51 protein-coding genes and 1 pseudogene (2 of these 52 cut by a window edge) are annotated in these 57,671 nt (G+C 60.3%); 22 read left to right on the forward strand and 30 right to left on the reverse strand.

Annotated elements, in window-relative coordinates; translation table 11 throughout:
* From purL to ltrA, 5 genes are all read left to right on the forward strand, one after another.
* Positions 1-2,075 carry the 3' portion of a phosphoribosylformylglycinamidine synthase gene (gene purL, locus GF1_RS15410; RefSeq protein WP_267927441.1) on the forward strand. The gene continues 1,741 nt to the left of window position 1, outside the view, so only the last 2,075 of its 3,816 coding nucleotides appear in the window; the start codon falls outside the window, past its left edge; the stop codon is at positions 2,073-2,075.
* An 83-nt stretch (positions 2,076-2,158) separates the two neighbouring features.
* A complete protein-coding gene (locus GF1_RS15415) occupies positions 2,159-4,684 on the forward strand; it encodes an intermembrane phospholipid transport protein YdbH family protein (protein WP_267927442.1) in 2,526 nt (841 codons plus the stop codon).
* A gap of 188 nt (positions 4,685-4,872) precedes the next feature.
* Complete coding sequence (locus tag GF1_RS15420; protein WP_267927443.1) at positions 4,873-5,067, forward strand: YnbE family lipoprotein; 195 nt, start codon at positions 4,873-4,875, stop codon at positions 5,065-5,067.
* 53 nt (positions 5,068-5,120) lie between these two features.
* Positions 5,121-5,507, forward strand: coding sequence for a YdbL family probable chaperone protein (locus tag GF1_RS15425; protein ID WP_267927444.1), 387 nt, complete (start codon positions 5,121-5,123; stop codon positions 5,505-5,507).
* A gap of 789 nt (positions 5,508-6,296) precedes the next feature.
* Positions 6,297-7,565 carry a group II intron reverse transcriptase/maturase gene (gene ltrA / locus GF1_RS15430; RefSeq protein WP_267926063.1) on the forward strand — a complete coding sequence of 423 codons (1,269 nt, stop codon included), beginning with the start codon at positions 6,297-6,299 and terminating at the stop codon, positions 7,563-7,565.
* A gap of 86 nt (positions 7,566-7,651) precedes the next feature.
* On the opposite strand, the gene GF1_RS15435 is transcribed toward ltrA, so the two are convergent.
* The gene (locus tag GF1_RS15435) at positions 7,652-8,581 is read right to left on the reverse strand and encodes a DMT family transporter (RefSeq protein ID WP_267927445.1); all 930 of its coding nucleotides are present in this window, start codon (positions 8,579-8,581) and stop codon (positions 7,652-7,654) included.
* Between the two features lie 186 nt (positions 8,582-8,767).
* On the opposite strand from GF1_RS15435, the gene GF1_RS15440 reads away from it, so the two are divergent.
* A complete protein-coding gene (locus GF1_RS15440) occupies positions 8,768-9,265 on the forward strand; it encodes a hypothetical protein (RefSeq protein WP_267927446.1) in 498 nt (165 codons plus the stop codon).
* Positions 9,266-9,581: 316 nt separating this feature from the next.
* Here GF1_RS15440 and GF1_RS15445 read toward each other — a convergent pair whose 3' ends face one another.
* From GF1_RS15445 to GF1_RS15550, 22 genes are all read right to left on the reverse strand, one after another.
* Positions 9,582-10,745: an ABC transporter substrate-binding protein gene (locus GF1_RS15445; protein WP_267927447.1), complete on the reverse strand. Its 1,164-nt coding sequence runs from the start codon at positions 10,743-10,745 to the stop codon at positions 9,582-9,584.
* Positions 10,746-10,866: 121 nt separating this feature from the next.
* Positions 10,867-12,978, reverse strand: coding sequence for an ATP-binding cassette domain-containing protein (locus tag GF1_RS15450; RefSeq protein ID WP_267927448.1), 2,112 nt, complete (start codon positions 12,976-12,978; stop codon positions 10,867-10,869).
* The gene (locus tag GF1_RS15455) at positions 12,975-13,748 is read right to left on the reverse strand and encodes an ABC transporter ATP-binding protein (protein WP_267927449.1); all 774 of its coding nucleotides are present in this window, start codon (positions 13,746-13,748) and stop codon (positions 12,975-12,977) included. Before GF1_RS15455 ends, GF1_RS15450 begins: the two co-directional genes overlap by 4 nt.
* Entirely contained in the window at positions 13,723-14,739 is a 1,017-nt protein-coding gene (locus GF1_RS15460; RefSeq protein WP_267927450.1) for a branched-chain amino acid ABC transporter permease, read from the reverse strand. The genes GF1_RS15455 and GF1_RS15460 overlap by 26 nt, the downstream gene beginning before the upstream one ends.
* A 17-nt stretch (positions 14,740-14,756) precedes the next feature.
* On the reverse strand, positions 14,757-15,257 hold the full coding sequence (locus GF1_RS15465) for a 2-oxoacid:acceptor oxidoreductase family protein (protein ID WP_267927451.1): 501 nt from the start codon (positions 15,255-15,257) through the stop codon (positions 14,757-14,759).
* On the reverse strand, positions 15,254-17,092 hold the full coding sequence (locus GF1_RS15470; RefSeq protein WP_267927452.1) for a thiamine pyrophosphate-dependent enzyme: 1,839 nt from the start codon (positions 17,090-17,092) through the stop codon (positions 15,254-15,256). Before GF1_RS15470 ends, GF1_RS15465 begins: the two co-directional genes overlap by 4 nt.
* Before the next feature lie 141 nt (positions 17,093-17,233).
* Positions 17,234-18,097, reverse strand: coding sequence for a branched-chain amino acid ABC transporter permease (locus tag GF1_RS15475; protein ID WP_267927453.1), 864 nt, complete (start codon positions 18,095-18,097; stop codon positions 17,234-17,236).
* Positions 18,098-18,446: 349 nt separating this feature from the next.
* The gene (locus GF1_RS15480) at positions 18,447-19,136 is read right to left on the reverse strand and encodes a CAP domain-containing protein (protein ID WP_267927454.1); all 690 of its coding nucleotides are present in this window, start codon (positions 19,134-19,136) and stop codon (positions 18,447-18,449) included.
* A 5-nt stretch (positions 19,137-19,141) separates the two neighbouring features.
* The gene (locus tag GF1_RS15485) at positions 19,142-20,053 is read right to left on the reverse strand and encodes a 50S ribosomal protein L11 methyltransferase (protein WP_267927455.1); all 912 of its coding nucleotides are present in this window, start codon (positions 20,051-20,053) and stop codon (positions 19,142-19,144) included.
* Positions 20,054-20,212: 159 nt separating this feature from the next.
* Positions 20,213-21,607: an NADH-quinone oxidoreductase subunit N gene (locus GF1_RS15490; RefSeq protein ID WP_267927456.1), complete on the reverse strand. Its 1,395-nt coding sequence runs from the start codon at positions 21,605-21,607 to the stop codon at positions 20,213-20,215.
* A gap of 73 nt (positions 21,608-21,680) precedes the next feature.
* Positions 21,681-23,225: a complex I subunit 4 family protein gene (locus tag GF1_RS15495; protein ID WP_267927457.1), complete on the reverse strand. Its 1,545-nt coding sequence runs from the start codon at positions 23,223-23,225 to the stop codon at positions 21,681-21,683.
* Between the two features lie 22 nt (positions 23,226-23,247).
* On the reverse strand, positions 23,248-25,029 hold the full coding sequence (locus tag GF1_RS15500; RefSeq protein WP_267927458.1) for a Na(+)/H(+) antiporter subunit D: 1,782 nt from the start codon (positions 25,027-25,029) through the stop codon (positions 23,248-23,250).
* A complete protein-coding gene (locus GF1_RS15505) occupies positions 25,030-25,290 on the reverse strand; it encodes a hypothetical protein (protein ID WP_267927459.1) in 261 nt (86 codons plus the stop codon).
* Positions 25,287-26,756, reverse strand: a complete 1,470-nt coding sequence (locus tag GF1_RS15510) for a monovalent cation/H+ antiporter subunit D family protein (RefSeq protein WP_267927460.1) — start codon at positions 26,754-26,756, stop codon at positions 25,287-25,289. The genes GF1_RS15505 and GF1_RS15510 overlap by 4 nt, the downstream gene beginning before the upstream one ends.
* A 6-nt stretch (positions 26,757-26,762) precedes the next feature.
* Positions 26,763-27,092 (reverse strand): NADH-quinone oxidoreductase subunit NuoK, encoded by a 330-nt coding sequence (gene nuoK / locus GF1_RS15515; protein ID WP_267927461.1) that lies wholly within the window; start codon positions 27,090-27,092, stop codon positions 26,763-26,765.
* Between the two features lie 2 nt (positions 27,093-27,094).
* The gene (locus GF1_RS15520) at positions 27,095-27,604 is read right to left on the reverse strand and encodes an NADH-quinone oxidoreductase subunit J family protein (protein ID WP_267927462.1); all 510 of its coding nucleotides are present in this window, start codon (positions 27,602-27,604) and stop codon (positions 27,095-27,097) included.
* Between the two features lie 77 nt (positions 27,605-27,681).
* Entirely contained in the window at positions 27,682-28,137 is a 456-nt protein-coding gene (locus tag GF1_RS15525; RefSeq protein ID WP_267927463.1) for a 4Fe-4S binding protein, read from the reverse strand.
* The gene (gene nuoH / locus GF1_RS15530) at positions 28,134-29,084 is read right to left on the reverse strand and encodes an NADH-quinone oxidoreductase subunit NuoH (protein ID WP_267927464.1); all 951 of its coding nucleotides are present in this window, start codon (positions 29,082-29,084) and stop codon (positions 28,134-28,136) included. Before nuoH ends, GF1_RS15525 begins: the two co-directional genes overlap by 4 nt.
* A complete protein-coding gene (locus tag GF1_RS15535) occupies positions 29,081-30,208 on the reverse strand; it encodes an NADH-quinone oxidoreductase subunit D (protein ID WP_267927465.1) in 1,128 nt (375 codons plus the stop codon). Before GF1_RS15535 ends, nuoH begins: the two co-directional genes overlap by 4 nt.
* Before the next feature lie 2 nt (positions 30,209-30,210).
* Positions 30,211-30,651 carry an NADH-quinone oxidoreductase subunit C gene (locus GF1_RS15540; protein ID WP_267927466.1) on the reverse strand — a complete coding sequence of 147 codons (441 nt, stop codon included), beginning with the start codon at positions 30,649-30,651 and terminating at the stop codon, positions 30,211-30,213.
* Positions 30,648-31,163 carry an NADH-quinone oxidoreductase subunit B gene (locus GF1_RS15545; protein ID WP_267927467.1) on the reverse strand — a complete coding sequence of 172 codons (516 nt, stop codon included), beginning with the start codon at positions 31,161-31,163 and terminating at the stop codon, positions 30,648-30,650. The genes GF1_RS15540 and GF1_RS15545 overlap by 4 nt, the downstream gene beginning before the upstream one ends.
* Positions 31,133-31,582 (reverse strand): NADH-quinone oxidoreductase subunit A, encoded by a 450-nt coding sequence (locus tag GF1_RS15550; protein ID WP_267927468.1) that lies wholly within the window; start codon positions 31,580-31,582, stop codon positions 31,133-31,135. The genes GF1_RS15545 and GF1_RS15550 overlap by 31 nt, the downstream gene beginning before the upstream one ends.
* Positions 31,583-31,979: 397 nt before the next feature.
* On the opposite strand from GF1_RS15550, the gene GF1_RS15555 reads away from it, so the two are divergent.
* The 6 genes from GF1_RS15555 (at position 31,980) to GF1_RS15580 (ending at position 39,027) form a co-directional block, all read left to right on the forward strand.
* Entirely contained in the window at positions 31,980-33,914 is a 1,935-nt protein-coding gene (locus tag GF1_RS15555; RefSeq protein ID WP_267927469.1) for an ASKHA domain-containing protein, read from the forward strand.
* Positions 33,915-34,220: 306 nt separating this feature from the next.
* Positions 34,221-35,126 (forward strand): hypothetical protein, encoded by a 906-nt coding sequence (locus GF1_RS15560; RefSeq protein WP_267927470.1) that lies wholly within the window; start codon positions 34,221-34,223, stop codon positions 35,124-35,126.
* 393 nt (positions 35,127-35,519) lie between these two features.
* Positions 35,520-36,260: a hypothetical protein gene (locus GF1_RS15565; protein ID WP_267927471.1), complete on the forward strand. Its 741-nt coding sequence runs from the start codon at positions 35,520-35,522 to the stop codon at positions 36,258-36,260.
* A 43-nt stretch (positions 36,261-36,303) separates the two neighbouring features.
* Positions 36,304-36,555: a hypothetical protein gene (locus tag GF1_RS15570; RefSeq protein WP_267927472.1), complete on the forward strand. Its 252-nt coding sequence runs from the start codon at positions 36,304-36,306 to the stop codon at positions 36,553-36,555.
* A 487-nt stretch (positions 36,556-37,042) separates the two neighbouring features.
* Complete coding sequence (locus tag GF1_RS15575) at positions 37,043-37,822, forward strand: phosphate/phosphite/phosphonate ABC transporter substrate-binding protein (protein ID WP_267927473.1); 780 nt, start codon at positions 37,043-37,045, stop codon at positions 37,820-37,822.
* Complete coding sequence (locus tag GF1_RS15580; protein WP_267927475.1) at positions 37,819-39,027, forward strand: diguanylate cyclase; 1,209 nt, start codon at positions 37,819-37,821, stop codon at positions 39,025-39,027. The genes GF1_RS15575 and GF1_RS15580 overlap by 4 nt, the downstream gene beginning before the upstream one ends.
* Before the next feature lie 232 nt (positions 39,028-39,259).
* Here the strand turns inward: GF1_RS15580 and GF1_RS15585 are convergent, their stop codons facing one another.
* Together GF1_RS15585 and GF1_RS15590 are read right to left on the reverse strand one after the other, a co-directional pair.
* Positions 39,260-39,718: a hypothetical protein gene (locus GF1_RS15585; protein WP_267927476.1), complete on the reverse strand. Its 459-nt coding sequence runs from the start codon at positions 39,716-39,718 to the stop codon at positions 39,260-39,262.
* Positions 39,719-39,860: 142 nt separating this feature from the next.
* A complete protein-coding gene (locus tag GF1_RS15590) occupies positions 39,861-40,130 on the reverse strand; it encodes an SHOCT domain-containing protein (protein WP_267927477.1) in 270 nt (89 codons plus the stop codon).
* Between the two features lie 540 nt (positions 40,131-40,670).
* On the opposite strand from GF1_RS15590, the gene GF1_RS15595 reads away from it, so the two are divergent.
* From GF1_RS15595 to GF1_RS15615, 5 genes are all read left to right on the forward strand, one after another.
* Complete coding sequence (locus GF1_RS15595) at positions 40,671-42,272, forward strand: ABC transporter substrate-binding protein (protein ID WP_267927478.1); 1,602 nt, start codon at positions 40,671-40,673, stop codon at positions 42,270-42,272.
* A 108-nt stretch (positions 42,273-42,380) separates the two neighbouring features.
* Positions 42,381-43,391, forward strand: coding sequence for an ABC transporter permease subunit (locus GF1_RS15600; RefSeq protein WP_267927479.1), 1,011 nt, complete (start codon positions 42,381-42,383; stop codon positions 43,389-43,391).
* Between the two features lie 2 nt (positions 43,392-43,393).
* On the forward strand, positions 43,394-44,302 hold the full coding sequence (locus GF1_RS15605) for an ABC transporter permease subunit (protein ID WP_267927480.1): 909 nt from the start codon (positions 43,394-43,396) through the stop codon (positions 44,300-44,302).
* 3 nt (positions 44,303-44,305) lie between these two features.
* Complete coding sequence (locus GF1_RS15610; protein WP_267927481.1) at positions 44,306-45,313, forward strand: ABC transporter ATP-binding protein; 1,008 nt, start codon at positions 44,306-44,308, stop codon at positions 45,311-45,313.
* Complete coding sequence (locus GF1_RS15615) at positions 45,313-46,272, forward strand: ABC transporter ATP-binding protein (protein WP_267927482.1); 960 nt, start codon at positions 45,313-45,315, stop codon at positions 46,270-46,272. Before GF1_RS15610 ends, GF1_RS15615 begins: the two co-directional genes overlap by 1 nt.
* A 152-nt stretch (positions 46,273-46,424) precedes the next feature.
* On the opposite strand, the gene GF1_RS15620 is transcribed toward GF1_RS15615, so the two are convergent.
* The 4 genes from GF1_RS15620 to GF1_RS15635 form a co-directional block, all read right to left on the reverse strand.
* The gene (locus GF1_RS15620; RefSeq protein ID WP_267927483.1) at positions 46,425-48,659 is read right to left on the reverse strand and encodes a hybrid sensor histidine kinase/response regulator; all 2,235 of its coding nucleotides are present in this window, start codon (positions 48,657-48,659) and stop codon (positions 46,425-46,427) included.
* A 213-nt stretch (positions 48,660-48,872) separates the two neighbouring features.
* On the reverse strand, positions 48,873-50,063 hold the full coding sequence (locus GF1_RS15625; protein WP_267929155.1) for a HAMP domain-containing sensor histidine kinase: 1,191 nt from the start codon (positions 50,061-50,063) through the stop codon (positions 48,873-48,875).
* Positions 50,060-50,656: a hypothetical protein gene (locus GF1_RS15630; RefSeq protein ID WP_267927484.1), complete on the reverse strand. Its 597-nt coding sequence runs from the start codon at positions 50,654-50,656 to the stop codon at positions 50,060-50,062. The genes GF1_RS15625 and GF1_RS15630 overlap by 4 nt, the downstream gene beginning before the upstream one ends.
* A 97-nt stretch (positions 50,657-50,753) precedes the next feature.
* A complete protein-coding gene (locus tag GF1_RS15635) occupies positions 50,754-51,455 on the reverse strand; it encodes a response regulator transcription factor (RefSeq protein ID WP_267927485.1) in 702 nt (233 codons plus the stop codon).
* Positions 51,456-51,643: 188 nt separating this feature from the next.
* Here GF1_RS15635 and phoU point away from each other — a divergent pair, with 188 nt between their 5' ends.
* The 5 genes from phoU to pstB all read left to right on the forward strand — a co-directional run bounded on the left by phoU (position 51,644) and on the right by pstB (position 57,203).
* Positions 51,644-52,300, forward strand: coding sequence for a phosphate signaling complex protein PhoU (gene phoU / locus GF1_RS15640; protein WP_267927486.1), 657 nt, complete (start codon positions 51,644-51,646; stop codon positions 52,298-52,300).
* Between the two features lie 13 nt (positions 52,301-52,313).
* On the forward strand, positions 52,314-53,687 hold the full coding sequence (gene pstC / locus GF1_RS15645; RefSeq protein WP_267927487.1) for a phosphate ABC transporter permease subunit PstC: 1,374 nt from the start codon (positions 52,314-52,316) through the stop codon (positions 53,685-53,687).
* Between the two features lie 10 nt (positions 53,688-53,697).
* The gene (gene pstA, locus GF1_RS15650) at positions 53,698-54,975 is read left to right on the forward strand and encodes a phosphate ABC transporter permease PstA (RefSeq protein WP_267927488.1); all 1,278 of its coding nucleotides are present in this window, start codon (positions 53,698-53,700) and stop codon (positions 54,973-54,975) included.
* A gap of 154 nt (positions 54,976-55,129) precedes the next feature.
* Positions 55,130-56,173, forward strand: a complete 1,044-nt coding sequence (locus tag GF1_RS15655) for a PstS family phosphate ABC transporter substrate-binding protein (protein ID WP_267927489.1) — start codon at positions 55,130-55,132, stop codon at positions 56,171-56,173.
* A 184-nt stretch (positions 56,174-56,357) separates the two neighbouring features.
* Complete coding sequence (gene pstB / locus GF1_RS15660; protein ID WP_353740466.1) at positions 56,358-57,203, forward strand: phosphate ABC transporter ATP-binding protein PstB; 846 nt, start codon at positions 56,358-56,360, stop codon at positions 57,201-57,203.
* Between the two features lie 42 nt (positions 57,204-57,245).
* On the opposite strand, the pseudogene GF1_RS15670 reads toward pstB, so the two are convergent.
* A pseudogene (locus tag GF1_RS15670) lies at positions 57,246-57,671 on the reverse strand (sn-glycerol-3-phosphate import ATP-binding protein UgpC); it runs 653 nt beyond the window's last position.

Raw genomic sequence — 57,671 nt, forward strand, 5'->3', positions numbered from 1 at the left:
AGCTCAACGAACTGCTCGGTGATATCCCGCAGAAGACCTTCACCGACAACCACGTGGATCCCGGCCTGCGCCCCCTGGAGATTCCCGAGGGACTGCAGGTGCGCGAGGCCCTGCACAACGTGCTGCGGCTCGTTTCAGTGGGTTCCAAGCGGTTTCTGACCAACAAGGTGGACCGGGCCGTCACCGGCCTTATTGCCCAGCAGCAGTGCTGCGGTCCGCTGCAGCTCACTGTCAGTGACGTAGCCGTGGTGGCCCAGTCCCACTTCAGCCGCAGCGGCGGGGCCTTTGCCATCGGTGAGCAGCCGATCAAGATGCTGGTGGATCCGGCAGCCGGGGCGCGGATGGCGGTGGGTGAGTCGCTGACCAACCTGGTCTGGGCCCGGGTTCGCGATATCGAGGAGATCAAGTGCTCGGCCAACTGGATGTGGGCCCCCAAGCTGCCAGGAGAGGGGGCGGCCATCTATGATGCGGCCAAGGCCATGCGGGACGTGATGATCCCGCTGGGCATGGCGGTGGACGGCGGCAAGGATTCCCTGTCCATGGCCACCATGATCGGCGAGGAGACAGTCAAATCACCCCGGGCCCTGGTTATCTCCGCTTACGGTGCCATGCCTGACATCACCCGGGTGGTGACCCCGGATATCAAAAACCCCGGCTCCACCCTGATCCTTGTCGATCTGGGGCAGGGCAGGAACCGCCTCGGCGGTACGGCCCTGGCCCAGGTGCTCGGCCAGGTCGGCGACACCTCTCCGGACCTGGACGATCCACTCCTGGTCCGGCGCGCCTTTGAGGCGGTGCAGGAATGCCTGGACCGGGACCTGCTACTCTCGGGCCACGACCGCAGCGACGGTGGATTGATCACCACGGTCCTGGAGATGGCCTTTGCCGGCAACTGCGGCCTGAATCTGGAACTGGAAGGCCCGGGCTCTGCCCTGGAGCAACTTTTTGCCGAGGAGCTGGGTCTGGTCATGGAATGTGATGATCCTGCCGCGGTTCAGGCGGTGTTCTCGGCCAGAGAGGTTCCGGTAACTATCCTGGGCCGCAGCCAGGCCGACAAACAGGTACGCATCCGGGTCAACGGGGAAACTGTCCTCGACGAGGATATGCGCGAGCTGCGCCAGTGGTGGGAGGAGACCTCCTATCAGCTGGAACGGCTGCAGGTGAATCCGGCCTGCGCCGACGAGGAACGGGAAACCATCTATGACCGCAGTGGGCCATCCTACCAGCTTCCCTTTACTCCTGAGCCGGCCCCGGCCTCTCTCCTGCAGGCCGCGAAAAAGCCTAAAGTGGCCATCCTCCGGGACGAGGGGTCCAACTCGGACCGGGAGATGACCTCGGCCTTCTATGCCGCCGGATTTGAGCCCTGGGATATCACCATGACCGACTTGCTGAGTGGCCGGGTGGACCTGGAGGGTTTCCGCGGCCTGGCGGCGGTGGGCGGCTTTTCCTATGCCGATGTCCCGGAATCGGCCAAGGGCTGGGCGGCGACCATCCTCTTCAACGAACGGCTGCAGAAGATGTTCCAGGGGTTCTATGAGCGGCCCGATACCTTCACCCTGGGGATCTGCAACGGCTGCCAGCTTTTCGGGCTCATGGGCTGGGTGCCCTGGCAGGGACTGGATGCCGGGCAGCAGCCCCGCTTTGTCCGTAATGTCTCGGGCCGGTTCGAATCCCGCTGGGTGACGGTCAGGGTTCAGGACAGCCCGGCCATCATGTTGCGTGGCATGGAGGAGCTGGTCTTCGGTATCCATGTGGATCACGGGGAAGGGCGGCTTCATTTCCCGGATGCAAACGTGCACGCACAGGTCCTGGAACAGAACCTGGTCCCGGTGGTGTACGTGGACGACTCGGGCACGCCCACCGAGCGCTATCCCTTCAATCCCAACGGCTCGCCGGGTGGCCTGGCCGGGCTCTGTTCGCCCGACGGCCGCCACCTGGCCATGATGCCCCATCCGGAGCGGGCCTTTCTGCCCTGGCAGTGCCACTGGCTGCCCATGTCCATGAAAAAGGATCTGGAAGTCTCGCCCTGGCTGCAGATGTTCAGAAACGCCTATTCCTGGTGTATGGAAGGGTAAGTCGCGCCCGGGCAGGGTGGCCCAGGCTGTTTTTTTTGACAGTCAGGGGTTGCCTGTCCTTTACCTGAAACTGGAAACCGGTCATGCGTCGATTCGCTGGTCTTCTCCTGCTGATCCTGGTTGTGGCCGGCGGCGTGCTCTGGCTGGAGCGCGCCCGGCTGGTCTCCTCCCTGGCGACCAGCCTCCTCGGGCGGGCCGGGTTTTCCCGGGTCCAGGTGGTGGTCTCGGACCTGGACTCCACCTCGTTTTCCATCGACCGGCTGCGCCTCACCGCGGTTGTACCCGGCGGTAGCCTTCATCTCCGGCTCAGCGGCCTGTACGCCACCTATCGGCCGAACACTGTATGGAAGAGGAAACGGCTTGAGCAGGTCACCGTCCGCTCGGCCATTCTCGAGTTTCAGCCCCGGGCAACCACCTCGACCCGGGAGCCCATGGATCTCTCCGGTCTCCGGACCCTGATCCGGGGTGGCTGGCTGGAGCGGCTTCCCCTGCAATACCTCCGTATCGACCGTCTTGTTTTCCGCGGTCTGCCCGGTCTGCCTCCTGGCAACCTGGTGGTCAACCTCACTATCCGCCATGACCCAGGCCGTCTCTCAGCCGATGTCGCCCTGCCATCCATCCGCCGCAACCTCCACCTTTCCCTGGCCAGGGAGCAGGGGCTGGAAGTCCGGCTGATTCTCAAGTCCCGCTATCATCCCGCCGTCACCCTGGCCCTTCAGGAAGAGCAGGGTGAGCGACTTGCATTTGTCTGGCAGGGAAACCTGGACGCGGTCCGGGAATGGCTTGCACCGCTCTATCCTCTGCCCCCTCTTGGTGGCGATTTCCAGGGCCAGGCGAGCCTGCCGCTCGCTCCCGGCTCCGGGTTGGCGCTCCGGGTCGATACCCGGGCCGACAAGCTGCAGGTACCAGGTTTTGATATCGGCTCCCTCAACCTGGTCGGAACCCTGGAGTTCACCGGTAAAGAGAAAGAGGATTTCGGGATCAGGTTTGGCCGTGACCTGCATCTCGAGCTCCAGGATCTGCGCCGATCCGCTCTTCATATAGGCCGGGTCAGTCTGGGCCTGGCCGGGCGGGTGGAACGGATTGACGGCCACTGGCAGGTGCGACTGGATCCGGAGAACCACTGGCAGGTCACAGGGCTGACCCGGGATAAACTGGAGCTGGCCAGGGTCACGGTCCGACCAAGTCTTCGGCTAGCCCTGGAGGACAAGCAGTGGCACCTTGAGCTGGGCCAGGATTTCCAGGTCCAGGCCTCGGGGTGCCGACTGGACACTCTCCGGGCCGATGAGTTGCGGCTCTACCCGGCACAGGACGCCAGTATCCTCTGGGCAACCGGATCACCGTTTTCCTGGCAGGTGGCATCCTCCAGCTGGATGTTGGGCACGACCGGCGCTGGCCGCGCACCATGGCAGGTTCAGGCGGCCGAGCCCCTGGATATTCGAATCGATGTTCTGGAAGGTACGGGTAGTTCCTGGAAAGTAGAGGCAGCTATCCGCAGTCCGCAGTTGTCCATCGGCGGGCCTTATGCCACAACCCTGACGAATCTTGAAGGCACCTTCCGGGGCGATGACCGCCACCTCCTTTTCGAGATGGCTCTGTCGCCGGAGCTCCTGCCGGGAAGGCTGGTCATGACCCTGGACCTGGAATCGAAAACCGGGCGGACGCACGGCGAGTTCAGGACAACGGAGCCCATTGTTCCCGCTCAGGACAGTCCACTCAGCCGTCTGGTCACTCCCTGGCCGGTACCTGTGGATCTGGTGCAGGGGGAACTGAAGCTCGATGGCGTCTTTTCGCGTACTCCGGCCGCCGGATCGCGGTGCACCACCAGTGTCAGAATCTCTGGCGGCAAAGGTGTGGTCGGCAAGGGAATTCATTTTTCTGGCCTGGATCAGGAAGTGCGGCTGCGTCTGGTTCCCGGGCCCGCCACCCTGCGGCCCGGTTCGGTGCGCTGCGAAAAAATTGTGCTGCCGGGAAGGATCGAGCTGACTGGAGTGGAGGCCTTCACAGAGCTGCAGACCGGGAAGGACGGCGGCCTGGAGCTGGTCCTTGAAAACCTGCATGCCACGCTTTTCAACGGGCTTATAACCACCCCGCGGATCACCTATGTCCTGGATAACCGTTCGGCTGATTTCACCCTGACCCTGCGTCATCTGGATCTGGAAGAGATCCTCAAAGTCTACCCGGTATCCGACCTGCAGGTGCGCGGCCGGGTCGGCGGCCTGCTGCCGGTGCGGCTCCGGGGCAGCGAGGTAACTGTTACTGACGGGCGGCTGGTTGCCGAGCCCCCGGGCGGAGAGATCAGGTACCGGCCCCGGAATTCCGGGGTAAGCGACCAGGGGCTCACCGGGATTACCCTCAGGGCCCTGAGGGAACTCCATTACCGGGACCTGGAAATCGAAGTCGGTTATCTCCCGGACGGAACCCTGGATCTCAACTTCCATTTCAAGGGCACCAGCCCGGAACTGGATGCCCGCCGGCCGGTGCATCTCAATATAAACACCAGTCAGAATCTGCTTTCTCTCCTGCGGAGTCTGCGCTATACAGAAGAGATAGACACGGATATATCCAGACGGGTTGAAGAGGGGTACGGCAATGGTCAGGAGCGCTGACCTGCAACCCGGAACAAGGCTAATGGCAGCCTTGAAAAATTAGGATTTTCGTTTGAAATCAAGGCATGTGAAAAATTTTACCGCAGGCATCTAGCTGATATTCCGAGGATAAAATTTTGAGCATAACGCTGAGATCAGGCGAAAAGACAATTTTTCTCGGTCGCCTAATGTTGAGACGAGGGATCATAATGCTGCATTACAAAAGATACACCTGTCTTTTCTGCCTGGTCGCTCTGGCGGCGGGATGTTCGCCCACCGTGCGGGTGGAAGCGCCCCGGGAACCGATCACCATCAATATGAATATCAAGATCGAGCATCAGATCCGGGTGAAGATCGACCGGGAAATCGACCAGGTTCTCAGCGAAGACAGTGGTCTGTTCTGATACGTTATTGCCGCCGATACAGGCGGAAAGCAGGAAATAATCGGAGGTTGCACATGAAACATCTGTTCAGACATCTTTCCATCGCAGGCCATGGCCACACTTCCCGGCTGCTGTCCGGACTGGCGGCCCTGCTGCTGGTCGTCTCCATCATGCTGCTGGCCGGACCGGGGCTGGCCATCGACCTGCAGAGCGCCAAGGATCAGGGACTGGTGGGGGAAACACCTTCCGGCTATCTGGAAGCGGTGGGAACGCCGACCGCGGAGGTTGCCAGCCTGGTTACGACTATCAACGAAAAACGACGGGCCAGGTATCTGGAGATAGCCAAAAAAAACGGCACCGACCTGGCGGTGGTGGAAAAGCTGGCCGGTAAAAAGGCCATTGAAAAGACCCGGCCAGGCAACTACATCAAGGTCAACGGCAAGTGGGTCCGGAAAAAATAGACGTCCCTGCCCGGACGTTTCGAACGCGGCGACATGGACTGGTTCCATGGCCGCGTTTTTTAGTTTGCCCGGCATGGCGGGCAAACCCAGCCTGTGTTAAGCAGGCGTCACCCTGACCAGGGGAAGACAATCCGAATCGTAAGGGCGTTGCTGGTAACGGCAGGGTCTGAAGGAAGCGATAGGAAGTGAGCGGCACATAGCGCAAGCGAACCTGATTCGGCGTATCAGGAGGGTAAGCGTCCTAAATAGCGCGAAGCCCGATACCTGGTCAGTCCTGATACGTGATTGAGGATGTGGTCGCTCACAGGGAGTTCGCCTTAACCGGGGAAGCCTTGCACTGTTTCCGCATTAAGCGGAAAAAGAGAAGCACAAGGAGAAATCCAAGGCGGATCGAAGCGGTGTGAGGTGGCAGATGATTCCGTAGTAGTGATGAAATTCCGGCCTGTGAAGCCTGGTAACAGTGTGGAGGATAAAACCGGGATGACCCAACGGCCTGGTTCGTTGGGGGCAGTTATGAGCCAAAAGCCATATCTGTTGCGAAGGGATGAAGTTTATTTGAAGGTTTTCCGGAATCTATGGACACCTGGCAGACTGAACACAAGCCGTCCGACGGGACGGGGCACGCTATCGGCGGTATGCCGTGACAGGTCCTCTGCCGATTTTGGCCGTTCATCGGAGTAGATGGGAGTGTTGATCGTATATTGCCCATGAGGATAGAAAGCGGTCGCGCCCATTGAAGAACCGAAGTCTCCACGTGGAAATAGAGGAAGGGAAACGCAGGACAGGAGCATGGTTGACGTCTGGTACAGCCTATATGATCGAATGCTGAGCCGGGAGAACCTGGTCAAGGCATTCTACAAGGTGAAATCCTCGAAAGGAGCTGCCGGTATAGACGGCCAGTCCATCGATGATTTTGCCGGATCACTTGCGACCAATATCGATCATCTCCTGACGGAACTGCAGGACAAGAGCTACCAGCCGCTGGCCGTGCGACGGGTGGAGATCCCGAAGCCGAACGGCGGGAAACGGCTACTCGGCATACCTGCAGTCCGTGACCGTGTGGTACAGCAGGCCCTGCTGGATATACTTCAACCAATATTTGACCGCGATTTCCATCCGTCGAGCTACGGCTACCGTCCTGGTCGGAGTTGTCACCAGGCAATCAGCAAAGCCACGATGTTCATCCGGACGTACGAGCGGAAATGGGTAGTGGACATGGATCTGTCGAAATGCTTCGACACGTTGAACCATGACCTGATCCTTGCCTCGTTCCGTCGCCGGGTCAGCGATGGAAGTATTCTTGGTCTGCTGGAGAAGTTTTTGAAAAGCGGTGTTCTGACAGGAGATGGTTGGCAGGCCAGCGAGGTCGGCAGTCCGCAGGGCGGAGTTATCAGCCCGTTGATTGCCAACGTATACCTTGATTCCTTCGATCAGTTTATGAAGAATCGTGGCCACCGCATCGTCCGCTATGCGGACGACATCCTGATCCTGTGCCAGTCAAAGAGCGCAGCCGAAAATGCACTGAACCAGGCCAGTCGTTATCTTGAAGAAGAACTGCTGTTGACCGTCAACCAGGAAAAGACCCATATAAGCCACAGCCTCAAAGGGATTAAATTTCTTGGAGTTTGTATCCACTCCGTGATGACCCGAATACAGCGAGGCAAGGTGAGGGCCTTCAAGGCAAAGGTCAAGGCGATGACCCGGCGTAACTCCCCGGTGAACCTTGAGAAGGTGATAGCCGACCTCAACCGGTTGCTGAGGGGTTTTGCCAACTACTTTCGGATAGCGAACTGCAAGGGTGAGTTTTCTCGGCTGATGAGGTGGATCAGAAGACGGCTGCGTGCTGTTCAGTTGAAGCTGTGGAAAAAGCCGTGCAGGCTACACCGCAGACTGAGACAGCTGGGCTATAGAGGAGAGTTCAAAAGTATCAAGATGAACTCCTGGGCCAATGCAGCAAGTCCACTGAGCCATTATGCCCTTCCCAACAGCTGCCTGCATGGGGAAATGGGGCTCTTTGACCTCGCATCTGTACAGACCGGAATTTCTGTTTCAGTATGAAGGAAAAATAAACAGGAGCCGTATACGAGGCCCGTACGTACGGTTCTGTGAGAGGGATGAGGCAAGCTTAATTACCTTGCCTCACCCTACTCGATTTTCGTTTGTACTTCTTTCCCTGCTGGCGGGGGCCAGAGCTGGGAGATGAGCATCCCGCAGAGCATGAAACCGCAGCCGTAAATGGCCCGGAAGGTGAGGTGTTCGTCCAGGAGCAGCCAGCCGCCCAGGGCACCGAACACAGTTTCCAGGCTCAGGAGAATGGCGGCATGGGCCGGGTGAGCCTTCTGCTGGACCACCACCTGGAGGGTGTAGCCCACCCCCACGGAACAGACCCCGCCATAGAGGATGGGAATGGCTGCCTGCCGGATCCCATGGAGGGTGATCTCCTCAATGACCAGACCGATACAGAGGCTGAAGAGACCGCAGACCGCGAACTGGATCATGGCCAGACGGATGGCATTGGTCCGCGGTGAGAGCCAGGACAGGGCCAGGACATGGATGGCCCAGAACAGGGCTCCGGCGGTTACCAGGATATCGCCCGGGTTGATCTCAAGACTTTCCGGTACCGAGAGAAAGTAGAGGCCCACGGCCGCGCTCACCGCGCCGATCCAGGTCCCCCGGTTGGTGCGCTGCCCCATGAACAGGCCGAGAATGGGCACCAGCACCACGTAGAGGCCGGTGATGAACCCGGCCTTGCCGGCGGTGGTGTACTGCAACCCGAGCTGCTGCAGGGTGGCGCCACCAAAAAGGATTACACCGGCAATGAGACCACCGGCCAGGGGCCGGATCCGCTGGTGCGGCGGGATGGCCTGGTTCCAGGCAGTGGGGGAGAGAACCGCGTTTTTCCGGCTCAGGGGTACCAGGCACAGGGAGCCGAGCAGGAACCGGATACCGTTGTAGGTATAGGGCCCCACCGATTCCATGCCGGCCCGCTGGGCGACAAAACCAAAGCCCCAGATGGCTGCCACCAGCAGGAGCAGCAGGTCTGATATGATGATGTCTCTTTTTTCCCCTTGCATTCTCGGGTTAGTCCTGTTTTTCTGTGAGGTTGTCCGGAGGTGTCGTGTTTTGGCAACATCACCGCCCGGTTCAGGAGTTGATATTCAACTTCTGCCAGAGCAGGGGAGTATAGCCGGAACGCGGGAAAAATGCTGTGGCAGCCGGGAAAAAGTCTGCAAGAAAAAACCCTGAGGAGATAAGTGAACATGCGTGCAATGATTCGATTCACAGTTGCGTTGCTCCTGGTCCTGCCGGTCTTGAGCGGGTGCGGTAAAAAAGACTTGCTGCCCGGCTACCAGGGGCCTGCGTATCCACCCACACGCGATGTGAAGGTGATATTCCAGTACACTCAGGCTCCTGAATCCTGCCGGGTTTTTACCCATGCTCTGGTGCAGTTGCCTTCCGGTTATGACGGGGCCCTGATAGCAGCCACGGTCGCGAATGAGGCGTCCAGGCGCGGAGCCAATATGGTGCTGGTTGGTAACACCCGTGAGACAGAGAAGATCAAAAAAGCTCTTTTTATCTACTATCCACCGGAACAGGAGTATAACTGCCGGCAGGACTGGTGTGGCTGGAAGTTCGGCTACGACATCTGGAAGGATCTCGGTCAGTGGGTTTCGCTGGGAGCCAGGGAATGGGACAACCCGAGGGTCAGCTTTGACAAACCGCTGGTCATCCAGCTGGCTTTTCTCCGCTGCCAATGAACTAACCCGCATATTTCACAAGTGATCTACTGCAAGGCCTGAAAACACCTTGCCTGCTGCGTCACAGCTTCAAAAAGAGTCCTCGAAATATTTCAATATGTCTGCGGCTCTTTTTGAAACTGTTCCTCGAAGGTCTCACTTCGTTCGCTATCTACATCCACGGCGTTTTCAGGCCTTTCGTGACGATCATTGTGAAATATGCGGGCTAACCAAAAATCTGCTGACATGCCAACTACGCGAGATAACTTCAAGGCTGTATCCGGGGTAACACGGCGGCGTCGGAATCGGGACAGGTCTTGAGACCTGCCCCGGAGTTTCAGTCGGCAAGGATGAATTTCTGATTCTTTACCTGGAGAATGACCATGGAGTCCACGTCGAGGCCGTTGTGATCCTCGGGGGTGATGTTGTATGTGCCCGAGACTCCAACATAACCGGTGGTATTCTCGATGGCGCGGCGCAGGGCCTTGGGATCGGTGCCGGCCTTTTTCATTGCATTGGCGACAATGGTGATCGCGTCCCAGGCATAGCCGGAATGGGTGTTGATGGGGAACTGTTTGTCGTAATGGTAGACGTCCCGGTACAGGTGGACAAAGTTTTTGATCACCGGTTTCTGGGGATCGGAGTCGGGCAGCTGGTCCACCACCATCAGCTTGGTGGCGGGCATCCTGTCGCCCTCCGAGGCCTTGCCGGCCAGCTCGATATACTTGGGATCAGGCAGGCCGTGGCACTGGAAGAGCGGCAGGTCGATGCCGAGCTGGACCTTGTTCTTGGCGACAATGGCCCCGGCCGGACCGATGGTCCAGCAGATGATGGCCTGGGGTGCGGCGTTCTTGATCTTGGTCAGCTGGGCGGTCATGTCGGTATCCTTGGGGCCGAAGGACTCCTGGGCGACAATGGTCAATCCGTACTCGGGAGCCAGCTTTTTCAGCCACCGGGCGCCGTCCTTACCGAAACCGTCCGCCGCCGTAAGGAGCGCCACCTTGGTCAGTCCCTTGTCCCGCAGGTACATGTAGAGCCGCTTGACAGCGATGGAGGAGCGCTGGGGTGACTTGAAGACATAGGCATAGGAGCCGAACTTGCCGCCCATGATCACCGGATCGCCGCCTACGGTCATGAAGGTGGGCATGCCCGCCTTTTCGACGATTTTCTTGATATTCATGCCACTGCCGGTACGGGTGGGTCCGACAATGGCTGCCACCTTGTCCTTGTAGATGAACTTTTTGGCAATGGAGGCGGCCTTGGCCGGGTTACCTTCGGTGTCGCCGATAACCAGCTCTATTTTTTTCCCGTTGACCCCGCCTTCCTTATTGATCTTGTCCACCACCATCTCTGCCACCAGTTTGGTGGGGGTGCCGATGAAACTTGCCGGACCTGAAAGGTCAAAAAGCGCGCCCAGTTTGATGGTGTCTCCGGCAGATGCCGGCCCGGCCAGCAGAACGATCAGCAGGAACGCCGCGGCCTGGAAAATGGATCTGTACATGTTTCCCTCCTTATGCTGTTTTGTTGTTTTACCCAGTAATCAAGCTGTGATGGCGTCGTAGCCATTTTTAATTTGTGATGGACTTTTTACGAGTCCATCAAGCTGGGAGCTATCTGGTCGTTCAGACAATATCATCCTTGATCCGGTTGTCAAAAATACGCTGGCTCTTGCGCTGGGAGCGGGGCAGGGAGCCGTAGTCCACGATCTCCACTTCCGTGGTGACCAGGAGCTGGCGTTTGATCTGGTGCACGGTCTCCTTCATCAGTTCCATGCGCCGCTCCGGGCCCACCCCTTCGCCCTGTTCGACGATCAGTTTCATGAAGTCCCGGCCACTGGCATCGTCCCGGGTCAGGTGGACCTGGTATTCCGAGCCCAGGCCCGGGATGCCGGAGAGAATGGCATCGATGCTGGAGGGGTAGATGTTGACCCCGCGGAACTTCATCATGTCGTCACTGCGGCCCTTGATCCGTGAATGGCGGGGCAGGATGGAGCCGCAGCTGCAGCGGCCGGGGATGATCCGGGTGATGTCCCGGGTCCGGTAGCGGATCAGTGGGGCAGCCTCCTTGCACAGGGTGGTGACTACCATCTCGCCCCATTCGCCGTCTTCCACCGGCTCCAGGGTGTCGGGGTCGAGGATTTCCAGGATGTAGTAGTCGGCCCAGTAGTGGATGCAGTCGTGCTCCGGGCATTCCATGCCGGTGCCCGGGCCGTAGAGTTCGGTCATACCGGGGATGTCGAACAGTTCAGCCCCGCCAAAAAGCTCGGAGATCTTCTTGCGCATGGAGACCGACGAGCGCTCGGAACCGTAGATGACCTTCTGGATGTTGATCTTGTCGGCTATGCCCCGCTTGTGGATTTCCTCGGCCATGAGCAGGGCCATGGAGGCGGTGGAACAGAAGACCGTGGACTGGAAATCGAGCAGGAACTGGCACTGCATGTCGATGTTGCCAGGCCCAACCGGTACGGCCATGGCCCCGATTTTTTCACAGCCCAGCTGAAAGCCCATACCAGCGGTCCAGACACCATAGCCCACCGCGATCTGGACCCGGTCGAGCGGGGTGACCCCGGCCATCTCGTAGGCCCGGGCGAAAAAGGAGATCCAGTCGTCCACGTCCTTCTGGGTATAGGCCAGGACCTTGCGCTTGCCCGTGGTCCCGGAGCTGGCATGGATGCGGACGATCTGTTCAAAGGGGACCGAGCGCAGCGGGAAGGGATAGCCGTCTTTCAGGTCCTCGGCGGTGGTGAAGGGCAGCCGGCGCAGGTCGGCCAGACTGGTGATATCGCCTGGCCGGATACCGGCCTCCTCCAGCCGCGTGCGGTAGAAGCTCGAGCCGTTGAAGGCGTGGTTGACGGTCCACTGGAGGCCCCGGAGCTGGTGCTCCCTGAGTTCCTCCTCGGTGGTAAAGGATGGCATGAAGGATTGTGTACTCATATCAGGTTTCTCCAGGCGTATATTGGTCAGTCCTGCCGCCCCGATCCGACTGGCCTCGGGCCGGTCCTCGCTGCCAGCCCCTAAAAAGGCCCTTCGCAGGCGGGAATCGGCCAGCAGCCGGTCGGAGTCACCCTGGTGGACAATCTTCCCGCCGGCCAGCAGGTAGGCCTTTTTCGAGGCTTCCAGGGCTCTGGCGGCGTTCTGTTCCACCAGCAGGATCGTGACCCCGGAACGGGACAGCTGGTGTATGGTGTCAAATATAATATCGGTGATCAGCGGGGCCAGCCCCAGGCTTGGCTCGTCCAGGAGCAGGACCCGTGGCCTGGCCATGAGCGCCCGGCCCATGGCCACCATCTGCTGCTCTCCCCCGGACAGGGTCCCGGCCTGCTGCTCGATGCGTTCGGCCAGCCTGGGAAAGCGGCTGAGCACCTCCTCCATCCGGCGGTTTATCTCGCTGCGGCCAAGCTTCAGGGCCAGGACGCCCAGCTCCAGGTTTTCCCGTACGGTCAGGGTGCCGAACAGTTCCCGGCCCTCCGGCGACAGGGCCATACCCCGGCGGACCATGCCCACGGCCGAAGTCCGGGTCACATCCCGGCCGTCGAAGAGGATGGTTCCGCGGCTGGGACGGAGCAGGCCCATGATCGCCCGGAGCAGGGTGGTCTTTCCGGCCCCGTTGGCCCCCACCAAGGCCACGGTTTCCCCCTCCCGGACCTCCAGGTCAACACCGAACAGGGCCTGGGCCGCGCCGTAATGGACCTCCAGGTCGCTGACCCGGAGTATGGGGCTTGGTGCCTTGTTCATGCCGCCCTGCCTGTTGTGCCGAGATACGCTTCCAGGACCAGGGGATTGGTCCGGACCTCTTGCGGGGTGGAGCGGGCGATACAGCGGCCGGAGTCCAGGACCACCACGTGATCCGATATCCGCATCACCAGTTCCATGTCGTGTTCCACCAGCAGCATGGTGAAGCCGGCCTGGCGCATCTGCTTGAGCAGGACCGCGATCCGCCCGGTTTCCTCCTGGTTGAGCCCGGCCACCGGCTCGTCCAGGAGGACCAGATCCGGCTCCGAGACAAAGGCCCGGGCCATTTCCACCTTTTTCCGGTCCCCGTAGGGCAGGACTGAGATGGGCCAGTCTGCCCGGCCGGAAAGCCCGAACCGGTCCAGCATCTCCAGGGCCCGGAGGCGGAAGAGTCGTTCCCGGCTGCGGAGCGACGGCAACCGGAGCATGGCACCGGTGAACGAGCTGGAGGCCTGGACCGTCAGGCCGCAGAGGATGTTGTCCAGTACCGACATGGTGGGCAGGATTCGCAGGTTCTGGAAGGTTCTGGCAATGCCCTGGCGGGCGATGACGTGTGGCTCCAGCCCGGCAATATTTTTTTTCTGTCTGTCGCCGAACAAAATTTCTCCGTCATCGGGTGGGATCACCCCGGTGATGCAGTTGATCAGGGTGGATTTTCCCGCGCCGTTGGGGCCGATGAGGGCGGTTATGGTCCCCTTTTTCACCGAAAAAGAGACCTTGTCCAGGGCGGGCAGGCCGCCGAACCGTTTACTGACCTTGTTCAGGGAGAGCATCTTGTCGTACTTCCTGCGCCTCTGTCCGGGCCCGTTTGAGCGCCAGGCGGGTCATGATGATGTCCTTGATCCCGGTGACAAAACCCCGCGGCAAAAAGAGCAGGATCAGGACCAGGATCAGGCCGTGGATAATATCCCGATAGGTCTCGAATATATCGAGAAACTCGGGGAGAATGGTCAGCAGTCCGGCCCCCAGCAGGCTGCCCCAGATGGAGCCCATGCCGCCGACCACCACCATGATGACGAAATCCACCGAAGCAAAGATACCAAAGGTATCTGGATTGACAAAGGAAAAGCAGTGGGCATAGAGGCTGCCGGCCAGCGAGGCGAAGACCGCAGAAAGGACAAACACCTTGATCTTGCTCTTTTTGATATCCACCCCCAGGACCGAGGCGGCCCGCTCGTCGGCGGCCAGGGCGGCCAGGCCACGTCCCACGCCGCTGCGCACCAGGTTGAGACACAGGGTGCAGAGAACCAGGGCAAAGCCCCAGACCACATAATGGAACCGGACCTCGTCGTCCAGTTCCAGGCCGAAAATCGACAGCGGTGGAATACCGGCAAAGCCCGACGGACCGCCGGTGACCTCGTCCCACTGGACCAGGACCGTGTAGATGACGATGTTGAATCCCAGGGTGGCCATGGCCAGGTAGTGGCCGGAAAGGCGCAGGACCGGCAACCCGATCACCAGTGTCACCAGGGCCACGCCCAGGGCTGTCAGACCCATGGCCAGCCAGGGCCAGATACCGAAGTAGACCGTGAGCAGGGCCGAGCCATAGGCCCCGAGGCCGAAAAAGGCGGCATGGCCAAGCGATATCTGGCCGGCATAGCCGATGAACAGGTTCAACCCCAGGACCACGATCACGTTGATGGCCACCATGTTGGTGAGCCCCAGGATATAGGGGTTGTCCTGGACCAGGGGAAACAGGGCCAGGACCAGGGTCAGGATCCAGACCAGCAGTCCGGTGCGGTGCAACCGGAGAAAGTATGTCATCCGGTCACGGCGGCTCATCAGGCGTCAAGTCCCCGGCGAAAGGCCTTGAGGTTGTTTTCCACGAACCGCTCCGGAGAGATGGTTTCAATGGCGCGTTCCACCTGCTGCGGGCTGCAGAAGAAGAGCGATTTGCCCACCCCGTAGCCGAGCAGGATCAGGTTGGCCAGTACCGGTGAGCCCATCTCCGTGGCCATGGCCGTGGCGTCGAGATGGTACCAGGGTCCTTTTTCCGGGGTGTTGACCAGGACCCGGGCGTCGAGCCGCAGCAGGTGGCCGTGAACCGGCAGGTTCTGCGGGTGGAGAAAGATACCCACATCACCCTGGCCGCTGCGGATCAGCGGGCTGTGGAACCGGCCCACCTTGACGGTGGAGATAACCGAGCCGCCACGCTGGGCCATGCCGTGGGTTTCCGAGGTGAAGATTTCAAGGCCCATGTCCACGCCGGCTCCGGCGATGATCCGGGTGAGGAACAGCACCCCCTGGCCGCCCATGCCGCTGACAATGATCTGCTGTTTCACTTGGCGCCTCCTTTTCTGACAATGGAGCCGGTGGGGCACACGGTTTCACAGACTCCGCATTCCACGCAGAGTACCTGGTCGATGTGTGCCTGTTTCTCCTTCTCGTCCAGGGTGATGGCCGGACATTCAAACTGCTGGACGCAGATCCCGCAGCCCACGCAGTCATCGAGGATTTCCATGGGAATGCGTTCCTGTCTGGCCGGGTTTTTACGGTCCATGAGACAGGGATGGCGGGCGATCACCACCGCCACTCCCCCTTTTTCGGAGCGTATGAAACTGTCCGCCTCCCGGAGCAGGGTGGAAAATCCTTCCAGGTCATAGGGGTCGCCGATCTTGAGAAAACCCACCCCGCAGGCCCGGACAATATCCTCGATGACCACCCGGTTACCCGGCGAGCCGTCGGCCAGGACCCCGTGCTGCGGGGTGGGCTGCTGGCCGGTCATGGCCGTGGTGGAGTTGTCGAGGATGGTGACGATGATCCGCGCCTTCTGGACCACGGCATTGATCAGGGCCGGGATGCCGGCGTGGAAGAAAGTGGAATCACCGATGGTGACCACTATGGTGGGAAAGTCGTCCCCGTCCTGGGCGTGGGCATGGTAGAAACCGGCCCCCTGGCTGATGCAGGCTCCCATGCAGTGGCAGGTGTCCACCGCTCCCAGGTTCATACCCAGGGTGTAGCAGCCGATGTCGCTTGGGTAGATGCCCTTGGGAAAGGTTTTCTTGATGGCGTAGAACGAGGCCCGGTGCGGGCAGCCGGGGCAGAGAGAGGGGCGCCGTCCCCGGGCCGGCGGATTCTGCTGCAGGCCGCCGTTTTTCTTCTTCTCCGGCAGGTCCAGGAAGTCGAGTAAAATGGTGTGGAGCACGTCCGGGGTCAGCTCTCCCTGACCCGGCACATGGCCGGTGAGACGGCCGAGAATGTTTTTGTCTTTTCCCTGGAGCTGCAGTTCGATGACCGCATCGGGTTCTTCCAGGACAAGGATTTTTTCATGATCCCGGGCCAGGTTGCGGGCAAAATCCCGGGGAAGGGGAAAGGGCATCCTCACCTGGTAGAGATCCACCCGATCGCCAAGGCCCATCTCTTCCAGCAGGTCCGAGACATTGGCATGGGCGATGCCCGAAGCGACAATGCAGCATTCGGCCCGGCCCGGCCCGGTGGCCGTCGGCTGGAAGCGCTCTTCACCACTGATCCGATGGAGCTTGTCGTTGAGCTCCCCATGGAGCCCGGTGAGGAAGGCCGGAGTGGCTACCCAGCGGCCCGGATTTTTTTCAAAGACCGCCTTGCGCTCCAGGTCCTGGACCGGCCGCAGGTCGACGTTCTGGCGCGAGTGACAGATCCGGGTGGTGGGTCGCAGCACCACCGGGATCTCGTAACGTTCGGAAAGCTCCAGGGCCTCGGTCACCATGTCCCGGGCCTCGGCCGGGGAGGCCGGATCGAGCACCGGGGCCTTGGCAAACAGGCAGAAGAGGCGGGTGTCCTGCTCGGTCTGCGAGCTGTGCGGGCCGGGATCGTCGGCCACCACCACCACGAAGCCGCCCTTGACCCCGAGATAGGTTGAGCGGGTAAAGGGATCGGCGGCCACGTTCAGGCCCACCTGCTTCATGATCACGGCGGCTCGTTTGCCGGTATAGCTGGCGGCCAGGGCCGATTCGAAGGCTACCTTTTCGTTGACCGACCATTCCACATGCATGGGGCTGCCGGCCTCATCCATGCTGGTGGTCACCGCACCTAAAATTTCCGAGGAAGGGGTCCCGGGATAGGCCGAGACAAAGGTGCATCCGGCTTCCACAAGTCCCCGGCCGATGGCCTCGTTACCCATGAGGAGTTGTTGTTTCATTGCGTTCACACAGGCTGAAGTTAGTATGTTGTGTGCTGGTTTCAGAGTCGATATCCTTTATCTTTATTCCCAAAAAAAACAAGATGTTCTGTATCTCAATTCCACCGGGATGGGTCTCAGCAGAGATTCACACCATGGCGATTATTTCAACAGCCCCCGGGGCCGGATAAAGAGCACCAGCAGGAGCACGATAAAGGCGACCACGTCCTTGTAGGCGCTGCTGAGGTAGCCGGCGGTGAGGGATTCCAGGAGTCCCAGTCCCAGGCCGCCGACAATGGCGCCGGGAAAAGAGCCGAATCCGCCGAGGATCGCCCCGGCAAAGCCCTTGAGGCCCAGCAGGACCCCGACGTCATAGTTGAGAGTGGTTATCGGGGTCACCAGGACTCCGGCCAGCCCGCCCAGGGCTCCGGCCAGCCCGAAGCTGAACATCTTGACCTGGCCGATATGCAGGCCCACCGCGGCGGCGGCCCGCTCGTTGGAGGCAACTCCGCGCATGGCCAGGCCGATCCGGGTCCGGCGGAAGAGAAGGACCAGCAGACCGATGGCCACGGTGGTCAGGGCCAGGATCCACAGGGCCTGGGGCATGATTGTGGCCCCGAAGAAATGCAGAGGGGTCTCGCCGGACAGGGGGGGAACCGCCATCCGGTTTTTTCCCCAGACAAGTTTTATGATCCCGCGCAGGATAATGGAGATACCGATGGTAAGGAAGATCAGGACCAGGTGGTGATCCGAGCGTGATGGCCGGATCCCGATCCGTTCCACCAGCATGGCCACCCCCGTGACGCTGGCGGTGGCGAAGAGTACCGCCGCGGGCATGGGCAGGCCCAGGGTAAACAGGCCGGTGAAGAGAAACATGCCGCCCAGGGTGACAAAGTCCACCTGGACGAAATTGACAATGCCCATGGTGTTGTGCACCACGCAGAATCCCAGGGCGATGAGCGAATAGATCGCACCGCTGGTCAGTCCGGAAAAGATAAATTGGAGCAGATCCTGGAAGATATTCACAACGGTTCGGGTCCCCGCAGCAGACAGAAATTGAACCTAAATCCTGCAGTTGTCCGGCATTCGGACGTCGATACAAGCACATCTACGGCGTCGGCTTCACCGGTTTCGTGCTCGACGTACAACAGTACGCCTGCGCCGAAACCGGCTCGCCTCCTTGTAGCTGTACCAGTCTCAACGTTCTCGGTGCACGAACAGTGATGCGGCTTGACCGCATGACGACTGCAGGATTTAGGTTGAAAAAGTCCAAAGCTGGTTTCGTGTGATAGCAGAGCAGGGGAAAAAAAGCAAGAAACCTTCTCTGTTCCAGTGGATAGCGGGCAGGTGGGCGACGAGAGCGTGTCGTCTGGTATCAGGGCAGGGGGTCGCCGGCGGCGAAGTCCTGGGTGAAGTAGTGGTACAGGGAGCCATTCCCGTCGCGCCTGGAGATGTGGCTGATGCCGGTATCGGTGAATCCGGGCAGGAGGATATTTCGCCGGTGGCCCGGGCTGCCCATCCAGCCGCCGTTGCCGCCATGCACCTGTTTCCAGCGATCCCAGTCAGCCCCGCTCCAGCCCCGGCCCACGTCCTGCCAGCCAAGGGGGACCGGCAGGCCGTGTTGCCGGCAGTAGGTCTGGATCATTGTCAGGTTATCGGTGCCGAACATCACCCGGTAAGGAAGACGGGCCGAGGGATTGGCCGTTTTCTTCATGGCGACGTTTTCCCCCACTCTGGTCCAGTGGTATCCCTGTTCTCTGATCCGGTCGCTGACCCCCCGGCCATCCCGGCTGCGGTGGGTGAGGGTCAGGTGGCGGGCCATCTCCCGGGTATGCAGCAGCGCGGCCCGGTGCAGTCGGGGATCAGGCTTCAGGGGAGGCAAGTGGTGCATGGCCCGCTGTTCATTGACCAGGGCGAGGATTTGCTGTTCCACCCGGGACCAGGGCTCGGCGACGGGTTTTGGCCTCGGTGCGGGTACGGGTGCAGTGCGCGGTACGATCCGGGGCGGGGCCTGGCAGGATGCCAGGAGCGCGAAGATCAGCAGCAGGACAAGGGAGCGGTGCATCCCGGTTACTTCTCCAGGCGGAAGGTGCAGGCGGCCCATTCGTCGTCATGCAGGGTCCGGAGGTGGGCCAGGCCCAGGTCCTCGTAGACCCGGACGATGTTTTCTTCCTGCCTGCCGGCCAGAATACCGGCGAGAACGATGTGGCCGGAGGGGGCGAGCAGTCTGCGGAGGGCGGGCGCCATGGCCACCAGGACGTCGTGGACGATATTGGCCTGGATCAGCTCAAAGGGGCCCTGTATTTCCTCCAGGGGGGTGTCCTCGATCGAGATGCGGCCCTGGAGCAGGTTGCGGCCGACGTTTTCCCGGGCTACCCGGACCGCCTGGGGATCGTTGTCGATACCGATGACTTCGGATGCACCGAACAGGGCCGCAGCCATGGCCAGGATCCCGGTGCCGGTGCCCACGTCCAGAACCCGTCCGGGCGGGGCGGGCTGGCAGCACTCCCGGGTCAGGGCCAGGGCCATCCGGGTGGAGGCGTGCTGGCCGGTGCCAAAGGCCTGGCCGGGATCGAGCTCGATCACCTTCTCACCTTTGGCGGGCCTGTATTCTTCCCAGCTGGGCCTGATCACCAGACCGGGGATGATGGCAAAGGGGGTGTAGAACTGTTGCCAGCTGGTGGCCCAGTCCTCGTTGTCCATGGTTTCCACCTGGATGGGGGGCAGTTCCCGGTCATAGAGGGAGAACAGTTCGGACAGGGCTTCGCCGACCCGGCTGACGATGGCCTCCCGCTCCGCTGGTGTATCGTCCCGGAGGGGAAAAAAACCGGTTATCCGCTGCGGTTCCGAATCCGCGCTGATCTCCACCCCGGCCCCGGAAAGCACTCCCATGAGATCACTGATCGATTCCACCATGGCCGGTGGAGATGCAAGGCTCAACTTGAGCCACCTTTTCACCGTGGATGTTTCGTTCTGTTCCATTACCTGGTCCTGTCTGCAGATTTGGCCAGGCTCCCGGTCCTGGAGGAACCGCGGAGCCGGTGGTCGTGCCTGGTTGCTGGTCCAAGACATAGCACGCTGCCGTCCGACCTGGCAATGGTGAACAGGGAATTTCCAGGAATCCGCCTGGAAGAACCGCTCCTAAAGACTGCCGATGGCCGCCTCGGCAAGCTCCAGCACTCCGCCGGGCAACAGGCCGAGAAAGAGCAGCAGCAGGGCCAGGGCCAGGGCCAGGGACCGGATGTGGGACGGGGGGGCCAGGGGGACCGGGTCCGTGCTGCTCACCAGGCTGATCTTGATAACTTTGAGGTAATAGAACATCCCGATCAGGGTATTGATCACTGCGGCGAAAACCGGCCAGAAATAGCCAGCCTTCCACACCGCGGTGAGCAGCAGCAGCTTGCCGGTGAATCCGGCCGTGGGCGGCAGGCCGGCCAGGGAGATGAAGGTGATGACCAGCATGATGGCCAGGACCGGGGAGCGGTGCCAGAGCCCGGCCAGGTTGTCCAGCGGGATGTCGTGTTCGTCACCGGCCACCTGTATGGCCACCAGGAAGGCGGCCAGGGTCATGAAGGTGTAGACCGTGCCGTAGAAGAGCGAGGCGGTGAGCCCACCGTCGGCCGGGGCCAGCAGGCCAAGCAGGATGTAACCGGCGTGGGAGACCGCCGAGTAGGCCAGCAGCCGCTTGAGCTCTGTCTGGGTCAGGGCCATGAGGTTGCCCATGGTCATGGAAAGGATGGCCAGAATGGTCAGGACCGGAGTCAGTCCTTCCATGTCCATGAACAGGGAGACCACCCGGACCAGCAGGGCCACGGCGGCCAGCTTGGGCAGGGCGGCGATGTAGGCCACCACCTCGGCCGCGCTGCCGGCGTACACATCCGGGGCCCAGAAATGGAAGGGGAAGGCCGAAAGTTTGTATAACAGCCCGGCCATGAACAGAATCACCCCGAGCACAGCCATGGGATCGTGCAGGTGCGTGGGGATGGCCGGAATGATGTCGGCGAGAAAGGTGGAACCGAAGGCACCGTACAGATAGGTGATCCCGTAGAGCATGAAGGCGGTGGACACGGCGCCGAATATCATGTACTTGGCCACGGATTCGAACTGATAGCCCAGTCCCTTGCGGTAGGAGGCGACGATGAACAGGGGGTAGGAGGAGATTTCCAGGCCGATGAACAGCGTCAGCAGCTCGGTGGCCCCGGTAACCAGCAGCAACCCCAGGGTCGAGATCGAGATGAAGAAGTAGAATTCACCGGTCTTCTGGTCGTCGGTCTGGCGGAGGCGGCCGCCGATGACGCAGGCCAGGAGGTAGGCCACGCAGATGAGCAGGCTGAAGAAACGGCTGAACCCGTCCACGGTAAAGGCACCGTGGAAGAAGATGTACTTGTGCTTCAGGCCGATCAGGGAGGCGAGCACGGCGACCCCGCCGAAGCCCATGGCCCAGCGTTGCAGATTTTTGCGGTCAAGGAGCGAGCTGATGAAGAAGAAAATCGCCGCGGTGCTGATAACGATTTCTGGCAGGATACCGTTGAACATGGTTGTCATCCTCTTGATATGATCATCAGGCCGCCTGATGGTCCGGGCGGCCTTCGGTGCTGTGGTTGCGCTCTCAGTTCAGAAACCCCGGGGGCAGAGCCTGGCCGATGAAGGCCGAAAGGTCCATCACCGTCTGCCCATGGAGCCTGGCGCTGATGGACTCCAGGGCCGGGTTCATGATTTTCAGCAGGGGGGCGGGATACAGGCCGAATACAATGACGAGAATGGCCAGGGGCAGCAGGCTGGCCAACTCCCTCAACCCGATGTCCCGGGCCAGGGCCGGATCGCCCCCTCGCCCCCAGGTCAGTTTGATGAACATCCTGAACATGTAGGCCGCGGCCAGCAGCGCCCCGGGGATGACCCAGGCCCCGAGGCGCAGGCTGTGGCTGAAGGCGCCGCTTAAGCAGAGAAACTCGCCCACAAAGCTGGCCGTGCCGGGAAAGGCCAGCGACGAGAGGGAAAACAGGCCCAGGAAAAAGACAAACCCGGGCATCAGCCTGGCCAGGCCGGCGTTGTCGGCAAGCTCCCGGGAGTGGGTCCGTTCGTAAAGCATCCCGACCAGGAGAAAGAGGCCGCCGGTGGTCAGGCCGTGGTTGAGCATCTGCAGCATGGCGCCCTGGAAGCCCTGCATGTTGAGGACCCCGATTCCCAGGGTGACAAATCCCATGTGGGCCACCGACGAGTAGGCGATCAGCTTCTTGATGTCCTGCTGGGCCAGGGAGAGCAGGCCGCCGTAGAGGATGGCCGCCACCGAGAGCACGATCAGCACCGGTGCCAGGCTGACGCTGGCGGCCGGGGTCAGGGTCAGGTTGAAGCGCAGTAGTCCGTAGGTCCCCATCTTCAGGAGTACGCTGGCCAGGATCACCGAGCCGGCGGTGGGCGCCTCCACGTGGGCTGCGGGCAGCCAGGTGTGCAGCGGCACCATGGGAATTTTGACCGCGAAGCCAACCAGGAATGCGAGAAAGAGCCAGAACTCCCAGCGGGGCGCCAAGTCGAGACCGAGCAGGGCCGGGTAGCTGAAGGTACCGCCATGGATGTAGAGCCCGACAATGGCCAGGAGGAGGAAGATCGAGCCGCCCAGGGTGTAGAGAACGAATTTGATGGCCGCGTACATCCTCCGGGGGCCACCCCAGATGGCGATGATAAGGAACATGGGGATCAGCATGGCCTCCCAGAAGAAGTAGAACAGCACCAGGTCGAGCGCCACGAACACCCCGGTGAGGATACCCTGGGTCAGAAGCAGGCAGGCCATGAATTCCCGCACCCTTTTGTTGATGTAGCGCCAGGAACAGAGCACGGTGGACGGGCCGAGGAAGGTGGTCAGCAGGACCAGCGGCAGGCTGATTCCGTCGACCCCCAGGAGGTAGCTCAGGCCAAGTTGCCTGATCCAGACATGGTTTTCGACAAACTGGAATCCCGGCAGCTCCGGCTGGAAGGCTGAATAGAGCGGCAGGGAGACCAGGAAGGTCAGGCTAAGGATGATCAGGGCCAGCCAGCGGCTCATCTCGTCGCTCCTGATGAGAAAAAGCAGGAAGGCGCCGATGATGGGCAGAAAGATGATCAGGCTCAGGTAGGGACCATCCAGGGGTGAGGGGTGGAGTATGGCAAGTGGACTCATGGGCATAGGTACGAACTCTTGTTTAGCGGATGTAGAGGGCCAGCAGGATGATGGCGGCCAGCACGGTCAGGGTTCTGGCCACGTAACGTGACAGTATTCCGGGCTGCATGAAAAAGCGCATCCGCTCGCTGAAGCGGAGCACGGATTCGGCCGAGCCGTCGACAAAGCCGTCGACGACTCGCTGATCTGTCCAGGCCGATAAGGCGGCCAGGGTCCGGAGCAGGGGCAGGACCACAGTCTTGTGCAGATTCTTGATCACCTGTTCGTCCACCATGCGCAGCACTTTGCGGCAGAAGGCCAGGAACAGAACTGCGCCCCTGCGGTAGAACCAGTCCAGATCCAACCCCACTTTGGGCTCGGGGTAGAGCTTTTTTATCAGCAGGAAGAAGCCCAGCATGGTGAAGAGCAGGATCTGGAGCGAGGCCATGACATGGGCCGCGGTGTAGGGATGGTAGGGAACCTCGAAGGGCAGCAGACGGTAGAGTCCTTCGGGGTTGATACCTATCAGGATGCAGTAGTAGGCAGCCAGACCCATGGCGATGAGCATGTTGAGGGGCGCCTCCCGCCGGGGCGGGTCAAAGGGCGGCTCGTCGCGCCAGAACCAGATGAAGTAGGGGACCTTGAGGCCGGTGTGGAGAAAGGTACCGGCCGAGGCCAGGGTCAGGCCCAGGGCGGCCCACTGGAGATGGCTCTCCCAGGCCCCTGATATGACCATGGACTTGGAGACAAAGCCGGAAAAGAGCGGAAAGGCGGAGATGGACAACCCACCGACCAGGGTGAAGACAAAGGTCCAGGGCATGTACTTCCACAGGCCGCCGAGCTCGGAAAACCGGCTCCGGCCTGTAACCTGAAGCACTCCGCCCACGCCCATGAAGAGCAGTCCCTTGTAGAGGATGTGGGCATAGGCATGGGCGCAGGCCCCGTTCAGGGCCAGCTCGGTGCCGATTCCCACCCCGGCGACCATGTAGCCCACCTGGCTGATGATGTGGTAGGAGAGCAGGCGGCGGGCGTCGTTTTCCAGCACAGCGTAGACCACACCGTAAAGGGCCATGACCACACCGAGGACGATGAGGATCTCGAAGCCGGCAAAGGAGCGGATCAGGGCGTAGACCGCGGTTTTGGTGGTATAGGCGCACATGAACACCGAGCCGACCACTGTGGCGCTGCCGTAGGCATCGGGCAGCCAGGCGTGCAGGGGCGGCACGGCGGCGTTGAGAAGGAATCCGGCCAGGATCAGGTACTGGGCCGTACCTGCGGAGGCCGGATCGATACCGGTAAAAGCGATGGAGCCGCTCTGGTGGTACTGGAGCAGGATCCCTCCCAGCAGCATCAGACCACCGAACACGTGGACCAGTACGTAGCGGTATCCGGCCGCGATCGCCCGGTCGGTCCGGCGGAGAAAGATGAGGGCGGCGGAAAAGACCATCAGCCCTTCCCAGAAGAGAAACAGGGTCAGGTAGTCACCGGCAAAGACACAGCCAAGCGCCGAGCCCACGTAGCCCATGGCCGCCACCTGCTGCCACGGATCCTCCATGTGTAGACCGTAGACTGCGCCGATGAGCGCCATGAGGGTGAAGACATTGGCAAAGACCAGGGCCAGTTTGTCTACCCGGCCAAAGGTGAGTGTCAGGCCGTGGATCTCGAACTGGCCATACAGGCCCGGGCTCAGGGTGGAGACCATGGTCAGGGCCAGCAGTGGCACAAGGATCAGCAGGCACTGTCGCCAGATTCCCCGGGACAGCGGCACCGCCGGGAGTCCGAGGAAAAAGAAGAGCGCCGGATGGATAAAGAAGCTGTCACCCATTTACAGGCCTCCCCTGGTTTCGTAGTAATTTTCGGGCCGAAAGAGCCAGGCATGGCCCAGCCACTTGGACACCACGATGATGAGTACACAGGCCAGCAGGCCGAACAGGGCCCAGAAGCCGGGAATTTCATCGCCGAGAAAGTAGACGTGGTGCCGGGGCACCAGCAGGTCCCCGACCACCAGCAGGCCGAGCAGGCAGCCGAATGTCACCTTGACCAGGTGATAATGGCGGCGCATCCAGCCGATGAGACGAACGATCATGAGAGAACCTCCCCGATGAGCTGCAGGAACGGTTGCGGAAACAGGCCGAACAGAATGGTAAGTCCGGCGGTGATAGACAGAGGGATGACCATGAAAGCCGGGGCCTCCTGCAGTCCCGCCTTGTCGGCCGTGGACGGCCGCATGAAAAAGGCCCGATAAATGATCGGCAGAAAATAACCGGCGTTGAGCAGGGAACTGGTGAGGATGAAGACCAGCAGAAGCATGGAGTTGTTGTCCAGGCAGCCAAGCCCCAGGAACCATTTGGTGACGAACCCTGCGGTACCTGGTACGCCGATCATGGAAAAGGCGCCGATGGCAAAGGCGGTCATGGTGATCGGCATCCGGTATCCGATCCCCGAGAGCTCGGAGATGTATTTCTTGCCGCTGGCGACGAAGATAGCCCCGGCGCAGTAGAACAGGGTGATCTTGGAAAAGGCGTGATTGGCGATATGGATCATGCCGCCGGTCATGGAGCTGACCGAGACCAGGGCGAACCCAAGGGTAATGTAGGCCAGCTGGCTGACCGTGGAATAGGCCAGGCGGGCCTTGAGATTGTCATGGGTCAGGGCGATCATCGAGGCCAGGAGAATGGTGGCGGACATGAAAAAGGCAGTGGGCATGACCAGGCCCAGCTGCTGCATCAGCTCCGGACCGTAGACGTTGTAGATCACCCGGGCGATGCAGAAGACACCGACCTTGACCACGGCCACCGCGTGGAGCAGAGCCGAGACCGGAGTCGGGGCCACCATGGCCGAAGGAAGCCAGGAGTGGAGCGGGATAAGGCCCGATTTGGCGATGCCGGCGACAAAAAGGATAAAGAGCACGACAAGCAGGGTCGGGTCGGCGTCGGCTGGCAGGATGGCGTCGGGTCCGAAATCCAGGTTACCGGCCAGGACATAGGTCAGGACCAGGGCGGTGAGGAAGAACAGCTTGCCGGTACCCATCAGGTAGACCAGATACTTGTTGGCGCCCCAGCGGGCCTCATGGTCTTCGTGGTGCATGACCAGGGGATAGGTGAAGATGGAGACCAGTTCGTAGAACAGGTACATGGTGAACAGCGACCCGGACATGGCCACGCCGAGAGCTGCGGACAGGGTAAGGGCGAAGCAGGTGTAGTATCTCGTCTGGGCGTGCTCGTTGAGGCCGCGCATGTAGCCAATCGAATAGAATGAGGTCAGGATCCAGAGAAAGGACGAGATAGAGGCAAAGACCATGGAAAAGCCGTCCACCCGGAAGACCAGGGAGAAACCAGGCAGGATCTCCACCAGGTGGCAGCGGAGCACCTCGCCCCGGAGGATGGGCGGCAGCATGGCCATGACCAGGGCAAACTTGAGCACCCCGGTGACCACGGAGACGGTCTCCCGGCGGTTGGGATCGTGACGAAACCGCATGATCAGCCCGGCGCCGACCAGCGACACGGCGACAATCAGGACAGGCAGGATGGAAAAGGTCGTTTGTTCAGCCATGGTCGATCACCCCTTGAGCTTGATCAGTTTGTCCACCGCGATGGTCTGGTAGTTGCGGAAAACCGCCACGGCGATACCGAGGAAGACCGCGGCCTCGGCGGCGGCGATGCCGATGATGAAAAGCGTGGTGATCCGGGCCTGCATGGGGTCGGGGACCAGGTAGGTGCCAAAGGCCATGATGTTGATCCCCACACCCTGGAGCAGGAGTTCCAGGGAGATGAGGAAGCCGATCAGCGAGCGGCGGAAGAGCATGCCGTAGAGGCCGATGGCGAACAGGGCATGGGCCACGATCACGTAGACCAGCAGGTTGTTGGGCAGGGTGGTGAGAAATTCCATGTTCAGATCCTCCGGTTGATCAGGGCAATGGTGATCGCGCCGATGACGGCCACGGTGAGCAGGATGGAGATCAGCTCGAAGGGCAGCAGGTACTCTTTGAGCAGCATCCAGCCGATGCGGCTCTCGTCTATCTTGTGGGCCGAGGCGACGATCTCCCGTCCGGACAGGCTTTTCAGGGTGGCGCTGAGCATTGTCACCACCAGAACCACCGGGATGGCGGCCTTGATGTCCAGCGGCTTCACCCCTTCCTCGCCCTTCTTGCGGGTCAGCGACAGCCCGAAGGCGATGGCCACGCAAACCGCGCCGATATAGATCATGACCTGCATGACGGCCAGCAGGGGGCTGCCCAGGTTGTAGTAGAGCCCGGCCACCCCGAGCAGGGTGCCGACCAGGCCGAAGAAACAGTAGATCAGGTTTCTGGCCGTGACCGCCAGGAGGGCGCCGCCGATGACCAGCAGCAGTATCATGCCGAACGAGAGGTAATAGACGGTGTAGATGAAACTGTCGATCATGGTTGTCTCTCTTTAATCGTTACAAAGCGGGTAATTAATGCCTCCGGTTCCGGGAGGGACCGGCGGAGAGCTTGTTCTCAGGAGTAGAAGGGCGAGATCAGGTCCGAAAGCAGGTCCATCTCCCGGTACTCCCGGTCGGTATAGTCGGCCAGGGAGTAGTCGCGGGAAAATTCCAGCGCCTCCACCGGGCAGCTCTCCACGCAGAGGCCACACAGGCTGCACTTGGTGAAGTCGAGCAGAAAGCGGTCGGCAACCTTCTTCTTCGCCCCCTCGGGTTTGCGGCCGCTCACCGTGATGCAGCCGGACGGGCAGTTGCGGGCGCAGGTACCGCAGGCGAAACACTTGGGGTAACGGGTCCGCTCGTCCGGGATCATGGAGATGTGGCCGCGGAAACGCGGTGGCAGCGGGGCCGTTTCCCGGGGCCACTGTACGGTGTGCGGGGTGGTGACCATGTTCTGGATGGTCACCCGCATGCCGACGAGCAGGCTGAAGAAACCTTTGACGATGTCCTTTACGTAGCAGCATTCCATCATAGGGCCAGCACTCCTGCGGTGACGAGAAAGTTGATCAGGGTCAGGGGCAGCAGGATCTTCCAGCCAAAGGAGAGCATCTGGTCGATGCGCAGCCTGGGGAAGGTCCAGCGAAACCACATGAGGACAAAGATGATCCCGTAGAGCTTGATCAGCGACCAGACCGGGCCGGGCAGCAGCGGCCCCTGCCAGCCGCCGAGAAAGAGTATGGAGGCCAGGGCGGCGGCAATGAACATGTAGGAGTATTCAGCCAGAAAGAAGAGAGAAAAACCCATGGCCGAGTACTCGGTGTGAAAACCGGCAACCAGTTCACTTTCGGCCTCGGAAAAATCGAACGGGCTGCGGTTGGTCTCCAGGGTGATGGTGACGATGTAGATAATGAAGAGCAGGGGCTGGTAAAGAATGTACCAGCCATTTTTCTGGGCCTGGGCAATCTCCCGCAGGCTGAAGGAGCCGGCCATCATGATGATGGTCAGGATGCAGAGCAGCAGGGGGATCTTGTAGGCCAGGATCTGGGCCACGGCCCGGGTTCCGCCGAGCAGGGCGTACTTGTTGTTGGACCCCCAGCCGGCCAGCAGGATGCCGAGCGTGTTGAGCAGGCCAAGGGCGATAACCAGCAGCAGGCCGATGTTGAGCTCCCAGGCCTGGACCGTCTCGCCCAGCGGCAGAGGAATCATGGCGACAAAGATGGGCACCAGGCTGACCACCGGGGCCAGGAGGAAAAGCGGCTTGTCAGCTTCGGCCGGGACAAGGAACTGCTTGGAGACCAGCTTGATGCCGTCGGCCAGGGTCTGGAGCACACCGTGGGGCCCCACTTCCATGGGCCCATAGCGGAATTGCATGTGGCCGGCGACCTTACGCTCCAGCCAGACCAGGATCACCGCGTTCAGGCCGACAATGGCGCTTATGCCCAGCAGGTAACAGAGAATCGTACCAAGGGAAATGTTCATCGGTCCACCTCCGGGATAACCATGTCCAGGCTGCCGAGGATGGCCAGGGCATCGGCCAGCAGCTGCCCCCGGGCCAGCTTGGAAAAGATGGAGAGATTGGAGAACGAGGGCACCCGGAACTTGACCCGGTAGGGTTTCCTGGTTCCGTCGCTGACAATGTAGATGACCAGCTCGCCGCGCGGGGTCTCCACCGCCATGGCCACTTCGCCCTCGGGCGGCTTGATCTGCTTGGGCACCTTGGAACGGAAGGGGCCGTCGGGGATGGTGCTCACCGCCTGTTCGATGATGGCCAGCGACTGTTCCATCTCTGCCATGCGGACGTTGTAGCGGGCCAGGCAGTCCCCGGACTGTTCCACCGGCACGGTGAATTCGAACCGGTCATAGCCACTGTAGGGTTCTTTCTTGCGGACATCGAAGTCATAGCCCGAGGCGCGCAGGGAGGGACCGGTGATGCCGTAGCCGGCGGCGTCAAAGGGGAGGATGACGCCCACGTCCCTGGAGCGGTGGTGGAAGATCACGTTGCCGGTGACCAGGTCGTGGTAGCGGGGCAGCCGGCTGCGGAATCCGGTGACGAATTCCTCGACCCGGGCCAGGAACAGGTCGTCCACGTCGGCCCCCAGACCGCCGAAGCGAAAATAGCAGTAGGTGAGCCGGGAGCCGGTGATGTATTCCAGCAGGTCGAGGATCTGTTCCCGGTCGGTGAAGGCCTGGAGAAACGGGGTAAAGGCGCCGAGATCCAGGAGATAGGCCCCCCACCAGAGCAGGTGGCTGGCGATCCGGTTGAGCTCGGTGGCGATCACCCGTACGTGGATGGCCCGCTCCGGAACCTCGAAGCCGCAGAGCTTCTCCACCGCGCAGACCCAGGCCAGATTATAGGAAAGGGCTCCCAGGTAGTCCATCCGGCAGACATAGGGCAGGGCCTGGAGATAGGTCATGTTTTCAGCTATTTTTTCCTGCATCCGGTGGCCGTAGCCAAGCACCGGGTCGGCCCGCAGAATGTACTCGCCATCCATCTGCAGGACCACGCGCAGAACCCCGTGGGTTCCAGGATGCTGAGGGCCCAGATTGAGAATGAAGTTGTCGCTGTCGGTCTTTTCCAGGGTGTATGTGGGTGGTGCAGACATGATCATGGGGTCCCTGTGAAGTCTTTTCTCAGCGGATGAAAGGTTGCGTCCTCGGGCAGGAGCAGGTTCCTGGTGTCCGGGCAGTCGTCGAAGGCGATGCCGAACATCTCGGCGGTTTCCCGCTCATGCCAGACCGCGCCCGGGAAGATCCGGCCGATGGAGGGCAGACGGGGACGGGTCCGGGAGACCGGGATCCGGGCCAGGAAACGCAGCGGCTCGTCGTAATGGTTGAACAGGTAGACCCCGTCCATGAGGTTGTCCCCCGGCCGGTCCACAGCGGTGATGGTCTCGATGAAGAACCCGGACCGGACCAGGGCCGTGGCCAGGGGCCTGAGCTGCTCCGGCTCGAGTACCAGGGAACAGTGCAGTCCGGTGGAGGGAAATTCCGTGGGCCGGTACTCTATGCCGACCTGACTCAGGGCGCGTTCAAGGTGATTGCTCATTGGGCGTCCTCCCTGGGAATGGCTGGGGGATCGGGGAACCGGCGGTTTCCGGTCAGTTTTTCTTCCAGTTTCAAAAAGGCCTCGATCAGGGCCTCGGGGCGGGGCGGGCAGCCGGGGACAAAGACATCCACCGGGATCAGGTTGGCCACGCCTTCCACCACGTTGTAATTGAAGTCCAGCTTGAACGGGCCGCCGGAGATGGCGCAGTTGCCCATGGCAATGACCCATTTCGGAGCCGGCATCTGGTTGTAGAGCCGCACCACCGTGGGGGCCATCTTGGCGGTGACCGTGCCGGCGACGATCATCACGTCGGCCTGGCGGGGCGTGGCCCGGAAGACTCCGGCCCCGAACCGGTCCAGGTCGAAGCGCGGCCCGGCGGCGGACATCATTTCAATGGCGCAGCAGGCCAGACCGAAGGTCAGCGGCCATAGGGAATTAGCCCGCGCCTGGTCGAAGATTTTTTCAAGGACGGCAAAATGAACTATCGGAGGGAGAGTGCTTCCCGTTCCCATATCCAGACTCCTTTTTTCCAGGCATAGATGATCGCCATAAAGAGAATGACGCAGAAAATGACCACTTCCATGAAGCCCGCCAGGCCCACCCCCTGCCGGTAGATACGGGCAATGGGGAAGAGGTAGAGGACGTCGACTTCAAAGACGATGAAGATCAGGGCGTAGACATAGTAGAAGACCCCGAAGCGCGACGAGGTGGCCTGGCCGAAAGCGACCATGCCGCATTCGTAGATTGCCCCGATGTGCGGGTTTCTGCTCCGGGGGGAGAGCAGGTAGCAGGCCACCAGCGGGGCCACGGCAAAGAGGACTCCCAACAGGAGGAAAAGCGACAGGATAAAACCGTCGGCCACCAGTTCCGGGTCCGGGGGTGCCGCCATGTGCAAAAAGGTACTGGCGGGATTCAGGGCTGTCTCAGACATGTTCTCACTCCGTGGTAGTAGTGCAGGTCAAGATGAACGACAGCCTACAAAGTGGGATTAAATAAATCAAATTTGAAATATTTTAAATTAGCATAAATTTCATTTATAGTTTTTGTCTCCTGTCAGGGCCGGCACGAAGAAGATCCGTTCCGGGTCGAGATGACCAGACCCGTGGGCAGGCCGGCTTTCTTCACCTTTACCTCGTTGAAATTACACCCTGTCCATGCTATAAATTATCATTTTTATCCCATGCCGATGGCGAGATCGGGTCCTGTCCGGATCCCGCTCCATCTTCACCGCCCGGGACAGGGCGCAGCGAACCATTTCCCGAGGCAGGCTTCCAGCACCGGATGGAGAAAACAGCCTGCTCCAGACGTATCGATATCGGAGTCCAGCAATGAAACACACCATCACTTTTCAGCCAGACAACATCACCGTTACCGTGGACCAGGGAGAAAACCTGCTGGCCGCGGCCGCCAATGCCGGTGTCTACGTGCATGCCTTCTGCGGTGGGGACGGGGTCTGCGGAAAATGTAAGGTCATCGTCGAAGAGGGCGAGGTCCGGGCCGACAAGGCGACCCTGAAAAAGGAGGAATGGGACCAGGGCTATCGGCTGGCCTGCCAGGCCACGGTGATGTCCGATCTGGTGGTGCGGATTCCGGAGATAACCACCGCCGGCGGCCGGGCCCTCAAGCGCAAGCCCAAAACCACCCGGACCATCTCGGCCCGTTCGCTGGATACCCTGATCGGTAAATGGGATGTGGATCCGCCGGTGGCCAAGCTCTACCTGGAACTCGATCCCCCGACCATGGACGACAACATCTCCGACATGCAGCGGGTCATGCGCGGCATTCGCCAGGCCCTGCCCGACACCCCGGAACCCTCCTACGACCATCCCGAGCTGATCAAGGAGCTGCCCTTTGTCCTGCGGGAGTCGGACTGGAAGGTAACGGTGCTCCTCCTGCACGGTAAGCGGGAGGGAGAGCCGGACCGGATCATCGATATCGAGCCCGGCAACACCACCGACCGGCTCTACGGTCTGGCGGTGGATATCGGCACCACCACCTGCTCAGGGGTGCTCATCGACCTCAACACCGGCAAGATCATCGCCGAGGCCTCGGGCTACAACGCCCAGATCAGCTACGGCGAGGATGTCATCTCCCGGATCATCTACGCGGCCAGGCCAGGTGGCCTGCGGGCCCTGCAGGAAAAGGTGGTCTCCACCATCAACACCATCATCGATGACATCTGCCGCAAGATGATCATCTCGCCGGCCGATATCAGCTATATCATGGCGGCCGGCAACACGATCATGTCCCACCTGCTGCTCGGCCTGGATCCCAAGTACATCCGCGAAGCGCCCTACGTGCCGGCGGTGAGTATCTTTCCCCTGACCAAGGCGGCCGGGCTTGGTATCCAGGCCCACCCTTCGGTGCGCCTTTTTCTCTACCCCTGCATCGCCTCTTACGTGGGCGGTGATATCGTCTCCGGCGTCCATGCCTGCCAGATGGCGAAGTCAGACAAGGTCAGCCTGTTCATCGACATCGGCACCAATGGCGAGATCGTGGTCGGCAACTCGGAATGGATGGTCTGCGCCGCCTGTTCGGCCGGGCCGGCCTTCGAGGGGGGCGGCATCCAGTACGGCATGCGGGCCTCGGCCGGGGCCATTGAAAATTTTCATATCCACCATGAAACCTATGACCCGATGATCGTCACCATCGGCCGGATCAAGCCGGCCGGTATCTGCGGCTCCGGGCTGATCTCCATTGTCTCCGAGCTCCTGGAGGCCGGGGTGATCGATCAGCAGGGCAAGTTCAACAAGGGACTGGACCACCCGCGCATCCGGGAAGGCCGGGACGGCTGGGAGTACGTACTGGCCTGGGGGCAGGACTCCCTGATCGGCGAGGATATCGTTATTACCGAGGTGGATATCGACAACCTGCTCCGGGCCAAGGGGGCCATGTACGCAGGCTACCAGACCCTGCTGGAGTCGGTGGGGCTCACCTTCGATGACCTGGACCGGGTGATCCTGGCCGGGAACTTCGGGGCCTATATCGACCTGGAACGGGCCATATGTATCGGCCTGCTGCCCGATGTGGACCGGGACAAATTCTTCTACCTCGGCAATGCCTCCATGCTCGGCTGTCAGATCTCGCTCACCGATGTCAAAAGGTTCCGGGAACGGGTCCACGTCCGCCAGCTCATGACCAACATGGAACTGTCGGAAAACACCGAATTCATGACCCACTACATGGCGGCTCTCTTTCTGCCCCATACCGACATGAGTCTCTTCCCCACGGTGCGGGACAAGCTGCCGGAGCGATCCGTGTAACAGGGACCCTGGTGGAATTTCTGCCGGGGGCCTTCGCGCTCCCGGTTTTATATGAAAGTCTCGTCCCATCCTCCAGGGGGACAACAGCTTTCATGTTTCGTTGTGCAGGCCGTGCGAGCCTGCATGGGTGTTGGTCCGCGTGCTTTTGTCGCCAGCTCCCCTGGTCCTGGTTATCGAACCGCGCATCGTTTTGTTTTTTGGTTCTTTGGCAGAAAAAGGACTGTTTATTGCAGAAGGTGGAGAGGGGTGCTGCCTGGTAACGCCAGGCAGCCGGTGTTCATCAAGCAATCATCTGGAGGAGGTACCATGGAACATGAGGCGGCAGTTCACTCTGGGAAGGCGCATCACAAGTGGATCCCTGGATGGTTGGGATGGGGATTTCTCCTGCTTCTGGTCCTCGGCCTGGCGGTCACCGCCCGGGCCAGGGATGAACGGATCCTTTTCCTGCACCATTCCACCGGTAACATCATCTATACCCAGGGGGACGTGCGGGGCTGGATCGAGCGCTACAACGGGCAGCAGGGTACAGGTTATGTCATCGATGACCGGTATTATCCCAACACGCCCTATCCCTGGAGCAATTATCCCTACGACTACTGGAACCTCTGGGTCAACGGGGCATGCCGTCCCGATGAGCCCAACATCCACTGCCTGGATCAGCTGACCGCTGACTACCAGGTGATCATCTTCAAAAACTGTTATCCGGTCAGCAACATTGAAGCCGATACCGGCACACCCGATATCACCAGCAGCAGGAAGTCGCTGGAAAACTACAGGCTCCAGTACAGCGCGGTCCGTGACCTGCTGACCCGCTACCCCGATACATTGTTCATCTTCTGGACTGGCGCGCCACTGCATCGGCTGGCTACCACCCCGGAGAAGGCGGCCCGGGCCCGGGCCTTTGCCCAGTGGGTGAAAAACGATATGCTCGCCACCGGAGAATATCAAAACATCAGGGTTTTTGATTATTTCGACCTGACGGCCGGCGACGACAACGTCCTGCGCCATGACTATGAGACAAGCCATACCAGCAGCGACAGTCATCCCAATTCCCAGGCGGCCCGGGATGTGGGACCAGTGTTCGCCAGTTTCATCGTCGACAGCGCCCGGGAATTTTTCGATCACCCGGTAGAACCGGTTGGTCAGCAGGGCGGTGGCAACGGCCAGGGCGGGCTCCAGCCGGTAACCAGCCTGCTCCTCCTGCAGGAATAAGGGACCGGGATCGGCGGCCACCTGCTCTTCCCTATGGCCTTCTTTTTTTTTGATTACCACTGAAATTCAGCCACCGATACCTGAAGGTGTCGGCCTCACTTGTTGCACGGGTGTCTGTGGCCTGGATGGCCACAGTCAAGCCCCAGGGACGGGTTTATGGCGTCCCGTGAAACGGGTGAGGTCGACACCGGTTTCAATGCTGAAGATTGGTGGTAATCACATCTTTTTTTCATCCCTGTTACCTGGTTGTAACTTCCCATGGACTACCCTTAAAAGAGAAACTCCTGTTTCCTTTGCCGCCACCCGGGAGGTCGCCCATGTTCCTGATCAAGATCTGTCTGCTCCTGTTCTTGTTTGTCCCAGTTATCCTCCAGGCCCAGGATGGAGAGACCCTTGAAGAACCCGGCGACCCGGGAAGGGGGCAGACCATCACGTCCCCCTCCGGCCACCTGGCTGGCGAGGCAGCCCGATGACGGAATCATTCTTGGTCATAATCGTATTGCCGGGATGATCCTGATCTCCCCGCATGTGCAGGCCGATCGTGCCGGTATGGCGGCGGAGATGGGACAGGGATTGCGGGATGACGGGCTCTCCCTCTCCCTGGTTTCGAATCTTGAACCTGAGGGTGGAGATATTCTCGCCGGTACATACCGCGGTGTGCTGGCCGGGCGGGAGATCAAGGCCCGGGGATTTGGTATCCTCTCGCCCCACGGGGGCGGGATCTATGTTCTGGCCCTTGCCCTGGTCGATGAATTCTCATCCGAACTCGAGCAGGCCGGCCGCGCCGTTGCCCGGAGCATCCAGTTTTCCCGGCCCCGGGCTGCGCAGGATAATCCCCTGATCGGTACCTGGAAGGATATCCGGGGCAGCGGTCATACTCTCATCACCCTCTATCCGGACGGCACCTTTACCTGGTACCGGGATTATGCGGCCTCGGGACAGGGCTGGGGCTTCAGCAACAGGGACGAAAGCACCGGGCGTTGGCAGTCGCGCGGGACGCACCGGGCCGGGACCATCTTCTACCAGACCAGCGAGGGAGAACAGGGAAGCATGGACTATCGGGTGCTGGTGGAAAAGGGAGAGGCTTACTGGAATGAGTACTATTTTGACGGGACTCTGTTTGTCCGTCAGTGACTGCGGCCACCAGGCAACCTGAAACAGTCGGCAGGTGTACACGATGAGCATCAGGAAGCCGCGAAAGATCCAAAACGAACCGGTTGTCAGCGAAGATGCCTTTCTGAATATCGATATATCCGAGGAAAAACCGGGTAGCGGCGGCCATACCTCTGAACTCCGGGTTCAGGACGAGTCGGGCAACGTCTCGGCCGGTCAGTGGAGCAGGGCGGCCCGGCTGGTCATCTTTGCCGGACTGACTCCCGAGGTTCTCGAACGGGCCGACCAGCGCCTGATCCACCGGGATCGACCCTGATTCATGACCGTCACTGTTGCCCGGAGGATACACATGTGTAACATGTTGTATAATCAAGGTGTTATCCTGGTGGTGGCGGGTGTATTCCTTGGGGACGGCATGCTTTTTATTTGCCTCCTGCGTTCGAAGGACGTACAATAAAGTAGACAGACCCCCAGTATACGGAAAGGTTTGGCTGGGAATATCTCCCGGCTGATCTGTCAGAATTCCATCAGATTACCCGGTAATGGCGCTACCAAATCCTGCCCCTCTTCCCCTTGTATCCGGAAACCATCCCCTGTTTCTGCCCTCCCTTTTTACTCCGTCTATGCGAGGACGGCCCGGTCCTTCGATGCTGGTCAGGTTTCCGTTTTCAGGACAAACATGAGCGTTCTATGAAAAAATTCCTGTGCAGCCTCTGTTCTGTTTTCGTCCTCTTCCTCTTGTTCCTCGTTTCTACGTCCTCCGCCCCGCCCACATCGTCGAATCCTATTCCGATCAGTCGCCGGTGCGTATAGTTATTCTGCCCTGCATGGATCCGGTGAGTGGCTATAAGAAATTCCACCCCCTGGCCCATTACCTGGAAAGAAATATCCAGCGCCAGGTCATCCTCCAGGTACCGCGGGATTACGCCGCTTTCAGGCGAATCATAGAACAGGGGGAAACCGATTTCGCCTACCTGTCCGCCCATGTGTATCTTGCGCTGCGGATCCGGTTCAGCCAGGAGCCAAGCCTCACCGTCCTGACGCCCGGCGGCCGGCAACAGCACCACGGGCTGCTCATTACCCGCAGCGACAGCGGGATCAACAGTGTTGAGGACCTGCGCGGCCGTACGCTCCTTTTCGGGGCCGAGCAGTCCACGGTCAAGACCCTGGCCGGCAAGCTGCTTCTCCGTGAACATGGTATTGACGTGGAAAAGGACCTGAAGGAATACGCCTATGGCTCCAGCTGTGAGAAAAACGCCTTCAATGTCTATCTCGGGGCTTATGATGCCTCCTTTATCTGCAACTACAGCCGTGATGTGCTCAGTGGAGGCAATCCGGACTGGCCGGTTCCGCCGGGTAGCCTGAAGGTTGTCGCCCGGACCCGGCCCACCCCCACCTGGATCTTTGCCGCCCTTGGCCATGTTCCTTCCCTGCTGGTCCGGGACGTCAACAGGGCCCTGCTTTCCCTGACGTTCGCACCTGCCGCGGACAGGAACCTTCTCCAGGGGATCGAATCGGCCGGTTTCACCGTGACCGATGAAAAGTATCTGCATCTTCTGGATGAAGAGTTTCAGATCCCATGAAGAGCTACCGAGTCAAACTGACCGTCATCATTGCCCTGCTGGTTATCGTCAGCCAGCTGGCCACCGGTTTTTTCATCACCAGGCAGTCCGAACAGGCCCTGGATGAAAAACACCATGATATTGCCAGGGCCATGGCCCGCAATATCGCCTATCTTTCCACCCGGGCCTTTCTCAGTCGTGACCTGGCCACCCTCTACGAGCAGGTCAAACTGGCCAAGCAGGAGAAAAATGTCGTCTATGTAAAAATTCTCGATCTGGAACAGCATATCGTCGTCTCAGATACCCTTTCGGAGGTGGGGAGTCTCTATCCTGTTCCGGTCCGACCGCAGGGCAGGGGTCTGACCCACTACACTACCCCGGAGGGCAGGGTCCTGGCAAAAATCATCTGGCCCATCATGCTTGATAACGAGACCCTGGGCTATGTGGTTCTTGGTTATTCCCATGACGAGGTCCAGCAGGCTGTGGCCAAGTTGCACAGGAAGATTATCACCACCCTGTTCCTTGGTCTGAGCGGCTCGGTACTCCTTGCAGTGTTCATCGCCGGCAGGATAACAGCCCCGCTGCTGGAACTGAAACGGACCGCTCTTAAAATCGCCTCCGGTCAGTTTGATCTCGATCCGCCCAGGGGTAAAGCGGACGATGAGTTTCATATGCTCGCCCGCAGTATGTATGAGATGGCCAAGCGTCTGGAGTCCCTGGTCTACAACGATCCCCTGACCGGTATCTACAACCGCCTGCTGCTCAATATCCGACTGCGCGAAGAGCTGGCCCGCAGCCGTCGCCACAGGTGGCCGCTGGCGGTGCTGATCATCGATATCGATCATTTCAAGCGTATCAACGACACCTACGGCCACCTGGTGGGTGACGAGGTGCTGATCGGCTGCGCCGCCATTCTCTCGCGCCATATCCGCGAAGAGGACTGCCTGGCCCGTTTCGGCGGGGAGGAATTTGTCATTCTGGCCCCGGACATGAGCGAGGACAATGCCGTGCAGCAGGCGGAAAGAATCCGTCTTGCCGTTGAAAAGGCTCCCCTGTCGGCCACCGGCCTGGATAAGCCGATTCACATAACCATCAGTATCGGCATTGCCATCTATCCCAACCACGCCAGCAATGAAAATGAGCTGATCTCCAGGGCAGACACCGCCCTCTATCAAGCCAAATCCCGGGGCAGAAACCGCACCGCCCTGTTTTCCAAAATCGCCTGAGTAAGCCGTTATTGCCCACCTGCAGGTCTTTGCTCATTTTCGAGCTCCCCAGATTCTGCCGGAGATGGCGGAGCTGCCGGAAAGCGAGGCCCAGGATGTCTATCGTATGGTGGATATTTTATTACGCCGGTGGGCTGGCGCCTGGTACGTTCTCGGGCTGCCGTGGCGCCGTAAGATGGGCGCTGTCGGAAGGAGAGAAGGCCGGGGAGGATGACCCTCCCCGGCAGCGGGCTCAGCGTTCCTGGAGACTGTTCATCTGTTCCATCATCCTGGTCCGGAGGTCAAGCATGTCCTTTTCTATGGCTGCCAGATCCTGGGGCTTGGTGTCCGGTTTGCGCAGGGCCTCCATGTACTCGAACCGTTTTTCCATCATCTGCTTGCGCAGATCCACGGTCTGATCAAGAAATTTCTGTTGCAGGCCACCCATCATTCCCGGGCCCATCATGCCCATCATACCGCCCCCCATCATCGGGTTGCAGCCCATACCCATGCCGCCCCTGTGCCACTGGCCGCCCATCATTCCCGGGACCATCATGCCGGGACCCATCCCCATCATGGTTCGCTGGGCAAGCGGCTGGCCCGATCCACTGTTGTGGTCAGTGTTGTGGAAAGGCTGGGCCAGAGCGGTGGTGGCAGCGAGGCCGAGGGCGAGGATACTGGTGATCACGGTTTTTTTTGTTACTTTTTTCATAAGATATCTCCTGTAGTTGTTACCCTTTGCGGGTCTGATGTGATGTGGACGACGAACCCTGTGTCCGTCGCCTGGTACGGCTATACTCCCAGCATGATTCACACAGTCCAGTTGTGGTGCAGGTACTGGCCGGGATACGTACTCAGCCAAGTTCCGACTTCATACGCTGGTATTGTTCCTCATTGATTTCTCCCCTGGCATAACGGTCCTTCAGGGTCTCAAGGCTGCTTGGCCTGTGGTTGCAGGTACCGCCTGCCAGGGCCTGAAAGAGTCGAAGGGCCAGGTAGATGATCAGGCCCCAGAACAGCAGGGTAATGACCCAGCCAAGCACCCCCGGGAAAAAGGCCCCCGGGCCGCACAGCCAGCTGCTGTAATGGGCCCCGCCGTTGCCGAAAAATCCTGCGTGCATCATGGTTCTGTTCTCCTGTGAATGAAGATTGTTTTTTCAATGTTGTTGCCTGGTCTACAGCAGGGAGTGTGCCGGTTTGGGGGTCGATCAGGTATTTTCTTGGTAACTATCGGAAATAAAAGGTTAATTATTTTTGACATATTCCTGGAGGGGGGCGGCTGACGACCCGGAGCGTCCTGATATGAGACAGTGGGATGCTGGACTGGAAGGCAACACTGTCCTGTTTCTGGACAGGTGCCCTCCGGTTACACCCCGGGAACCATGGGGATGAGTCCGGATCGAATCCTTTCAAATATAAGGTTCGGTGATTTCATTTGAATCAGGGGTTCCCGGCCAAAACCGCAGGTGGTTCCAGGTGGTACCGTCTTGGCTGGAGGAAGGGTATCTGGCGTAATTTCTTGACTGAATCGGCAGGAATTAATAAGAAGGAGGGACGGTTTCTCTTGCCGGAACAGGGAGGATATCTGAAAGTTTTCCCGGCCGGCGAAAAGGTTTCGGCCCTGGAGCCGGGACTGCAACGCAAACCAGAAGGAGAGCAAGACTATGAAGAAGTCCGTACAACTGCTTGCCGCGCTCTGCGGTGCCTCGCTGCTGGCCTTTGGAGCATGGAATGTCAGCGCCAAGACCCTTGTCTACTGTTCCGAGGGAAGTCCGGAGGGGTTCAACCCGGCTTTCTACACCTCGGGAACCACCTTTGATGCCTCGTCCCGGCCGATCTTCAACCGGCTGGTAGAGTTCAAGCGTGGCTCCACTGTCATCCGTCCAGCCCTGGCCGAGAGCTGGGAGGTGTCCGAGGACGGCCTGGTCTATACCTTTCACCTGCGCAAGGGGGTCAAGTTCCAGACCACGAAGAACTTTACCCCGACCCGGGACTTCAACGCCGACGATGTGATCTTCAGCTTCAAGCGGCAGCTGGACAAGAACCATCCCTACCACAAGGTCTCCAACGGCTCCTACGAGTACTTTGAAGCCATGTCCATGCCGGACCTGCTCAAGGACATCGTCAAGGTGGACGACTACACGGTCCAGTTCATCCTCACCCGGCCCGAGGCGCCGATGATCGCCAACCTGGCCATGGATTTTGCCTCCATCCATTCCAAGGAATATGCCGACAAGATGATGGCTGCCGGCACGCCGGAAAAGGTGGACCAGGAACCGGTGGGCACCGGGCCTTTCCAGCTGGTGGCCTATCAGAAGGACGCGGTGATCCGTTACCGGGCCCATCCCGACTACTGGGAGGGCAAGGCCGCTATTGACAACCTGGTCTATGCCATCACCCCGGACAACTCGGTCCGCTACCAGAAGCTGAAAGCCGGCGAATGCCATGTCATGCCCTATCCCAATCCGGCTGACCTCAAGGCCATGAAAGAGGACCGGGACATCAACCTTCTGCAGAAGGAAGGGCTCAACGTGGGCTACTTGGCCTACAACACCCTGATGCCGCCCTTTGATAACCCCAAGGTCCGCAAGGCCCTGAACATGGCCATCAACAAGCAGGCCATCCTTGACGCCGTGTTCCAGGGGGCGGGCAAGATCGCCAAAAACCCGATTCCACCCACCATCTGGTCCTATAACGACGAGGTCAAGGACGATCCCTATGATCCGGCCGCGGCAAAGAAGATGCTGGAAGAGGCCGGGGTGAAAAATCTCAAGACCAAGGTCTGGGCCATGCCCGTCCAGCGGCCCTACAACCCCAATGCCCGGCGCATGGCCGAGCTGATCCAGGCTGACTGGGCCAAAATCGGCGTCGAGGCCGAGATCGTCTCCTATGAGTGGGGTGAGTATCTTAAGCGATCCAAGGACAAAAACCGGGACGGCGCCGTCCTGCTGGGCTGGACCGGGGATAACGGGGATCCGGACAACTTCCTGGCCGTGCTGCTGGGCTGCGACGGTGTTGGCGGCGCCAACCGCGCCAACTGGTGCTACCAGCCCTTTGAGGAGCTGATCCAGAAGGCCAAGCGGGTTTCGGACATCGAGGAGCGGACCCGGCTCTACAAGAAGGCCCAGGTCATCTTCAAGGAGCAGGCCCCCTGGGCCACCATCGCCCATTCCATCGTCTTTGAGCCCGTGCGTAAGGAAGTGGTCGATTACCGGATCGATCCCTTTGGCGGTCACATCTTCTATGGAGTGGACCTGAAGGAATAAGTTGTGTATAAGGATCCTTTATGCACCGAACCGGCCGGGCAGCCCTGCTGCCCGGCTGTTTTTCCGCCTCTTGCGGTGTCCTGAACCTGTCTTTCCGGTATCGGCTTCATGCTTGGATTTCTGCTGCGTAAAATAGGTATCCTGATCCCGACCTTTTTCGGGGTCACCGTGGTTGCCTTTATCTTCATCCGCATGCTCCCCGGCGATCCCGTAATGCTCATGGCCGGCGAAAGGGGTATGAGCGAGGAGCGCCATGCCGAGCTCATGCACCAGTACGGGTTTGACCGGCCGGCCTGGCAGCAGTACACCATCTATGTGGGTGACCTGCTGCACGGTGATTTCGGCACCTCCATTATCACCAGAAAACCGGTGCTGCAGGAATTTCTCACCCTGTTCCCCGCCACGGTGGAGCTCTCGCTCTGCGCCATTTTCATCGCCGTGTTCATCGGTCTGCCTGCCGGGATGATCGCCGCGGTCAAACGCGGTTCCTGGTTTGATCACACGGTGATGACCGGGGCGCTCACCGGCTATTCCATGCCCATTTTCTGGTGGGGGCTGCTGCTGATCATCCTTTTTTCCGGTATCCTTGGCTGGACGCCGGTCTCCGGGCGTATTTCCCTGCTCTACTATTTCGAGCCGAAAACCGGCTTCATGCTCATCGACAGCCTGCTGTCCGGCCAGGAAAGGGCCTTCCGTTCGGCCGTCTCCCACCTGATCCTGCCTTCCATCGTTCTTGGCACCATTCCCCTGGCGGTCATTGCCCGACAGACCCGTTCCGCCATGCTGGAAGTACTGGGCGAGGATTATGTGCGCACGGCCAGGGCCAAGGGGCTGGGGCCTGGCCGGGTGATCGGCCTGCATGCCCTGCGTAACGCCATGATTCCGGTGATCACCGTGATAGGTCTCCAGGTGGGGGTCCTCTTTGCCGGGGCCATCCTCACCGAGACCATCTTTTCCTGGCCCGGGATCGGCAAGTGGATGGTGGATTCCATTTTCCGCCGGGATTACCCGTCCGTCCAGGGCGGCCTGCTTCTCATTGCCGCGGTGGTGATGCTGGTCAACCTGGTCGTGGACCTGCTCTACGGCCTGATCAACCCGCAAATCAGACATTCGGACTGAGCATGTATCAGGAAGTGACAGAACCCTTTGACAGCCGCCCCACCGGCCGGATGGCCCTGATGGCCGAGTTCTGGTCCTATTTCAGGGAGAACCGGGGTGCAGTGGCCGGGCTGATCTTTTTCATCACCATCATCATTGTGGCTGTCTTTGCCGATTTCGTTGCCCCGCATGCCCCTAACGAGCAGTTCCGGGACGCGCTCCTCCAGCCGCCGTTCTGGCAGGATGGCGGTTCGCTGCGTTTCCCGCTCGGCACCGACGCAGTGGGCCGGGACATGCTCTCCCGGCTGATTTACGGGGCCCGTTTCTCCCTGTTCATCGGCTGCGTGGTGGTGTCCGTCTCCCTGTTCATCGGCGTTTTTTTAGGCCTCATGGCCGGTTATTTTCGCGGCTGGGTCGATACGCTCATCATGCGCATCATGGATGTGGTCCTGGCCTTTCCCAGTCTGCTCCTGGCCCTGGTGCTCGTCGCCCTGCTCGGTCCCAGCCTGATCAACGCCATGATCGCCATCGCCATTGTCCAGCAGCCCCATTACGTCCGCCTCACGCGGGCCGCGGTCATGGGGGAGATGTCCAGGGATTATGTCACCGCCGCCCGGGTGATCGGGGTGCGGACGCTGAGACTCATGTTTCTCACCGTGCTGCCCAACTGCATGGCCCCGCTTATTGTCCAGGCCGCGCTCAGTTTTTCCACCGCCATCCTCGATGCCGCCGCCCTCGGGTTCCTGGGCATGGGAGCCCAGCCTCCCACGCCGGAATGGGGCACCATGCTGGCCGAGGCGCGGGAGTTTATCCTCCGGGCCTGGTGGGTGGTCACCTTTCCCGGCCTGGCCATTCTCTCCACGGTCCTGGCTATCAATCTGATGGGAGACGGGTTGCGCGATGCCCTGGATCCCAAGCTGAAAAGGTCCTGAGTCATGGCCCTGCTTGAAATAGAAAATCTCACCGTGTCCTTTCGTACCGGCGGCGGCCTGTTCACGGCCGTGGATCGTATATCGCTTGGTATCGATCCCGGCGAGGTGGTGTCCATTGTCGGCGAGTCGGGATCCGGCAAATCCGTGGCCATGCTGGCCCTCATGGGACTTCTGCCCTGGACGGCCCGGGTGGAGGCCGATCGGATGGTCTTTGACGGTCAGGACCTGCTCACCCTGGCCCCCCGTCAGCGACGGCGGATCATCGGCCGGGAGATCACCATGATTTTTCAGGAACCCATGACCAGTCTCAACCCCTGTTTCACGGTGGGGTTTCAGCTCACCGAAGCCCTCAAGGTGCACCTGGGCATGGACCGGCGTCATCGCCGGGCACGGGCCGTGGAGCTTCTCAATCAGGTCGGCATTCCAGAGCCGGAAAAGCGGCTGTCCGCCTTTCCGCACCAGCTCTCCGGCGGCATGTGCCAGCGGGTTATGATCGCCATGGCCATTGCCTGCAGGCCCAGGCTGCTGATCGCCGACGAGCCGACCACGGCCCTGGATGTCACCATCCAGGCCCAGATCCTTGATCTGCTCATGCATCTGCAGAAAGAAAACGACATGGCCCTGGTCCTGATCACCCATGACATGGGGGTGGTGGCCGAGACAGCCCGGCAGGTGGTGGTCCAGTACGCCGGTCAGCAGGTGGAGCGGCAGGATGTGCGGGACCTCTTTGTCAGCCCGCACCATCCCTACACCGCGGCCCTGCTCTCGGCCCTGCCCGAGCGGGCAACGTCAAAGAAACTGCCCTCCATCCCCGGGGTGGTGCCGGGTCAGTTCGACAAGCCCACCGGCTGCCTCTTCTCACCGCGCTGTCGGTATGCCACCGATCTGTGCCGGGAAAAGATCCCGCCCAGGGCGGACAGGGAGCTGGGGTATGCCCTGTGCCATTATCCCCTTCGGGACGGGGTGCCGCTGGGCCATCCGGGAACCACGGCTGCCACGGAGGAGGTGTGATGTCTGAGGTGGTGCTGCGGGCAGAGAATCTGTCCCGTCATTACGAGGTGTCGCGGGGTACGTTTCGCCGGCCGGCGGTGCTCAAGGCACTCAGCCAGGCCAGTTTCATCCTCAGACGTTCCAGGACCCTGGCGGTGGTGGGGGAGTCGGGCTGCGGCAAGTCCACCCTGGCCCGCCTGGTGACCATGATCGAACCGCCCACCTCAGGTAGTCTGGAACTGCACGATGTCGATGTGGCCCGGGCCAGCCGTGAGGAGATTCGCCACCTGCACGGCAAGGTGCAGATCGTGTTCCAGGATCCCTACGGTTCACTCAATCCCCGTCAGAAGATCGGCCTGGCCCTGGAAGAACCCCTGCTGGTCAACACGGATATGGCCAAAGAAGAACGGTTGCGGGCGGCCTATGAAATGCTCGAGCAGGTGGGGCTGCGGCCCGAGCATTACGACCGTTATCCGCACATGTTTTCCGGCGGCCAGCGCCAGCGAATCGCCATTGCCCGCGCCCTCATGCTTCAGCCCGAGATTCTGGTCCTGGACGAACCGGTTTCGGCCCTGGACGTCTCCATCCAGGCCCAGATCCTCAATCTGCTGGTGGACCTGCAGGAGCGCTACAACCTGGCCTATCTCTTCATCAGCCACGATCTGTCCGTGGTTCGGCATATCGCTGACGAGGTGATGGTCATGTACCTGGGCCGCCCCATAGAGTTCGGCTCCCGCGATGCTGTCTTCGCCCAGCCCCTGCACCCCTATACCCGGGCCCTGCTCTCGGCCACGCCGGTGGCCGATCCCTTCCATAAAAAGGAGAGGATCATGCTCCGGGGGGAGCTGCCTTCACCCATGGATCCGCCGTCGGGCTGCGCCTTCCATCCGCGCTGTCCGGAAACGGTTGATATCTGCCGGCGCCAGGCCCCGGAGTTGCGGACCATCGGCTCCTGCCAGGTGGCCTGCCATCTCGCCTGAAACGGCGACCGGTTCACTTCTCCACGGGCGTCCCCTGTAGAGCAGCGGGAAATATCCTAAAAGGTTAAAGGAACAGGCCCGTATCCGTTCACGAAACGGCCAGGGAAGGCCACGGCCGCTCTCGGCCCTGACAGGGTGAAGATGCGGTCGGATCAGTCGGTTCCGCCGTCGGTTTGGCCGGGCGTTCCGCGATTCTGGAGAATGTCGCCCACGGTCCGGGCAAGAATGGACATCCGCACGGGTTTGCGGACAAAGGCGGCCACGCCCATTTGTCTGGCCTTTTCGGCGTCCACCCGGCTGGAATAGCCGGTGCAGAGGATAATCGGCAGGTCCGGCCGCAGTTTCAGGGCTTGGGCGGCAAAACGATCACCCGGCATTTCCGGCATGGTGACATCGAGAATCAGCAACTCCCAGGCCTCCGGATCCTCCCGCAGTACCGACATGGCCTTCGCCGGATCGGTAAACGACGTCACCTGGTGTCCCAGGTCGCCAAGATACATGGAGATCAGTTTGCAGATGGTCTCCTCGTCGTCCACATGCATGATCCGCGCAGGCCGACCCTGCATCGCTGGTCCGGTTTTCTCCGCATCTGATTTCTCTTCCTCCGCATCCGGCACCACCGGCAGGTAAATGCGGAAGGTGGTCCCCTCTCCCACCGTACTGTCCACCAGGATCGTTCCCTTCCAGCTTTTCACCGTCCCGTGGACAATGGCCAGCCCCAGCCCGGTGCCCTTGTCCATGTCCTTGGTGGTGAAGTAGGGCTCAAATATCTTGGCCATGGTGGCCTCATCCATGCCTGCACCGGTATCCCGCACCTCCAGGACCACGTATTTGCCAGGTTCCAGGTCATTGGAAACGGCCTGACCAGGAAGAAGCTCTTCGTCCATGAGGGTGAATTCCAGGATGCCGCACCCGTCTTCCAGGGCGTGGAAGCCGTTGGTGCCGAGATTCATGACAATCTGGTGGAACCGGGTGGGATCGGCCCTGATACAGGACTCTGAGAGGATGGTTTCCCGGATATCAACAGTGGTCGGAATGGTGGAGCGAAGCAGGGAGAGCGCTTCCCGAAGTTCTTTGGCCGGCTGAAAGACGGTATGTTTCGAGGCTTCATTTTTGCGGCTGAAGGTGAGGATCTGCTGGACCAGGTCCCTGGCCCGACCGGCCGCGTTCATGACCTCGGTCAGATTCCGCATCAGCTCCGGATTATCCTCGGCATGCATCTGGGCGAGTTCGGTGAAGCCAAAGATGGCCACCAGAATATTGTTGAAGTCATGGGCAATACCACCGGCCAGGGTACCGATGGCCTCCATCTTCTGGGCATGCCGGAGCTCAGCTTCCATCTGCCGCTGCTGGGTGATGTCGGAAAGGGTGCCTTCCAGCATGGTGACGTTGCCATCCTTGTCGCGTATGGCACGGGCGGTGAGCGAGATCCAGACCGTGGTGCCATCGCTTTTGCGCATGGGGGCAATGAACTTGGAGACCATGCCTTCGGACGCCAGTTGCTCGATGAGTCGCTCCCGGTCGGCCGGATTAACGTAGAACTGGTTGCCAAGGTCGGTAACCTGGTCGATCAGTTCGTCCACTGACCGGTAGCCGAAGATCTGGGCCACCGCAGGGTTGGCGGTAACCAGCCGCCCGGAAATCGTGGTCTGGAAAATGCCTTCGGTGGCGTTGTTGAAGATGGAGCGGTATTTCTTCTCCGATTCCGCCAACTGCCGGTTCTTGCTCTCGATCTCCCGGGCCATGGAATTCACCGCCTCGATGATCGCATTGAGATCCCGGTGCGGTACCGGCTGGAGCGGGGTGGTGTAGTCGCCGCTGGCTATCCGGCGGATCCTGGCAATGAGGGCTTCCAGGGGTCGGTTGAGCAGGTAGTGGAGGATCAGTCGGGTGCAGATCGCCATGACCGCAATGATCAGGATCGAGGCCAGAAATACCGAGCGGATGACATTCTTCACCCGGCCCATCAGGGTTTCGCCACTGACGTAGATGGTGACAGTGCCGATATTTTTTCCATTCCGATACAGGGTTTTCGTCCGGATCAGCAGGTCGTCGAAACTGGCCGGCACCTGGTCAACGATTATGTCACCGAAATCGGTCACCACTTCGATGCCGGTGACGTAGTCGTTGGTATCAAGGTAGAATCCGGCAATGTTACGGATGGACTGGTCGTCCAGGTGGAGCAGGGGAAAGTAGAGGGCGTTGGCCACATCCTCGAGTATCTGGTTACTGCGCAGGGCCAGCTCCCGCTGGAACTGGCGGTTGAAATAAAATTTATAGGAAATACCCAGGAGGAGGATAATGACAAGGACAATACCACTGAGCCAGAGGATCAGATCCCTGGCAATGGAGCGGTTGGCAAGGTAGGAGAAGCGCAGAGGTGGCATGATGGTGTCTGGTAGTTTGTTAACTGCCTGAAGTTTTACAACATGCCACCATACAGGCTGTAACCGCACTTTTCAACCAGAGTTCGCCTGGAATGGGCACAACCAACGGGAGAGGGGGAGGAAAGGGGGTAGGGTTTGCCGTGGCCGGGAAGGCAGGATATTTCCTGCCAGCAACCCGGCAGAGAGTATCACCGGATGGCTGGCGGGTAGCGGTTATCTTTTGAGTTTCAGGGTGAACACGGAACCGCGGCCCGGAGAGCTGCTCACCGTTACACTGCCACCATGGGACTGGGCAATGTGCTTGACAATGGCCAGGCCCAGGCCGGTGCCGCCCTGCTCACGGCTGCGGGCCTTGTCGCAGCGGTAGAACCGTTCGAAGAGGCGTTCCTGGTGTTCCCGGGCAATACCGATTCCCTGGTCAGCCACCGATATCTCCACACCTTCGTTATCCGGCGATTTCCTGGCCCGGATCCAGACCGTGGATCCGGCGGGCGAATAGGTGATGGCATTGGAGAGCAGGTTGATCACCGCCTGTTCGAGAAGCGGCTGGTTGATGCGCGCCTCCAGGGATTCGTGGCAGTCGATTTCCACCACCACGTCCTTTTCTTTGGCCTTGACCGCACAGGTCTGCAGGGCCGCCTCAAGTACCGGGCGGATCCGCATCCGGGCGAGTTTGATGTCATCCTTGCTGGAACGGTCCTCGATCCGCGACAGGGTGAGCAGGTCATCGATGATGGCTTCGAGCCGGGTGGTCTGCCGTTTGACGATCTCCAGAAAGCGGAGGGTGTCCTCCCGGCTGTCCAGGGCTCCTTCGAGGATGGTCTCCACATAACCGCGGATGGCAGTGATCGGGGTCTTGAGTTCGTGGGAGACGTTGGCGACAAAATCGCGCCGGAGGTTTTCCAGCCGGTTGAGGCGGGTGACATCGGTCATGACCACCAGCACGCCGATGGACTCGTTCTCGGAATCGTGCAGGGCCACGGCCCGGGCCTGGAGAGTGACATGGTGAGAACCGTCGAAGAAGTTGATCTCTTCTTCGCTTGGCTCGTTGGTCTCAAAGACCGAGCGAATCAGGCGGAGCAGGTCGGGGTTGCGGATCAGTCCTTCGATGGATTTGCCCTTGACAGCTTTCTGGTCCAGGCCGAAGAGCCGGGTTGCGGCCCGGTTCATGCGGATGATGCACTCCTCGGCGTCGATGGCGACCACGGCCTCGGTCATGGAGCCGAAAACCGCCTCAAGTTCGTTGTGCTGGCGGCTGATGGTCTGGATACGCTGGTTGATCTGACGGGCCATTTCGTTGAGGGAGCGGGCCAGTTCGGCCATCTCGGCCGACATGGTGGAATCCTTGATGCGGATGGGCTGACTGGTTTCTCCCCGGGCCAGTCGCTGGGCTCCCCGTTTCATATCCTCCAGCGGGCGGCTGATCCTCCGGGCGATATAGAGGGAGAACAGGCCGGCCAGCACCACCACCAGCAGGCTGCCCAGGAGAATACGGGTGTGGATGGATGAGAGGACACTGTTGAGCGAGGTGGCCGGCACCGAAAGCCGCAGGGCTCCGGGGGGCTCTCCAGGAACTGGATTGGAATGGCCACATAAAGCATGGTCTGGCCCAGGGTTTTGGAAAAGCGGAGCGAGGAACCGGTCCGGCCGGCCAGGGCCTCACGCAGTTCGGGTCGGCCGGCATGGTTGTCCATGTGGGCGGGGTTTTCGTTGGAATCGGCCAGCACGGTGCCGTCGGCGGTCACCACGGTTATGCGGGTGGCGGCGCGCCGCCCGGCCCGCCGGCAGAAATCCTGGAGCCGCTTCTGGTCTTCGGCCGCCAGCTGGATGATCTTTTCTTCAAGCAGCAGGGCCCTGGCTTCGATGTCGGAACGCATCTGCTGGAGGTAAAAGGAGCGGATGGTGGCCGAGCTGTACCAGGTGACGGCGAGCATGGCACCAAGGGTGATGAGCAGGCTGGCGGGAAAGATCTGCCAGAGGAGACGTGGTTTCTGCATGATGGTAGGTGGTTCCTGGTTGTTGTGTCGGGTTGGATATTGTCAGTTTGCAGCGGTTGCCACGCTGTCCGAAGCACGGGCCGGGGAGCTGGAAGCTCTACAGTTCGCGCATCCGGTAGCCGATACCCCGGATTGTCTCGATCCACTTGCCGGCCGTGCCGAGTTTCTTGCGCAGTCCGAAGATCTGCACATCCACGGCCCTGGGGGTGATCAGGTAGTCATAACCCCGGATCTGGTCGATTATCTGCTGCCGGGTGTAGACCCAGCCTGGCCTCCGGGCCAGCAGTTCCAGGATGGTGAATTCAGTGGTGGTCAGATGGATGGGCTGACCATCGAGGAGAACCTCGTGGCGACCGGGATGGATCTGCATGGAGTGGAGTGAGATCACCTCCTCGTCTGCACTGTCCTGGTCCTCATGGACAACCGGTTTCCGGCGCAGGGCCGCCTCCACCCGGGCTATGAGCACCCTGGGGCTGAAAGGCTTGGTCACGTAATCGTCGGCACCGCACTCCAGCCCGGCGACGATATCGTCCTCTTCTCCCTTGGCCGTCAGCATGATCACCGGCAGGCTCCGGGTCTTTTCATCGGTGCGGACAGCGGTGCAGATCTCCATCCCGTCCATACCCGGCAGCATCAGGTCGAGGATCATGGCATCGAACGATTCTTTTTTCAGCAGCTCCAGGGCTTCCTCGCCACTGTCGGCGCAGGTCACGTTGTACCCGCTGCGGATCAGGTTGTAGCTGACGAGCTGCTGGATATCCGTATCATCCTCGACAACAAGGATATCAGGTTTTTTCACTTGTGAGACTCCGTGGTTTCCAAAGGTGGTTTTCCAGGCTGGTGGACAAAAAACTACCCCGTGTTTCACCGGTTGCAAGGAAAAATGCGCATCCTAACCCAATCCTAACACAACTTTAATCATCGGATAACAAAATCAGGGTAAAGATCGCCACAACATTAATTTACGCATACTGAGGCAACCACATAGTGACACCACATCTGACGTTTCACCGCGAAATAGAGGAACTCAAGAAAATGTTCCTTTCCCTGGGATCTCTGGTCGAGGACCGGGTCGACAAGGCATGTCAGGTCATCGAGACGCGGGATCCGGTTCTGACGGCCGAGATCATCCGTTCGGACTGGGAAGTGGACGACATGGAAATCCGCATCGAGGAGGAATGCCTCAAGGTGCTGGCCCTGCATCAGCCCGTGGCCAGTGACCTGCGGCTGCTGATCACCATCATCAAGGTCAACAACGAACTCGAGCGCATCGCCGATATCGCGGTCAATATCGCCAAGCGGGTCCACACCATCAACAAGGACTCCTCGCTCACCTTTGAGATCGACTACAAGCCCATGATCTTCCGGGTCCGGCGAATGCTGAAGATGAGCCTCGACGCCCTGGTCTCCGAGGATGCCGACCAGGCGAGAAAGATCTTCATCGAGGACGACGCCGTGGACGGACTGCGCAACGCCGTGTACAGGGCCGTGGTCAATGAGCTGAACATCGAAATGGGCCACGCCGCCTGTCTGCTCAACATGTATCTCCTGGCCAGGCATCTGGAACGGATTGCCGACCGCACCACCAACATCGCCGAAGAAGTTATCTATCTGGTAGAAGGCCAGATCGTTCGCAGTAACTGAGCGACCACTGATCATGTCACCCTATCTCTTTCCCGTTCTTGTTCTCGGCCTGGCTTCCTTTGCCTGGTGGCAGGGCCGGCACCGGGCGTTTTCCCTGGTGGGCCGCCACAAGCTCCATTCCACCCCCGGCTACTACGGGGTGCTGGTGGCCCTTTGGTGCAGCGTACCGCCGCTTGTCATCTTTCTTTTCTGGTTGAGCTGTTCTGATTCTATTCTCACGGCGCTGGTCCTCAAGACCCTGCCCGGAGCCGATCAGCTCAGCCCGGACAGGCTCAGCCTGCTGGTGGGCGATTTGAAAAATCTGGTGGCTGGCCATACCGCGGCCCGCAATATCGATCCGGCCCTGCAGCTGGCGGCCGACCGGTATCAGGAGCTGCGCCGCATCGGCCAGGTCTCCCTGGGCCTGGTGATGGCCACTGTGGCCCTGGCCGGATTTTTCCTGGCCTATACCAGAATACGGCCAAGCCTGCGGGCCAGGAACCATGTGGAACGGTTTATCCGCTGGATGCTGATCCTCTGCTCGACCATCGCCGTGTTCACCACCCTGGGTATTGTCCTGTCGGTCCTGTTCGAGTCCATTCGTTTCTTTCAACAGGTTCCCCTGACCGATTTTCTTTTTGGCCTCAAATGGAGTCCACAGATGGCAATGCGGGCCGATCAGGCCGGCAGCTCGGGCAGCTTCGGGGCCATTCCGGTCCTGGCCGGTACCTTCATGATCTCAGGTATTGCCATGACCGTGGCCGTGCCCATCGGTCTCATGTCGGCGATCTACCTTTCCGAGTACGCCGGTCCCCGTTTCCGGGCTGTGGTCAAGCCCATGCTTGAAATCCTGGCCGGAGTGCCGACGGTGGTCTACGGCTTTTTCGCTGCCCTGGTGGTGGCGCCCTTTATTCGCGGATTCGGCGAAAGCCTGGGGCTTGCCGTCTCTTCGGAGAGTGCGCTGGCCGCCGGTCTGGTCATGGGCATCATGATCATTCCCTTTGTCTCGTCCCTGTCCGACGACGTGATCAATGCCGTGCCCCAGGCCCTGCGCGACGGATCCTACGGCCTGGGGGCCACCCGGAGTGAAACCATCAAGAACGTGGTCCTGCCGGCGGCCCTGCCCGGTATTGTCGGCGGCATTTTGCTGGCCGTATCCCGGGCAATCGGCGAAACCATGATCGTGGTCATGGCCGCCGGCCTGTCAGCCAGGCTCACCGCCAACCCCCTGGAAGCGGTGACCACGGTCACCGTCCAGATCGTCACCCTGCTTGTCGGAGATCAGGAGTTTGACAGCCCCAAGACCCTGGCCGCCTTTGCCCTGGGTCTGCTGCTCTTTGTCGTGACTCTGATCCTCAACGTGATCGCCCTCTACGTGGTCCGGCGCTACCGGGAAGAATATGAGTAACCAGCAACCGATGAAACGAAAAAACAACGAAATGTCGACCATGGAACGGGTCGGCCAGGGGCTTGGCAAACGGTATCGCCGTGAGCGGAGATTCAGGATGCTGGGCCTGCTGGCGATCATGGCAAGTCTTGGTTTTCTCCTGGTTCTCTTTGGCTCCATTGTCTCCAGGGGCTATACGGCCTTTATCCAGACCGAGATCCGGCTGCCCATCCATTTTGATGCCAGAGTTTTTGATGTGGGTAATCTGGCCCGGGCCGATTACGCGGCCCTGGTCAAGGCCTCCATGCGGGAGCTGTTCCCCGAGGTCAAGGGACGTCGTGACAAGCGCCAGCTGTACCGTCTGGTCAGCTCCGGGGCCGCCTACACCCTGCAGAAGATGGTGGTGGCCGATCCGGCCATGATCGGTACCACCCGCGATGTCTGGCTTCCGGCCGACGACGAGGTGGACATGTTCGTCAAGGGCTACATAAAAAGGGATGTGGAAGAAAGCGCCCGCCGTCTGACCGACCAGCAGATCCGCTGGATAGACCATCTTGCCGAAAGCGGGCGTCTGGAGCGCCGTTTCAACGCGATCTTCTTCTCGGCCGGTGATTCCAGGGAGCCGGAACTGGCGGGTATCCGCGGCGCGGCCATGGGCTCGCTCTTCACGCTGCTGGTGACGCTTGGGCTCTCTTTTCCCATCGGCGTGGCCTCGGCGGTGTACCTGGAGGAGTTCGCTCCCAGGAACCGCTGGACCGACCTGATCGAGGTCAACATCAACAATCTGGCCGCCGTCCCCTCGATTGTCTTTGGTCTGCTCGGCCTGGCCGTATTTCTTAACTTCTTCGGCATGCCGCGCTCAACCCCGCTGGTGGGTGGGCTGGTGCTCACACTCATGACCCTGCCGACCATTATCATCGCCAGCCGCGCCTCGCTCAAGTCGGTACCCCCTTCCATCCGCGAGGCGGCTCTCGGGGTGGGCGCTTCCAAGATGCAGACCATCTTCCATCATGTCCTGCCGCTGGCCATGCCCGGGATGATGACCGGGACCATTATCGGCATGGCGCAAGCCCTGGGGGAGACCGCACCGCTTTTGATGATCGGCATGGTGGCCTTTATTGTCGACATTCCCCAGGGGTTTACCGATCCGGCCACGGTCCTGCCGGTACAGATCTATCTCTGGGCCGATTCACCGGAACGGGCCTCTGTCGAGCGGACCTCGGCCGCCATCATGGTCCTGCTGGCTTTTCTCATCCTGATGAACGGAGCCGCTGTCCTGCTGCGCAAGAAATTCGAGCGCCGCTGGTAGGAGGCAAGAGCCCCGGATCCGGAGGCAGGAGAGGGCGTGACCTGGTTTTGAAACAATCTTCAAACCGGATGCTAACACAGCGCTAACAAAGACCGGATATCCTCTTACCATTGTTATTATACGTTTTTCGTTTTTTTATTATGGAGGAGAAAACATGTTAAAGAAGAGTCTGATTTTTGGTGTTGCCATGCTGGCAGCCGCATCCACGGCCTATGCCGGTGGCCGGGATTACATCTTCATCGTCGGGTCATCCACGGTCTATCCCTTTGCCACCACCGTGGCCGAGCAGTTTGGCAAGACCACCAGGTTCAAGACCCCCAAGATCGAATCCACCGGTTCCGGTGGCGGCATGAAGCTGTTCTGTGCCGGCACCGGCATCAACACCCCTGATATCACCAATGCGTCGCGTCGCATCAAGCACTCTGAATATGAGAAGTGCCAGAAGAACGGGGTCAGGAATATCGTTGAAGTCAAGATCGGCTACGACGGCATCGTGCTGGCCAACTCGCGCAAGGCCGACCAGCTCAAGCTCTCCCGCCGGGACATCTACCTGGCTCTGGCCAAGGACGTGCCGGATCCAAGCGGGGCTGAAAAACTGGTTCCCAACCCCTACAAGACCTGGAAGGATGTCAATCCGTCTCTGCCGGCCCAGAAGATCGAAGTGCTCGGCCCGCCGCCCACCTCGGGCACCCGGGACGCCTTTGTCGAGCTGGCCATGGAAGGCGGTTGCAAGACGTTCCCCTGGATCAAGGCCATGAAAAAGAAGGACAAGAAACTCTACAAGTCCATCTGCCACACTGTGCGTGAAGACGGCGCCTATATCGAAGCCGGCGAGAACGACAACCTGATCGTCCAGAAACTGGAGGCCAACCCGAACTCTGTGGGCATTTTCGGCTTCAGCTTCCTGGATCAGAACGGTGACAAGATTCAGGGATCCATCGTCGACGGCGAGGCCCCGACTTTTGAAAACATCGCCGAAGGCAAGTACCCTGTGTCCCGGCCGCTCTACTTTTATGTCAAGAAAGCCCATGTGGGTGTGGTTCCCGGCATGGAAGAGTACCTGGCCGAGTTCACCAGCGAGCGGGCCTGGGGTGATGAAGGATATCTTTCCGACAAGGGCCTGATTCCCATGCCCAGGGAAGAGCGGGCCAAGTATGCAAAAGATGCCAAAGAGCTCAACCCGCTGGTTTTCGAATAAGAACCAGGTTACATAACCCGTTCACCGCGCCGCGTTCCTGCCCTTGTGGCAGGGGGCGGCAGCTGTTTTTTGTCAAGACAAATACCAAGAAGAGGCCGGCCGCGCAGATGCGGCGGGCAGGGAACAGGACAGGAAGAAAATGATTGCAGCTGAACTGACCCAGAGGATGGAGCATGGAGAGTATATGAATGGTGACATCAGGCATGTCAAGCCCTCCCTTGAACTGGCAGGTGGCAAGGACGTCAATGCCACCGTGGGCGAGATCTTTGTCGACAATGCCAGGATGACCTGCCGGGGGGTCAATGTCTGGTACGAGGAAAAACATGCCATCCGCGAGGTCTCCATCGACATCGGCCGCAACGAGGTCCTGGCCATGATCGGCCCGTCCGGCTGCGGCAAGTCCACCTTCCTGCGCTGTCTCAACCGGATGAACGATACCATTCCCGGTTGCCGGGTCACCGGCAGGATCCTCCTGGACGAGCTGGATATCTATGACCGGAAGGTCGACGTGGTGCCGCTCCGGGCCCAGGTGGGCATGGTGTTCCAGAAACCAAATCCCTTTCCCAAGTCCATCTATGACAACGTGGCCTATGGCCCCAAGATCCATGGCCTGGCCACTGACAGGACAGAGCTCGACGAGCTGGTGGAGGTTTCCCTGCGCAAGGCCGGGCTGTGGGATGAGGTCAAGGATCGGCTCGATCAGCCAGGGACCGGGTTGTCAGGCGGCCAGCAGCAGCGGCTCTGCATTGCCCGGGCCATTGCCGTCAAGCCGGAGGTCATCCTCATGGACGAACCCTGTTCCGCCCTGGATCCCATTGCCACGGCCACCATCGAGGAGCTGATCAGCGAGCTGCGGGACCATTACACCATTGTTATTGTCACCCACAACATGCAGCAGGCGGCACGGGTTTCCCAGCGCACGGCCTATTTCCACCTGGGCGAACTGATGGAGGTGGGGCCCACCGAGCGCATCTTCACCAATCCCCGTCACAAGCTGACCGAGGATTATATCACCGGCCGTTTTGGCTGAGCACTATCCCTCGGCATCCGGGTTCCCCAGAGCCGGCACGCGCTATTTAAGGCGCCTGCCGGTTTTTTTGTCAAAGAGGTGGATGTGGGCCGGGTCCACGGTGAGTGGCAGGATGGTGCCGCTTGCCGCCTGATGGGTTCCCGGCAGTCTGGCGGTGACCAGGAGGTCGTTATCGGGCAGGCGGCCGTAGATCATGGTGTCGGCCCGAGAAATTCCGAGTGATCCGCTTTGAGCGGCAGGGTGGCCTGCTCCGGGTCGGTGAGCCTGAAATGTTCCGGCCGGATTCCCACGCTCACCTCGCGGCCATTTTGGGGCTGGAGATTTTCCCGCTCCAGCGGAAGATGGAGCCCGCCGGCCAGGGCGGCGGACTGGCCGTCCCTGCTGAGCCGGCCGTCGAGGAAGTTCATGGCCGGTGAACCGATGAAGCCGGCCACGAACCGGGTGGCCGGGCGTTCGTAGATCTCCAGG

Origin of the sequence: Desulfolithobacter dissulfuricans, from assembly GCF_025998535.1 — a bacterium.
Lineage (GTDB): Bacteria > Desulfobacterota > Desulfobulbia > Desulfobulbales > Desulfobulbaceae > Desulfolithobacter > Desulfolithobacter dissulfuricans.

Excerpts from the sequence above, each read along its gene's own strand:
- GF1_RS15415 (WP_267927442.1), top strand. The coding sequence starts at position 2,159 with ATGCGTCGATTCGCTGGTCTTCTCCTGCTGATCCTGGTTGTGGCCGGC.
- GF1_RS15420 (WP_267927443.1), top strand. The coding sequence starts at position 4,873 with ATGCTGCATTACAAAAGATACACCTGTCTTTTCTGCCTGGTCGCTCTG.
- GF1_RS15425 (WP_267927444.1), top strand. The coding sequence starts at position 5,121 with ATGAAACATCTGTTCAGACATCTTTCCATCGCAGGCCATGGCCACACT.
- ltrA (WP_267926063.1), top strand. The coding sequence starts at position 6,297 with ATGGTTGACGTCTGGTACAGCCTATATGATCGAATGCTGAGCCGGGAG.
- GF1_RS15435 (WP_267927445.1), bottom strand. The coding sequence starts at position 8,581 with ATGCAAGGGGAAAAAAGAGACATCATCATATCAGACCTGCTGCTCCTG.
- GF1_RS15440 (WP_267927446.1), top strand. The coding sequence starts at position 8,768 with ATGCGTGCAATGATTCGATTCACAGTTGCGTTGCTCCTGGTCCTGCCG.
- GF1_RS15445 (WP_267927447.1), bottom strand. The coding sequence starts at position 10,745 with ATGTACAGATCCATTTTCCAGGCCGCGGCGTTCCTGCTGATCGTTCTG.
- GF1_RS15450 (WP_267927448.1), bottom strand. The coding sequence starts at position 12,978 with ATGAACAAGGCACCAAGCCCCATACTCCGGGTCAGCGACCTGGAGGTC.
- GF1_RS15455 (WP_267927449.1), bottom strand. The coding sequence starts at position 13,748 with ATGCTCTCCCTGAACAAGGTCAGTAAACGGTTCGGCGGCCTGCCCGCC.
- GF1_RS15460 (WP_267927450.1), bottom strand. The coding sequence starts at position 14,739 with ATGACATACTTTCTCCGGTTGCACCGCACCGGACTGCTGGTCTGGATC.
- GF1_RS15470 (WP_267927452.1), bottom strand. The coding sequence starts at position 17,092 with ATGAAACAACAACTCCTCATGGGTAACGAGGCCATCGGCCGGGGACTT.
- GF1_RS15480 (WP_267927454.1), bottom strand. The coding sequence starts at position 19,136 with ATGCACCGCTCCCTTGTCCTGCTGCTGATCTTCGCGCTCCTGGCATCC.
- GF1_RS15485 (WP_267927455.1), bottom strand. The coding sequence starts at position 20,053 with ATGGAACAGAACGAAACATCCACGGTGAAAAGGTGGCTCAAGTTGAGC.
- GF1_RS15490 (WP_267927456.1), bottom strand. The coding sequence starts at position 21,607 with ATGTTCAACGGTATCCTGCCAGAAATCGTTATCAGCACCGCGGCGATT.
- GF1_RS15495 (WP_267927457.1), bottom strand. The coding sequence starts at position 23,225 with ATGAGTCCACTTGCCATACTCCACCCCTCACCCCTGGATGGTCCCTAC.
- GF1_RS15500 (WP_267927458.1), bottom strand. The coding sequence starts at position 25,029 with ATGGGTGACAGCTTCTTTATCCATCCGGCGCTCTTCTTTTTCCTCGGA.
- GF1_RS15505 (WP_267927459.1), bottom strand. The coding sequence starts at position 25,290 with ATGATCGTTCGTCTCATCGGCTGGATGCGCCGCCATTATCACCTGGTC.
- GF1_RS15510 (WP_267927460.1), bottom strand. The coding sequence starts at position 26,756 with ATGGCTGAACAAACGACCTTTTCCATCCTGCCTGTCCTGATTGTCGCC.
- nuoK (WP_267927461.1), bottom strand. The coding sequence starts at position 27,092 with ATGGAATTTCTCACCACCCTGCCCAACAACCTGCTGGTCTACGTGATC.
- GF1_RS15520 (WP_267927462.1), bottom strand. The coding sequence starts at position 27,604 with ATGATCGACAGTTTCATCTACACCGTCTATTACCTCTCGTTCGGCATG.
- GF1_RS15525 (WP_267927463.1), bottom strand. The coding sequence starts at position 28,137 with ATGATGGAATGCTGCTACGTAAAGGACATCGTCAAAGGTTTCTTCAGC.
- nuoH (WP_267927464.1), bottom strand. The coding sequence starts at position 29,084 with ATGAACATTTCCCTTGGTACGATTCTCTGTTACCTGCTGGGCATAAGC.
- GF1_RS15535 (WP_267927465.1), bottom strand. The coding sequence starts at position 30,208 with ATGTCTGCACCACCCACATACACCCTGGAAAAGACCGACAGCGACAAC.
- GF1_RS15540 (WP_267927466.1), bottom strand. The coding sequence starts at position 30,651 with ATGAGCAATCACCTTGAACGCGCCCTGAGTCAGGTCGGCATAGAGTAC.
- GF1_RS15545 (WP_267927467.1), bottom strand. The coding sequence starts at position 31,163 with ATGGGAACGGGAAGCACTCTCCCTCCGATAGTTCATTTTGCCGTCCTT.
- GF1_RS15550 (WP_267927468.1), bottom strand. The coding sequence starts at position 31,582 with ATGTCTGAGACAGCCCTGAATCCCGCCAGTACCTTTTTGCACATGGCG.
- GF1_RS15555 (WP_267927469.1), top strand. The coding sequence starts at position 31,980 with ATGAAACACACCATCACTTTTCAGCCAGACAACATCACCGTTACCGTG.
- GF1_RS15560 (WP_267927470.1), top strand. The coding sequence starts at position 34,221 with ATGGAACATGAGGCGGCAGTTCACTCTGGGAAGGCGCATCACAAGTGG.
- GF1_RS15570 (WP_267927472.1), top strand. The coding sequence starts at position 36,304 with ATGAGCATCAGGAAGCCGCGAAAGATCCAAAACGAACCGGTTGTCAGC.
- GF1_RS15580 (WP_267927475.1), top strand. The coding sequence starts at position 37,819 with ATGAAGAGCTACCGAGTCAAACTGACCGTCATCATTGCCCTGCTGGTT.
- GF1_RS15585 (WP_267927476.1), bottom strand. The coding sequence starts at position 39,718 with ATGAAAAAAGTAACAAAAAAAACCGTGATCACCAGTATCCTCGCCCTC.
- GF1_RS15590 (WP_267927477.1), bottom strand. The coding sequence starts at position 40,130 with ATGATGCACGCAGGATTTTTCGGCAACGGCGGGGCCCATTACAGCAGC.
- GF1_RS15595 (WP_267927478.1), top strand. The coding sequence starts at position 40,671 with ATGAAGAAGTCCGTACAACTGCTTGCCGCGCTCTGCGGTGCCTCGCTG.
- GF1_RS15600 (WP_267927479.1), top strand. The coding sequence starts at position 42,381 with ATGCTTGGATTTCTGCTGCGTAAAATAGGTATCCTGATCCCGACCTTT.
- GF1_RS15605 (WP_267927480.1), top strand. The coding sequence starts at position 43,394 with ATGTATCAGGAAGTGACAGAACCCTTTGACAGCCGCCCCACCGGCCGG.
- GF1_RS15610 (WP_267927481.1), top strand. The coding sequence starts at position 44,306 with ATGGCCCTGCTTGAAATAGAAAATCTCACCGTGTCCTTTCGTACCGGC.
- GF1_RS15615 (WP_267927482.1), top strand. The coding sequence starts at position 45,313 with ATGTCTGAGGTGGTGCTGCGGGCAGAGAATCTGTCCCGTCATTACGAG.
- GF1_RS15620 (WP_267927483.1), bottom strand. The coding sequence starts at position 48,659 with ATGCCACCTCTGCGCTTCTCCTACCTTGCCAACCGCTCCATTGCCAGG.
- GF1_RS15625 (WP_267929155.1), bottom strand. The coding sequence starts at position 50,063 with ATGAAACGGGGAGCCCAGCGACTGGCCCGGGGAGAAACCAGTCAGCCC.
- GF1_RS15630 (WP_267927484.1), bottom strand. The coding sequence starts at position 50,656 with ATGCAGAAACCACGTCTCCTCTGGCAGATCTTTCCCGCCAGCCTGCTC.
- pstC (WP_267927487.1), top strand. The coding sequence starts at position 52,314 with ATGTCACCCTATCTCTTTCCCGTTCTTGTTCTCGGCCTGGCTTCCTTT.
- pstA (WP_267927488.1), top strand. The coding sequence starts at position 53,698 with ATGAAACGAAAAAACAACGAAATGTCGACCATGGAACGGGTCGGCCAG.
- GF1_RS15655 (WP_267927489.1), top strand. The coding sequence starts at position 55,130 with ATGTTAAAGAAGAGTCTGATTTTTGGTGTTGCCATGCTGGCAGCCGCA.
- pstB (WP_353740466.1), top strand. The coding sequence starts at position 56,358 with ATGAATGGTGACATCAGGCATGTCAAGCCCTCCCTTGAACTGGCAGGT.